Here is a 57,671-nt window from a genome sequence, read left to right on the forward strand (position 1 = left end):
ATGCCCAGATCACCGGCGGCCTCGCCGTCTACGCCTCGGGCAACTACCTCGCCCGCTTCCACAATCGCGGACAGACCTACGGCGCCAAGATCGGCGCACGGCTGGCCTGGTAGGGCGGGCCGGCGGCGACAGGAAATTATTTTGATAGAAAAGGTCAAATAATACAATCCATTGTTGATTTGATTGATCTTGTTGTCAATCCGACCTGTTGGCAATTCTTGGTCGGGCGATCACCGGCAATCGTCAATCGATGCCCCGCTCAACCCCCACGGACCCCTGTTCGAGGAAGTATTGGCATGAAAACATCGATAAAGTTCGCCGCCGTCATGGCTGGCCTGATGGGTCTGGCGAGTTCGGCCGGGGCGGTCACGCTCGTGCTGAACAGCACGCAGGCCGATCCATTGGGCACGCGCTACAATTATGGCGGCGTCTTCGCCATCGACAGCAATGGCGACACCGCCGAAGGGGTGCTTCCGGGCTCGACGTTCATCATCTACGACTTCGCCGGCTATGTCGACGGCACCGTCACCAGCGGCAATGCGAATGTCGCAGCGTCGGTCGAAGCACTCAGCAGCCTCTCCCTGCTGCCGCCGGGCATCGTCGACGATCCAACTATCGCCAATCTGGTCTTCACCTGGATCGGAAGCCCGTTCACGCCCCCCGCCGACTACGTGTTTTCCGGCTATAGCGCGGTGTCGACCTATTCGGACATCGGCAATACTCTGGCCTTCGGATCGCAGACACTGAAGGTCAGCAACAACTCGCCGCTTTACACCGAAGGCTTCGTCGAGGGGCCGAGCGGCTTTGCCAGCCCGGTGCCGGAGCCGGCAACATGGGCGATGATGGCGATGGGCTTCGGCATCATCGGCATCTCCATGCAATCCCGGCGGCGCCAGCGCATCGCCCAGATTTGACCCGCCTCCTCCCCCTCGGGCGGGCCAAAGGACAGCCGGGCCAGCGGGCCCGGCTGTTTCATCGTGCCGGCACCCGACCTATTTCTTCTGCAGCGTCACCAGGCCCGCCGCTTCGCGCGCCTTGAGCGTCGCCATCAGCTCGGCCAGCGACAGCGGCGTGAACTCGCCCGACAGGAAGTCGCGCATCTGCAGGATCGTCATGTTGCCGCGATCGACCAGGATCTGGAACTCGGCCATATATTCGTCCGGCAGATTGGGGCCCGGCGGCGGCGCCCGGCGCGCGCCGGGGGCGGGCACATTGGGGCCGCGCCTGACGATTATGGTGGCCGCCTCGCGTTCCTCGGCGGTCAGCGTCGGCTCGGCGGCGGGGACGCCGTGCTCGGCGCTCGCCAGCTGATAGGTCGCCTTGACCTCGGCGAGCAGCGCCTCGGCCCGCCTGTCGATCAACGGGGCGAAGGGGGCGACGCGCTTCCTGCCGGCGGCGGCATCCGTCCACATCACCGCGGCGGAGCCGATCACCGCCTTCTCGATCTCCGCCTGATGGCGGATGGCGTTCTGCGCTTCCCGATAAGCGCGCGGAAGATCGGCCGGGGTGGCGTCGGCGATATAGCCGAGGCCCTTCTCCTGTGCCTCGCCCATGCGACTGGTGCCCCGCGCCAGATTCTCGGCCGCGACCCGCGTCGCCAGCTCGTCGGTGCCGGTCGCCAGCGCCACCAGCCCGCCCAGCGTCACCACGGCGGCGCGCTTATACTGGGTCGGATCTTGCTTGTCGGGCGTGTCGTCGGACGAGTGATACCACATGTCCGGCCACGTATTGTAGATGATCGACGGTATCCCGTGCTGCATATAGGTGACATGATCCGACGAGCCATAATGCTTGTCGACCGTGATGTAGAAAGCATCCTTCGAACCATGCACCGATTCAACCGGCTGTGCTGCCGCATAGCCGTTGATCGAGCGACGGAACCGCACCCGCTCACGGGTGATGTCGGCGACATATTCGAGCATGCTCTGGCCGACGTCGTTCAGATAGGAGGGGAAGGTATCGGGCGTGCGGTGCATCAGCCAGGTGGCGCGGCTGGCGGTGAGCCTGATGCCCTCCATGTCGAAGTTCAGGTTCCCGATCATTGCCTTGGCTTTGTCGGGATGCTTGTTCAGATATTCGTTGGTGCCCGAGATTTCCTGCACGAACTGGAAGTTGATCGTCCGCTTCGGCGGCGGCAACTTGCCTTCCTTGACCAGCTTCATATAGGCGCGACCAACCTCGAGGATCAGCGCGCAGCCGGAATTGTCGTCATTGGCGCCCTGCTTGATGACCCCTTCGAACAGATGGCAGCTGATGCCGACTTCCTGCTTCGTCGAGCCGTCGCCGAGGATCTCGGCATGGACATATTCGCTGCGGCCGGACACTTCCGTGCTCTTCGTCACCGAGCGGATGGTGAGCTTCTCGCCGCGCGCCATCAGCGCCTCGAGATAGCCGCGCGTCTCGGGCGTCAGCGACCATGCCACCGTGCCGGGTCTGGCCGTCACCGTCGAGGAGACGATGCTGCGCGGATAGTCGATCGCCCGCTGCGGACCCATCGTCGACAGGCCGAGCACGCCCAGCGCGCCCCGCTCGACGGCGAGATTATAAATCTGCGCGGTCGTGCCGGAGGTGAGCACGAACTTGCCCTTCACATCCTTGCCGGCGAAATCCTCCGCCCTTCCCGCCCCGACATCGACGAGCTCGCCGGACAGATCGCCATTGGCGTTGAGCGAGACGAGACTCAGCGGGATGTCGTGGATGTCGAACAGCTTGATGCTCTTCGGCGTGGTCAGCCACAGCTCGCCGACCGTCGGCTGAAAGGCCCGGGCCTCGTCGTTGAATGTCGACACGCTGACATTGGCGAAGCCATATTCCCTCGCGAAATCGACGATGACCTGCGTCTCGCGGAAATTCCTGTCATAGTCGCCGGGCAGCCGCACCCGCTGATAAGGGACCAGCTCCAGCACGTGCTGCATCGCGCGATCGCCGGACACCTCGTTGATGATCGAGGTCATCTGCGTCTGGCTGAGCAGGGTGCGATCCTCCCGCTCCTGCGCGAACACCGATGTCGAGGCGACCAGCGCCAGGACGAAGCCGACCCGGCCGGCCCGCTTGAATTGCATCACCATTCCCCCCTTCCGGCACCGGAGCCCGAACGCCCCGCACGGCTGATCCCTGCCAATATCGAGGCCACGATCGGACAACAAGCCCGATTGCATGCATATGGCGGCCCCAGCGCTGCGGCGAAGTTGATCAAGTTGACAATTGCGGGCGCCTGATCTCGCGGCAGGATCGCGCCCCGATCGAGCGCGGCGATCCGGCACCCCCGGTCGGCGGGCGAGGCGGATCATCCGTCCTGCGTGACAGGCGCGATCCTGCAAGGGGAGTCGGCTCCGCGGCGCTCCAGGCGGCAACGGGCGCAAAAAAATCCGGGGAAGCCAGTGGCTTGCCCCGGACAAGGTTCGGCTCGGGAGAGGGGGTGAGCCGTTTGACAGTCGGGCCGGGCGGCGCACCGCCGCCGGCCCTGATTTCGGAAACTGGATCGTTCAGGACTGATGGGCGGAGGAACCCCAGCCGATCGCCTGCGCGGCGATCGCCACCTGGGTGCGGTTGCGTACCTTCAGCTTGCGCATCAGCGCCGTCATGTGCGCCTTCACCGTCGCTTCGGCGATGCCGAGATCGAAGGCGATCTGCTTGTTGGGAAGGCCGGAATAGACGCCCTTCATGACCTTGAGCTGCGTCGGAGTGAGCCGGATCATCTGATTGTCCAGCTCGTCGACCGGCGCGACGTCCATCGCGAAATCCCGCTGCTTCATGATCATAACCTGGCATCCCCGAACGCTTCCGGCGACCCCGGCGCACGCGACAGCGGACGCCGGAAACCATTCCGGTGCACTACTTGGCATAAAGCCATCCGCTCCGGTTTGCGCTGCGCGGCGACTCCCGGAATCAGTTGGACAGGTTCACGCTAAGTCCATACAATTTGACAGTCAACCATACATTTTTGCTGACGGCCTCCGGCAAGCTGTCCTACAGATAATCCGACAGAGGCGGGCCGTCGAGAGCGGCACCGGAACCGGGAGGGAATGATGGAAGCGGCACGAGGCGGAGCCCTATGACGCCTGAGGATATTCGGCTGATCCTGTCGGCGCTGCTTGGCATCGGAGTTACCATCTGGTTGATCGTGAAGGGGAAATTGCATCCCTTCATCGCACTGCTGTGCGGTGCCTTCCTTGTCGGGCTGGCCGCCGGCCTGTCCGCCGAGGACACCGCCAAGGCCGTGCAGAAGGGCGTTGGCGACATTCTCGGCGGCACCGGTCTGGTAGTCGCGCTCGGCCTTTCGCTCGGCGCGATGCTGCAGTTGTCTAACGGCGCCTCGTCGATCGCCCGCGCCGGGCTTGGCCTGACTGGTCCAACAGGTGCGCCCTGGGCGAGCCTGCTCGTTGCGATGATGGTCGGCCTGCCGCTCTTCTTCGAAACCGGTCTGGTGCTGCTGCTGCCGATCGTTGCCGCCGCTGCTGCCAGCCTGCCGGCGGGGCCGGGGCGGGACGCTGCCAGCCTGCGCCTGATGCTGCCGGCGCTGGCCGGCCTTTCCGTGGTGCATGCGTTGGTGCCGCCGCATCCCGGACCGCTGCTCGCCGTCAACGCGCTCGGCGCCGATCTCGGCCGGACGATCCTCTATGGCCTGATCGTCGCCATTCCCACCGCCATCGTCGCCGGCCCCCTGCTTTCGCGCTTCACGTCGCGCGGCGTGCGGCTCGACCAGCCGGTGCTCGAGCCGCAACTGGTGCTGCCGGGCGAGCCGTCCCGCCTCGCCTCGCTGACGGTGATCCTGATGCCGGTGGTGCTGATCGCCATGGGTCAGGTCCATACCCTGCTGCCCACCGAGATGTCGGGCGGGCTGGGCTGGCTGGCGGTGGCGAGCAACCCGGTGCTGGCGCTGTTGCTAACCAATCTGGTCGCGCTGCCCCTGCTGTTCGGCGGGCGCATCCGCGACGCCGCGGTGCAGGGCGCGATCTGGTCCGAGACGATGAAGCCGGCCGGCGCGATCCTGCTCGCGATCGGCGCCGGCGGCGCGCTGAAGCAGGTGCTGGTCGGCGCCGGCCTGTCGGAACTGCTGGCCCGCCTTGCCTCGTCCGGCGCGGTGTCGCCGATCCTGCTTTCCTGGCTGATCGCGGTCGGCATCCGCCTCGCCACCGGGTCCGCCACCGTCGCCACCATCACCACCGCCGGCATCGTGCCGGCGCTGGTTCAGGCCACCGGCACCTCGCCGGAATGGACGGTGCTGGCGATCGGCGCGGGATCGGTGTTTTTCTCCCATGTCAACGATCCGGGCTTCTGGCTGGTGAAGAGCTATATCGGCACCAGCACCGCCGACACGTTCCGCACCTGGTCGGTGCTGGAGACGGCGATCTCGGTGGTCGGCCTCCTCTGCATCCTCATGGCGAGCGCCGTGCTGTGAGCGAGGAACGTCTGGCCGATCGGGCCTATTCCGGCATCGTCGAGATCATCAACGCCGGCGAGCTCGGCATCGGCGATCGCCTGCCGTCGGAGACGCGGCTTGCCGAGATGTTCGGCATGTCCCGCACGGTGGTGCGCGAGGCGCTGGTCCGCCTCGCCTCGGACGGCATCACCGAGGCGCGACGCGGCGCCGGCTCCTTCGTGATGCGTCGGCCCTCGGCGCGGCTGGTGACGCACATGCCGATGTCCGAAATGTCGGCGACGCTCGGCAATTATGAGGTGCGCTTCGTCGTCGAGGCCGAGGCAGCGCGCCTCGCCGCGCAGCGCCGCTCCAGCGAGCAACTGGCCGAGATCGAGCGGCGGCTGCGCGTGCTGGTGGCCGCCCTCAGCTCCAACGAGCCGGCCCATGACGAGGACATGGCGCTTCACCGCGCCATCGCCGAGGGTACCGCCAACCCCGCCTTCGTCGCCGCCTTTGATCACATGCATGTGGAGATGGAGCGGATCATGCGCGCCGGCATCGACATCTCCCGCTCGCGCCCGCCCGAGGCGATCGGCGCGATGCTGTCCGAGCATGAGATGATCGTCGAGGCGATCCGCGCCCAGGACGGCGACGGCGCCGCGCTGGCGATGCGCTGGCACCTGTCCCAGGGCCGCAAACGGCTGATGCCGTGAATGCTTACGACCTAGGTCGAGGGTCATCACCGGACGCCAGTCCGATATCGACCACCCAAATCAAACCACAAAGCCAGGGGATTATGATGAAGGCGAACCTCACTTCGATGGCGTGGCTGATGTGCGGCGCGGCCGTGCTCGCCTCGCCCGCCACGGCGGCGACGCCCGCATCCACCTCGGTTTTCGTGCAGCAGCCGCAGGACGGCATCGGCGTCGTCGTCGATGCGCCGAAGGACGGGCGCGGCGATGCCGGGCCTGCGATCCAGGCGGCGATCGATCGTGCCTATGCCCAGGGCAAGAACCAGGGCATCGTCTTCCTCCCCGCCGGCCGCTATCGGATCAGCAAGACGCTGTACATCTGGCCGGCGGTGCGTGTGTTCGGCGTCGGCAAGACGCGGCCCGTGATCGTGCTCGGCGACAACACGCCCGGCTTCGACAAGGGCGTGAAGAACATGGTGATCTTCGCCGGCGGCAACCCGACCAGCGCCGGCGACGCGCCGCGCCGCGTGCCCTTCCCGCCGCCCGGCAGCGTGCCGTTCAACGAGAAGATCGCCGATGCCAATCCGGGCACCTTCTATCCGGCGATCAGCAATGTCGATTTCGAGATCGGCAAGGGCAATCCGGCCGCCACTGCGATCCGCTTCCACGCCGCGCAGCACGCCTATCTCAGCCATATCGATTTTCACATCGGCTCGGGCCTTGCCGGCATCTATCATGTCGCCAACGAGGCGGAGGACCTGCGCTTCTTCGGGGGCCGCTATGGCATCCTCGCCGAGAAGCCGTCGCCGGCCTGGCAGTTCACGTTGATCGATTCGGTGTTCGAGGGCCAGCGCGAAGCGGCGATCCGCGAGCATGAGGCCAGCCTTACCCTCATCAACACCCGCATCCGCAACGTGCCGGTCGGCATCGACATCGACGAAGGCTATTCGGACTGGCTGTGGGGCAAGAACGTGCGCTTCGAGAATGTCTCGAAGGCCGCCGTCGTCATCTCCAACGAGAACAACCCCTATACCCAGATCGGTTTCGAGAATGCGCTGGCGACGGCGACGCCGACCTTCGCCCGCTTCCGCGAGAGCGGCAAGACGGTCGCCGGCGCCGGCAAGGCCTATCGCATGAAAGCGTTCAACTACGGCATGTTCGTGCCGAGCCTCGGCGCCACCGGCAAATATGACATGAAGGTGGATGCGCAGGCGCTCTCCGCCCTGCCCGCCCCCGGGCCTCGCGCGGTGCGGCTGCTGCCGGCGACGTCCGAGTGGGTCAACGTCAAGACGCTCGGCGTGGTCGGCGACGACAAGGCCGACGACACCGCCGCCATCCAGAAGGCGATCGACACCCATAAGGTGCTCTATTTCCCGAGCGGGCATTACCGCGTCACCGACACGCTGAAGCTGAAGCCGGACACGGTGCTGATCGGCCTCCATCCGGGCATGACCTGGCTCAGCCTGCCGGACAAGACGCCCGGCTTCGCCGGCGTCGGCGCGCCCAAGGCGCTGGTCGAAAGCGCCAAGGGGGGCGACGCGATCGTTTCCGGCCTCGGCCTCTTTACCGGCGGCATCAATCCGCGCGCCACCGGGCTGCTGTGGAAGGCCGGCGAGAATTCGCTCGTCCAGGACGTCAAATTCCAGGGCGGCCACGGCACCATCCTGCCGGACGGCACGCGCATGAACCCTTATGACGCCACGCGCATGGCCGACCCCGATCCGGCCAAGCGCTGGGCCGGCCAATATCCCAGCCTGTGGGTGACCGACGGCGGCGGCGGCACCTTCACCAATGTGTGGACGGTGGACACCTATGCCCAGTCCGGCCTCTACGTGTCGGACACGAAAACGCCCGGCCATGTCTACCAGATGTCGGCCGAGCATCACGGGCCGGTGGAGATCGCCTTCAACCGCGTCGAGAATTGGGAACTGCTCGCGCCGCAGACCGAGGAGGAGGCCGGCGAGAGCCAGGACGCGGTGTCGCTGGAGATCCGCAACTCCAGCAACATCCTCGTCGCCAATTACCACGCCTATCGCGTCACCCGCACCTTCAAGCCGGTGCGCTCGGCGGTGCGGCTGTTCAATTCGGGCGATATCCGCTTCCGCAACATGCATGTGAACGGCGAGAGCGGCGTCGGCATGTGCGACGAGAATGGCTGCACCACCTATCTGCGCCTCTCCAAATTCCCTTATGAGAACGCCATTCATGACCTGACCAGCAAGCTGGAGGTGCGCGAGCGCGAGTTCGCGGTGCTCGACATTCCGCCGCTCGCCACGCCCGCCCCGGTCGTCACCGCCGATGCCGCGGCGGTGCTGGCGCCGGGCGCGAAGGTCGAGAAACTGGAGGGCGATTTCTATTCGGTCTCCGGCGGCGCGGTCGACGCCAACGGCAAGCTCTACTTCGTCGATCACCGCAAGCAGACCATCTATGGCTGGTCGAAGGACGAAGGCCTGTCGGTCGAGCGCGACAACGCCACCGATCCGGTGAGCCTCGCGGTCGACAAGTCCGGCAATCTGCTCGTCCTCTCCAGCCTCGGCCGCAACGGCACCGTCTATTCCTTCAAGCCCGGCTCGCCCGAAACCGAGATGACGCTGATCCAGCCGACGCCGGTCGGCCAGCATGCCGGAGCGGCAACGGTGCTGCCGCTCAATTTCTGGAACAATGGCGAGTTCAAGGATCAGGTCGATCCGGAAACCTATCGCTTCACGACGCTCGCCGAGATGTTCGCCCGCGACATCGCCGTCCCGCGCCCGACCGAATATGTCTCGCCGGACGGCAGCATCGCGCTGCCGGCCTATCGGGTGATCCAGCAGGGGCCGCCGGATCATCGCGGCCTGCGCTTCTCCGATTCGCTCGACACTTACGGCTTCACCCTCGCCCAGCCGGGCCAGCGCGTGTTCGTCAGCAACAATTCGGAGAGCAAGGTCTATAGCGGCCTGCTCGGTGCCGGCGGGGCGATCACGGACCTCAAGATGTTCGCCAATCGCGGCGGCGAAAGCCTTGCCGTGGACGACGCCGGCAATGTCTACGTCGCCAACGGCCAGGTCTTCGTCTACGACCCCCAGGGCAAGGAGATCGGCCGCATCGATACGCCGGAGCGCCCGCTCCAGCTGCTGATCGGCGGCAAGGACCGCAAGACGCTGTTCATCCTCTCCCACCACTCGTTGCACGGCGTCGCGCTCAAATAGGACGCGGTTTCCCCGCTCCATTGCTGTGGCCCTGAACCTGCTTCAACGTCCCCTCACCGCGGCTGCCGGGCTTGTGGCGGGGTGGAGGTTGAAAGAGGCTCAGGGCGATAGGACAAGAGAAATATCGTACGCGATATTATCGTTCGCTTGACATCTCGCCGACACCCGTCGATATACATCGTACGCGATCGAATCGCGCTGGATCGAAAGAAGGAGAAAGCCGATGTCCACCAATGTCCTGTACGAGACCTCCGCCCGCGCCACCGGCGGCCGCGACGGCCGCAGCCGCACCCTCGACGGCAGCCTCGACGTCAAGCTGACGACCCCGAAGGAGCTCGGCGGCGCGGGCGGCGACGGCAATAATCCTGAGCAGCTGTTCGCGGCGGGCTATGCCGCCTGCTTCATCGGCGCGATGAAATTCGTCGCGTCCCAGGGTGGTACCGCCAAGGTGCCCGCGGACGCGGAAGTCACCGCGACGGTCGGCATCGGCCCGCGCTCCGAGGGCGGGTTCGGCCTTGCCATCGCGCTGGCGGTCAGCCTGCCGGGCGTCGACCGCGCGGAGGCGGAGGCGCTGGTCGAGCAGGCACATCAGGTTTGCCCTTATTCCAACGCCACCCGCAACAATATCGATGTGAAGCTCAGCATCGTCTGAGCCGCTTGCCGAGACGGCCTGATGCATATACACGGTGTATATGCATCAGGCCGTCTCCCCGGATTCCCGCTGCCTGTGCACGGCGCTCCGCAAGGCGAGCCGTGCACTGTCGCGCGTCTATGACGCATCGCTGGAGCCGGCGGGGCTCACCATTACCCAATTCTCGATCCTGCGCACGCTGGCGCGTGAGGGGGACATGCCGCTTAGCCGGCTGGCCGACCAGCTGATGATGGACCGCACCTCGCTCTATCGCACGCTCGCGCCGCTGGCCCGCGAGGGCAATATCGCCCTCGCCGACGCGCGGACCGGCAACGCCAGAATCGCCACCCTGACCCCCGAGGGCCGCGCCGCGATCGAGGCCGCCACCGGCCCTTGGGCTGATGCGCAGGGCCGCATCGCCGGCGCCTTCGACGCCTCCGGCTGGGCGGCGCTGGAAGACGCGCTGCACCGCCTTGCCGCCATCGCCGCCGAGGCAAGAGACTGAGGGGAAAGCTCCATGCCGCTCCGCCTGCCTGCCCGCGCCTATGCGCCCACCGTCGTCGCGGTGACCTTCGTCGCCCTGCTCGTCGCCGCCGGCCTGCGCGCCACGCCGGGCGTGCTGATGCTGCCGCTGGAGATGCATTTCGGCTGGGATCGCGCCACCATCTCGTTCGCGGCCGCGGTCGGCATTTTCCTTTACGGGCTGGTCGGCCCTTTCGCCGCCGCGCTGATGCAGACGATCGGCATCCGGCGCACGATGATCGGCGGACTGGCGCTGATGTCCGCCGCGACCTTCGCGAGCCTGTGGATGAGCGAGCCGTGGCATTATGTGCTGAGCTGGGGGGTGATGTCCGGCATCGGCTCCGGCGCGGTCGCCTCGGTGCTCGGCGCGGCGGTGGTCAATCGCTGGTTTGCGACGCGGCAGGGGCTGGTGATGGGCATGCTCAGCGCCAGCACCGCAACCGGCGCGCTGATCTTCCTGCCGATCCTCGCATGGCTGTCGCGCGAGGGAGCGTGGCAGCCGGTGGTGATGACGGTGAGCGTCGCCTGCGCGCTGCTCATCCCGGTAGTGCTGCTGCTGGTGCCGGAGCGTCCCGCCGACGTCGCCATGCGCCGCCACGGCGATAGCGACGACAGCGCGCCGCCGCCGCCGATGAAGCAGGCGGCGAGCCCTGCGCTCGCCTTCTCGGCGCTGGCGCGGGCGGCGCGCCAGCCGGTCTTCTGGCTTTTGTTCGGCACCTTCTTCGTCTGCGGGCTGACCACCAACGGGCTGGTCGGCACGCATATGATCGCGTTCTGCGGCGATCACGGCATCGCGCCAGTGCAGGCGGCCGGGCTGTTGTCGCTGATGGGGCTGTTCGATCTGGTCGGCACCACCGCGTCCGGCTGGCTGACCGACCGCCACGATCCCCGCCGGCTGCTGTTCGTCTATTACGGCCTGCGCGGCCTGTCGCTGATCGCGCTGCCCTTCCTCGATTTCGGGGCGATGAGCCTGACCGTGTTCGCGGTGTTCTACGGTCTCGACTGGATCGCGACGGTGCCGCCGACCGTGAAGCTCGCCAACCAGTCATTCGGCGAACGCGACGCGCCGATCGTGTTCGGCTGGATCGTCGTCGGCCACCAGATCGGCGCCGCCGTCGCCGCCTTCGGCGCCGGGGTGATCCGCGAGCAGACCGGCACCTATCTGCCCGCCTTCATCATCGCCGGCGCCTTCGGCCTCGTCGCCGCGGTGGCGATCCTCATGGCCGGCATCCGCGCCACCCCCGCCCTCCGGCCAGCCGGCACCTGAAATTGTAACGGACCCGGTTCGCGCGACAGGCGTTCGGCGCCCGTAACCGTGAACAGGAGCGTCAAGTTGGGGGCAAGGAGCTGGCGGACCGAACGCGCGGATCGCGCGGCGGTGATCGTCGATGCCGATGATTATTTCCGGCATGCCCGCGCGGCGATGCTGCGCGCCAGGCGGCGCATCCTCATGATCGGCTGGGACTTCGACGCGCGCATCGCGCTCACCAACCAGGATCGCCTGCCCGGTGAGCCCGGCGCGCTCGGCGGCTTCATCCCGTGGCTGGTCCGGCGCACGCCGAGCCTCGAAGTCTATGTGCTGCGCTGGGACAAGGGGGTGCTCAAGACGTTGCTGCGCGGACCGACCGCCTTCACCGTGATGCGCTGGATGGCCAATCGCCGCATCCATACCAAGCTCGACAGCTTCCACCCGACGGCGGCCTCGCATCACCAGAAGATCGTAGTGATCGACAACAGCGTCGCCTTTTCCGGTGGCATCGACATGACCGGGGACCGCTGGGATACGCGCCTGCATCTCGACGATGAGCCCGGCCGGGTGGACCCGGCCGGCCGCCCCTACAAGCCGTGGCACGACGCCGTGATGGCGGTGGACGGCGCGGCGGCGGCGGCGATCGCCGAGCTTGCCGAGGAGCGCTGGCACGCCGCCAACGGCCGTCCGATCCCGTTGCTGGAGGGCGGCGCCGACTGCTGGCCCGACGGGCTGGCGCCCGATATCGAGGCTGTCGACATCGACATTGCCCGCACCCGCGCCGCCATGCCCGGCTATCCGGAGGTGCATGAGGTGGAGGCGCAGTTCCTCGCCCAGATCGCGGAGGCGCGCCGCTTCCTTTATATTGAAAGCCAATATGTCGCCTCGCGCCGCATCGCCGAGGCGATCGCGCGGCGGCTCGACGAGCCGGACGGCCCGGAGATCGTCATCGTCAATCCGGAAAAAGCGCAGGGCTGGCTGGAGCCGCTGGCCATGGACACCGCGCGCGCGCGGCTGATGGAGGCGCTGGCCCGGCGCGACAAGCACGGCCGCCTGCGCCTTTATCACCCATATACCGCCGCCGGCCAGGCGATCTATTGCCATGCCAAGATACTCATCACGGATGATCGGGTGGTGCGCGTCGGCTCGGCTAATCTCAACAACCGGTCGATGCGGCTCGACACCGAATGTGATCTGACGATCGACGCCGAGCGTCCGGGCAACGGCCATGCCGCCGCGCTCGCGCAGACGGTGCGCGACGGGTTGCTGGCCGAACACCTCGGCGAAACGCCGGCACGCGTCGGCGCGAAGCTGGCGGAGACGGGCTCGCTGATCGCGACCATCGAGGCATTGCGCGGGCCCGGCCGCTCGCTTCGTCCCTATCAGCCGCCCACGCTCAGCGCCGCCGAGAAATGGCTGGCCGATGGCGAGGTTCTCGACCCCGAAGGCCCGGACGAGATGTTCGAGCCGCTCAGCCGACGCGGCCTGTTCCGGCGCCTGCGCCGCCCGTAACGCACGATGTGCACGAACCGGCCAGGATTGAACCCGCCGCCGCCCTGTGCGATGGCCAGCCGGCCGGACGATGAAGAGGTCGATTGTGAATTTCGTTTCGAAACCTGACTTCGCCGGGCGGCGCTGCTCGTCCAACCAGGAAAGATATGTCAAGGCCTCTCTTACCAGTGACAACAGCTATTATCTTCCAATAACTTTCCTCGTCGAGCAATCAACGGATATAGATCGAACTGTCCAGGCAGTTCATCGCGTCGTCTTGGCGGAGCCGGCCCTAAACGTCACGATCCGTGCCGCCGGGGGGCATTTCGTTTGTGCGGCGCCGTCCAGCTCGCCGGTCGCCTGCCAGATTGAAAGCGGCCCTGTCGATGCCGAAGGGCTGGCCGAGCGCATCGCCGCATTCGTCTACGCCCCCCAGAACATCCTCGGCGCGCCGACCTGCAAGCTCCACGTCGCCCGGCTCGACGAGCCGGAGCGCCGAACCGCGATCACCATCGCCCTGCATCACGCCGTCGCCGACGCGATCAGCCTCGGCCTGTTCGCAGAGCGCGTCTCGCAGGCCTGTGCCGGGCTGCCGGCCGCGGCACCGGCCGGGCGGGATTATTTCAGCCTGTGCGACCATTATGGCCTGATGCCCGGCGAGTGGCATCCGGCCGACGTCCATTACTGGGCAGGCGCGCTGCGCACCGCGCCGGACGATTGCGGCCAGTTGCCGCTGTTCGCGGGCAGCGGCTCCGCCGGCGGCCAGCGCGCGCGGGTGCAGCACCGGCTCGGCGCCGACGACATGACGGCGACGGCCGCGGCGGCGGCGCGGGCCGGCGTCACCGTCTTTCAGTTCCTCTTCGCAGCCTATCTGCTCACCCTCGCCCGCCAGACCGGCGCCGCGGCGGCCTGCGCCACCTTCCAAAGCTCCGGCCGGCACGGCAAGCCCGACATGGATGGCGTGATCGGCGAATTCTCCAACGCCCTCCCGCTGTTCGCGGCGCCGGATGCGGATCACGGGTTCGACGATTTCGCGGCGACGATTCGCGCCCATGTCCGCGCCGCGCTCGCCCATGAAAAGCTGCCCTATGACGAGATCATCCGGCAGACCGGCTTCCATCCGCGCTTCGGCATCAACTGGTATCCGGGCACCGAGACGCTGACGCTCGACGGGCGCGCCTATCCGGCCCGCCACATCGTCGAGTGGCAGTCCGATTACGACCTCAACCTGCACTGCATCCGCGACGGCGACGGGCTGAGCCTAGAAATGTCCCACCCGGCCGGCGCCGCGCGCGGCGAGCGGGCCGCGCTCGTCCTCAGCCAGATGGCGGCGCTGCTGGCGCAGGTCGCGCGGGATGGCGCCACGCCGCTGCGCGATATCCGGCTGCCTGGCCCGGCGCTGCCCCCAGCGGCGGTGAAGGCGAGCATCCCCGAGACGCTGTGGGACAGGTTCGCCGGCACCGCCACGCGCCAGCCGGACGCCGAGGCGATCTCGGCCGGCGGCCGCGCCATCAGCTATGGCGAACTCCTCGCCCTGGTCGAAGCGGTGGCCGCGGCGCTGGCCGCGAACGGCGTCGGCCCGCGGACGAAGCTCGCCATCCTCGCCGATCGCGGGCCGGAACTGATCGCGCTGCTGCTCGCCGCGAACCGGCTCGGCGCGGTTTTCGCCATCTACGATCCCGCCTATCCGCAGGCGCGCATCGAGGTGATGAACGAGGTGTTCCGGCCGGATTTCCTGCTGCACGCCGACGCGCCCGCCGCAGCGGCGCGGATCGTCGGCGATATCGGCCTCCAGCCGCTCGATGCCGCCGGCGCCGCCCCGCTCGCGCCGGGCGTCGATTATGTGCTGTTCACCTCCGGCACGACCGGCCGGCCGAAATGCGTCGCCACTGCCGCGCACGGGCTGTTGTCGTTCATCGGCTGGCATATCGCCACCCACGGCTTTGGCCCCGGCTCCCGCTTCTCCCTGCTCGGCGGGCTCGGGCATGATCCGATGCTGCGCGATGTCTTCACCGGGCTGTTGTGCGGCGGCACGATCTGTGTGCCGCCGGCGGAGTTCCGCGACGATCCGCGGCGGCTGTTCGACTGGCTGGCCGAGGAGCGCGTCACCGCCGCCCACCTTACCCCGCAGATGAGCAAGCTGATCGCGATGGGACGTCGCGACCGGGTGCTGGCCGACCTGGCCCATGTCTTCCTCGGCGGCGACAAGCTGCACCGGGCCGAGGCCGAGGCACTGTTCGAGGCCGCGCCCAATGCCCAGGCGAGCGTGTTCTACGGCCTCACCGAGACTCCCCAGGCCGCGGCGATGTGGCCCGTCGAGCGCACGGCGAACTGGCAGGATGCGCCGATCGGCCGCGGCGTCAACGGCCGGCGGGTCACCGTGCGGCGGGCGCACGCGGACGCTGGCTATGGGGAGGTGGGCGAGATCACCGTCGAGGGTTCGGACCTGTTCCTCGGCTATTACGACGCCGGGGCCGGCATGACCGGCCTCGCCGACGGTCCGATCCGCACGCTGGCGACCGGCGACACCGGCTATTTCCTGCCCTCCGACGAGATCGCCATCGTCGGCCGCAAGGACGATCAGGTGAAGATCCGCGGCTATCGCGTCGAGCCTGGCGAGATCGCCGCCTTCCTCCGCGCGCAGCCCGACGTCGATCAGGCGGCGATTCTCGTCGAGCCGATGGCCGGCGGGGAGAACAAGCTGCTCGCCTATGTCACGCCCAAGGCCGGCGCCGCGCCTGATCAGGCCCGGCTGACCGACGCCTGCGCGCGGCAGCTGCCCAAGCATATGATGCCGCACGCGCTATTCGTCCTCGAGGCGCTGCCGCTGACCATCAACGGCAAGCTCGACAAGGCGCGGCTGCCGCGCGAGCCCGAGACGGCGGCCGATGGCGACGTGGTCGATCCGGCGACGGAGACCGAACTCGCCATCGTCGCCGAGGTGCGCCGCACGCTCGGCGCCCGCACCGTGTCGATGACGAGCAACGTGCGCGATCTCGGCGCGGACTCGCTCTCCTATCTCAACCTGATGCTGGCGCTGGAGAAAGTGGTCGGCACGCTGCCGGACGATTGGGACGAGCGGCCGCTGCGCGATCTTGCCGACGGCGCCGGCGAGCAAGGGCGCTTTTCCGCGGTCGAATCGACGATCCTGATGCGCGCCATCTCGATCATGGCGGTCGTGGCGGGGCATTTCGGACTGATCGCGTTCGGCGGGGCGACCTCCGCCCTCTATTTCATCGCCGGCCACAGCTTCGGCCGCTTCCAGGTGCCGTCGGTGCTGCGCGAGAACAGCGTTCGCTCGATCCTCAAGACCATATTCCAGGTGGCGCTGCCGACGCTGGCGGCGATGCTGGTCCAGCAATTCTTCTTCAGAAAGCCGACGCCGATCACCTGGCTGTTCCTCGGCAATTTCGTCGGCCCGAACGTGGCGGGGGGCTTCTCCTACTGGTTCGTCGACGTGCTGATCCAGATGATGCTGGTCATGGCCCTCCTCTTCGCGCTGCCGGCGATGCGGGAGGTGACGCGACGACGGCCGTTCGAGACCGCCTTCCTGTTCACCGTGGCGAGCTTCGCCATCGCCGCCCTCGTCGAGGCCGTCTGGGATACCTCGCCGCTCTACGATCGCGTGCCGACCAGCAAGATCTGGCTGATCGGGCTCGGCTGGTGTCTCGCGCAGAGCCACGGCACCGGCCAGCGCATCGCCGCCACCGCCCTCGTCGTGGCGCTGCTGGCGGTCGACTGGATGCTGGGACGGGAAGCGCAGCCGCTGACCCTGGCCGCCTTCGCGGTGATCCTGCTCGTCGACCGGATCAGGATGCCGCGACCGATCAGCAAGGCCGTGGCGATGACCGCCGCCGCCTCGCTGTTCATCTATCTGGTGCATTTCCAGCTGCGTTCGCTGAGCGCGAAGCTGGGCGGGCATCCCTATTCGGACTGGGCGGCAGCGGCCGTCGCGATCATCGTCGGTATCGTCTGCCAGAAGCTGTGGGATGCCGTCGTCGGGCGCGTGCGACGCCCGGTCTAGGCTTGTGCCCAGGTCTAGTCTTTGAAGACGATGTCGGCGGCGCTGCTGCGGCGGAGCTGGAAGCGCACCTTCTTGTCGCGGAAGTCGAGCAGGACGCGGCGGAAGCCCTGCAACACGTCGGTGCCGATCAGCATCGCCGGCACCTTGGAGACGCCGAACAGCGCGAACGGCGGCGCGTCGGTGAAGGCGACCGGGACGTTGCGCATGTCGACCCCGCCGATGCGGATGCGCGGCATCACCGCGAGATCGGCCACCGTCGCCTGCCCGGTGACGCTGATCAGCGTGATCGGCACGGTCGGCGGCGGGTTCTTGCGCTTGGCGAACACCTTCTCGCGCAGCGCGGTGTTGCCGATCGTCACCTGCGATCCGGTGTCGATGATCGCGTAGATCTTGTCGCGGTCGATATCGGCCTCGGCAAGGATCAGCTGGCCGAAGCGGCGCCGCGCCGTGACGACGATCTCGTCCTCGTCCACCGGCGGGGCGCGGCGGCCGGCCAGCACCGTCATCGTCGTCTTCTCGAAATCGAGCAGCACGCGCTGGTTGACGAGCGCGTCGACGCCGAGCAGCCCCTGCGCCCCGATATAGGTCTCGCTGAGCGCCGGGGCGTGGATGCCCTGGATGGTGTTCGAGCCGACCTGCAGGCTGGATAGCTGCACCGTGTTGACCGAGCGCGCGCCGGCCATGCCGTGCAGCCGGACGGTCTTTCCCGGCGGCAGGGACAGCCGTTCGGCCAGCGCATCGCCGATCACCGAGCGATCGGCGCCGCTGTCGATCAGGAAGCGGAACGGCCCCTTGCCGTTGACGCTGACCGACACCGCCATGCGATTCATGATCTCGCGCAGCTTGATGCTCTCGTCATCGGGGCTGAGCGCGTCGGCAAGGTCCGAGCCGGTCGGGTTCAGGGCGGACATGTCGCCGGGGGCGACAGGCACGGCCTCGCCGGGCTTGCCGGCCAACACCGGTGGAGCCGCCAAAATCAGCGCTAATGCTGCACCGATGCTGCACCAGGAACGGACCATGATCCATGATACGCCGAGTCCGTGCGGTGCAAAAGCGAATTACGCACTGTCCGCGCGGGCATGCTGCCGTTCCCGCGCGCTTTTATGCCAGCCATGGGTCGCGGACGGCGCCACGCCGACCCCGCCGCGCATTCGCGACAGGCTGGATTCATGAGCGCCCCGCCAGAAAAGTTTCGGCCCTGAAATCCGCGGACGCATCGCCGCGCTAACGGGGACGGACGAGGCGAGTAAGCGGGTGACGGCAATGCGTTTGTATCGCGGTGGGATGTTGACGGGCGGTCTGGTCATGGCGGCGCTGCCATGGGCGGCGCTCAACGCGCAGACGCCGCCGGCCGCATCGCCGCCGGCCCAGCCGGATCGCGCCAGCCAGAGCCCGCCCGAGCTGGACACCGGCGGCGAGGAGGATGTGGAATCGATCGTCGTCCAGGGCCAGCGCCCGCCCGGCTCGGTGATCGGCGATATCCAGCCCGAGGTGACGCTGTCGCCGGCCGACGTGCGATCCTATGGCGTTTCCAATGTCGCCGACCTGCTCAACGAGCTTTCCGCGCAGACCGGCCAGGCGACGAACGGGCCGCCGGTGGTGCTCCTCAACGGCAAGCGCATTTCCGGCATGTCGGAAATCCGCAACATCCCCACCGAGGCGATCCTGCGCACCGAGATCCTGCCGGAGGAGGTGGCGCTCGAATATGGCTACAACCCCGACCAGAAGGTGGTGAACATCGTGCTCCGGCGGCGCTTCCGCGCTGTCACCGGCGAACTCGAAGGGGCCGCGACCACCGATGGCGGCGGCGCCCGCGGGGAAGGCGATGCCGATCTGTTCCACGTCCGCGGCGACACGCGGCTCAACCTCGACGTGGAATATACGCGCAATGCCGGGCTGCTGGAGAGCCAGCGGGACGTCACCTCCCGCGCCGTCGGGCGACCCTATGATTTCGCCGGCAACGTCACCAGCCCCGACGGCCGCAGCGAGCTCGATCCGGGGCTGAGCGCTCTGGCCGGCACGCCGGTGACGATTGCCGGCGTGCCGGCCGGCGCCGCTGCCGGAGCGCCGGCGCTCGGCGATTTCGTCGGCGGGGCGGGCGTCGCCAACGTCAGCGACGTCTCGCCCTATCGCTCGCTCAGCCCACGCTCCGACGCGCTCTCGATCAACGCGGTGCTGGCCCACCCGATCGGCAATGTCTCGGCGACGCTGAACGGCACGTTCGACGCCACCGGCAGCCGTTCGCTGCGCGGGCTGCCCGGCGCCGGGCTGACGCTTCCGGCGGGCAACCCCTTCTCGCCCTTCTCCGACGACGTGATGCTTTATCGCTACCCGATGGGCATCGATCCGCTGACCCAGCGGACGAGCGGCGAGACCGGACATATCGGCACCACCCTGAATGGCCAGATCTCGTCCAGATGGCGGTGGACCTTCACCGGCACCTATGATCGCGCCGCCTCGCGCACCAGCACGGAGCGCGGCATCGACGTTTCCGCCATCCAGGCCGCGCTCGACGCGAATGATCCGGCGCTCAACCCGTTTGCGGCGCTCCCTGCCGGCATGATTCGCACCACGGCGCCGGATCGTGCCCGCTCGCTATCCAACGCCGGCGATGTCGAGCTGATGATCAACGGCCAGTTGTGGCGGCTGCCGGCCGGCCCGATCACCACCACCGTCCGGGTCGGTGGCACCGTGACCGGCTTCGATTCCACCTCGACGCGCGCCGGCCTCGCCAGCAGCGCCAGCCTGTCGCGCAGCCAGGGCGAGGCGCGCATTCATTTCGACCTGCCGATCCTGAAGCGCGAGAGCCCGATCGGCGCCTTTACCGCCAACGTGAATGCCGGCGTCGTGCCGGTGTCGGGCTTCGGTACGCTCGACATGCACGGCTATGGCTTCAACTGGCGGCCGCGCACCGGGCTGAGCGTGATCCTGTCCGTCACCGATACCGGCAGCGCGCCGAGCATCCAGCAGCTGGGCAATCCGCAAGTGCTGACGCCCGGCGTGCGCGTGTTCGACTATCGCACCGGCACCACGGTGGAGGTGACGCGGCTCGACGGCGGCAATCCCGATCTCGAGGCCGGCAACCGCAACGTCTTCCGGCTCGGCCTGAACTGGAAGCCGATCCAGAACACCGACCTGACCATCGTCGCCAATTATCAGCGCATCGTCACCCGCGACACCGCCTCCTCCCTGCCAGCCCCGACCGCGGCGATCGAGGCGGCATTCCCGCAGCGTTTCGTGCGCGACGAGGACGGCGCGCTTATCCGCATCGACAACACCCCGATCAATTTCGACCGCGAGACGCGCACCCAGCTGCGCTGGGGCTTCAACTTCTCCCATCGGCTGCGGTCGGACACGCAGAAGCTGATCGCCGCTTATCGCGCCGCCGGCATCGCCCCGCCTGGGCGGCGGCAATTCCCCGGCGCCGCCGGGGGCCAGCGCCCACGGGGCGAGGACGGCGCGCCTGCCCAGGGCCAGCAGCAGCAGCAGGCTCAGGCGCAGGGCGATCAGGCGCCGGTCAGCCGCCCGGCGGGCGACGGCGCCCCGGGCGCGCCGGGTGCGGGCGGCGGTTTCGGCGCAGGGCCGGGCGGCGGCGGCCGTCCGGGGGGCGGCTTCGGCGGCGGGCGCGGCGGCTTTGGCGGCGGACAGGGCGCGCAGGGCGGCCGATTGCAGTTCGCGCTCTATCATACCTGGGTATTCCGCGACGACATCCGCATCCAGCCGGGCATGCCGGAGCTGGACCTGCTCGGCGGCGACGCGCTGGGCAGTTCCGGCGGCATCGCCCGCCACAAGCTGGAGGGGCAGGCCGGCTATTCCAACAATGGCCTGGGCTTCCGCCTCACCGCCAACTGGCAGAGCGCCACGTCCGTTCGCGGCGGCGCGGGCAGCGTCGGCAATCTCGATTTCTCGGACCTGACGACGCTCAACGCGCGCCTGTTCGCCGATCTTGGCCAGATCCCGTCGCTGGTGAAGCATCGCTGGGCGCGCGGCATGCGGCTGACCCTGTCCGTCGACAATATCTTCAACCAGCGGCAGGATGTGCGCGACGAGGCCGGCAACACGCCGCTCGCCTACCAGCCCGCCTATCTCGACCCGATGGGCCGAACGGTGAGGCTGACTATTCGCAAGCTGTTCTTCTGAGGCCGGGCGGCCCCTATATCGCGCGGGCTGACGAGGAGCCGCCCCTTCATGAATGCCCCGCAACGCCGTACCGCCACCGTCTATCGGATGGTGCTGCCCGACCATGTCTGCCCCTATGGCCGCAAGGCGCTGCACCTGCTCGCACGCAAGGGTTTCGCCGTCGAGGATCGCCCGCTGCTGACGCGGGCCGAGACGAACGCCTTCAAGGCCGAGCATGACGTCGGGACGACGCCGCAGATCTTCGTCGATGGCCAGCGCATCGGCGGCTATGATGACCTGCGGCGCTGGTTCGGCCAGCGCCTGCCCGAGCCCGGCGCTACCAGCTATCGCCCGGTGATCGCGATCTTCGTGATGACGGCGCTGATGGCGATGGCCGCCAGCCTCGCCACCCTGGGATCGGCCTTCACGCCGCGCGCCGCCTTCTGGTTCATCGCCTTCAGCATGTGCGTGCTCGCGATCCTCAAGCTGCAGGATGTCGAGCGCTTCTCGACGATGTTCCTCAACTATGATCTGCTCGCCCGGCGCTGGGTGCCCTATGCCTCCATCTATCCCTTCGCCGAGGCGCTGGCCGGCGTGCTGATGATCGCCGGCGTGCTGCCCGGGCTAGCCGTCGCGGTGGCGCTGGTCATCGGCTCGATCGGCGCTGTCTCGGTGTTCAAGGCCGTCTATATCGACCGCCGGCAACTCAAATGCGCCTGTGTCGGCGGGTCGTCCAACGTGCCGCTCGGGCTGGTGTCGCTGATCGAGAATGTGATGATGGTCGGCATGGCGCTGTGGATGCTGGCGATGTGAGCGGCACGCGCGCCGGGCGGCGCGGACAAGCGCGGCCCGAGATTGGCGATTGCGGATGCTGCCTCCGGCAGGCACAACCCCACGGATGAACAATCCCGACATCGGCGAACGGACCCTCTCGCGGATCAGCCGGCAGCTCATGCCGCTGCTCTGCCTGATGTACCTGATCGCCTATATCGACCGGCAGAACGTGTCCTTCGCGAAGCTCGAGATGGTCGACGCGCTCGGTCTGTCCGAGGCGGCCTATGGGCTGGGGGCGAGCCTGTTCTTCCTGGGCTATTTCCTGTTCGAGGCGCCGGCCAATATGATCCTCGCCCGGGTCGGCGCGCGCGTGTGGTTCGCGCGGATCATGGGCAGCTGGGGCCTCGTCACGCTGGCGCTCGGCTTCACCCAGAACGCGGCGATGTTCTATGTGCTGCGCTTTCTGCTGGGCGCGGCGGAGGCGGGCTTCTTCCCGGGTGTGCTCTACGTGCTGACGCTCTGGTATCCAAAGGCGCGGCGCGGACAGATGGTCGGCTGGTTCATGAGCGCCAGCGCGGTGGCGAGCGCGGTCGGCTCGCTGATCGGCGGCGCCTTGCTGGAGCTGGATGGCGTGGCCGGGCTCGCCGGTTGGCAGTGGGTCTTCGTGGCGACGGCGCTTCCGGCGCTGCTGCTGGTGCCGCTGGTGCTTGCCAAGCTGCCGAGCGGGCCGGGGGAAGCGCGCTTCCTCAGCGCCGACGAGAAGGCGTGGCTCGCCGCCGAGCTTGCCGCCGAGGCCGGCGCCGCGGCGCCGATGAAGGGCGCGGCGTGGCGGGCCCTGCTCGACAGGCGTGTGCTGCTGCTCGCCGCGCTCTATTTCGGGCTGCCCCTGGGTGCCTATGGGCTGAGCTACTGGCTGCCGACGATCGTCAAGGGCTTCGGCGCCACCAATCTGCAAAATGGCGCGATCAACGTCATCCCGTGGGCCTGTGTCGCGCTCGCGCTGGTGCTGGTGCCGCGTCATGCCGCCCGCCATGGCGCGACGCGCTGGCATATCGTCGGGCCGATGCTGATCGCGGCTGCCGGGCTGATGGGCAGCGTGCTGCTGCCCGGCGTGATCGTGAAATTTGCCTGCCTGTGCGTGGCGGCGGGTGCGGTGTTCGCCGCCCAGCCGGTGTTCTGGACGGTGCCGCAGCGGCTGCTGACCGGCCCCCATGCCGCGGCCGGGCTCGCCGCGATCAACTCGATCGGCAATCTCGGCGGCTTCGTGGCGCAGAATGCGGTGCCGGCAATCCACGACGCCACCGGCAGCAACCTCGCGCCGATGGCGGTGCTGTCGCTGGCGCTGGTGATCGCCGCGGCCGGGTTCTTCTTCACGCTCGGGCGGATCGGGGACCTCGGCGGAGGGACGCGCCGCTGAACGACGAAGCGCGACGCGCCCCCCCCCGGAGCGCCAGCGATCGCGAATGGGCCGCTGTCGTTCGCAAGGCGGCGGCGCCGCCGCTGCGAACGACAGCGGGGCGGTGCTCAGCGCTCGGCGAAGCAGAAGATCAGGCCGTCGCCACCGGTCGAGATGAGATCGGGCTGGGAGCAGCTCTTGCTGCTGTGCGCCGAGTTCCACGAGGTCGGATAGTCGCCGCCGCCGGTGCGGTCGAAATGGCCGACGCGGGTCTGGCCGGCGCCGTTGCTCGTCCAGTTGCCGCAGGTGAGGTCACCGGCGAGCGTGCCGTCGCGGTTGCTTCCGGTCATGATGTCATGCTTGTTGGGGGTGTCGCCGCGGCCGTTGACGCTGTTGCCGCGCTCGTCGAGGCCGGTGGCCTTGTTGATCGGGCTGCCCTCGCGATGCAGATCGGCGACGTCGCGGCCAACCTGCTCGCCACGGGCATTGTACCATGGCCCCTTGCCGATACGGTCACGGGCGTTGACGGCGGGCTGGCCATTGGCGGCGGTGGCGCTGAGATAGGCGCGCCACACGCGCGAGGCCGGCGCGCCGGCAGCGGTGGCGCGATCCTTGCAGAGCTTGTCGGCGCCCGCGAGGCCGCCGAGATTGCCGCCCTGCCCGCTGCCGGTGCTGGTGATGAAGAAGCTCATCTTGGCCGGATTGGCCGGCGGCTGGGCGTTGCCCTGGGCCAATACCGTCGTCACGCCCGCAAGGGCGGCGGCCGTTGCCGCCGCAATCAGGATCGCCTGCTTCATCCTCTTTCTCCTTTTTTTTGTCGAGCCCGAACATAGCCTAACACGCCCCGCCGCCCCTGTGACGTTTTGTTGCTGCGGCCGCCGTCACAGGGAAATTCCTAGAACGCTCTCGGGAACACTTGCACCGCGAGGCAGGCCAGCGCAGGATAATTCCTCTCCGGGGAGGGGCGATGCGTTTCCGACTGCCACAGGTGGCGACCGCGCCCTTCTGCCCGTCCGAGGTGCGGGGGAGCGTCGTCGTGCCGGCGGGGCTGTCCTTTCTCGGCAGGGCGCTGCGCTCCGCCGGGCCGGGGCTGCTGGTCGCGGTCGGCTATATGGACCCGGGGAATTGGGCGACCGATATCGAGGCCGGCGCGCGCTACGGCTATGACCTGCTATTCGTGGTGGCGCTGTGCGGGGTGTCGGCGATCCTGCTGCAATGTCTGGCGATGCGGCTCGGCATCGTCGCCGAGCGAGACCTCGCCCGCATGGCGCGGGAACGCTACAGCCCGGCCGCCTGTCGCGCGCTCTGGATCCTCGCCGAGATCGCGATCATCGCCACCGACGTCGCCGAGGTGCTGGGCAGCGCGCTCGCCTTCAAGCTGCTGCTCGGCGTGCCGCTATGGGCGGGCGTGCTGCTGACCGGGCTCGACACGGTGATCGTGCTCGGCCTGAAGGGCAGCGGCTTCCGTCAGGTGGAGGCGATCATCCTCGCGCTGGTGACGACGATCGCCTTGTGCTTCGCCGCCCAGCTGGTCATCGCGCCGCCGGATGCTGCCGGCATCCTCGCCGGGCTGACGCCGGACCTCGGCCGGCTCGGCGAGACCCATGCCCTCTACCTCGCCATCGGCATCCTCGGCGCGACGGTGATGCCGCATAATCTCTATCTCCACTCCTCGATCGTGCAGACGCGGGCGGCGGGCCCCGGCGCCCCCGCGCACCGCGAGGCGATCCGCTTCGCGACGATCGACATCGTCGTCGCGCTGCTGCTCGCCACGCTGGTCAACGGCGCGATCCTGACGCTGGCGGCGACGACCTTCCACGCCAGCGGCCATGCCGGGGTCAACGACATCGAGGACGCCTATCGCCTGCTCGCGCCGATCACCGGGGCGGCGGCGGCAAGCCTGCTGTTCGGCATCGCCCTGTTCGCCTCCGGCCAGAGCGCGACGTTCACCGGCACCATCGCCGGGCAGATCATATTGGAGGGCTTTCTCGACCTCAAAATCCCGTGCTGGCAGCGCCGCGTGATCACGCGCGGGCTGGCGCTGGTGCCGGCGCTGATCGGGGTGGTCTGGCTGGGCGATCATGCCGTCGGCCGGCTGCTGGTGCTGACGCAGGTGATCCTGTCGGTGCAGCTGCCCTTCGCGATCTATCCTTTGATCCGCTTTACCAGCGACCGCGGGATCATGGGCGAGCATGCCAATGGACCGGGCATGAGGATCGTCGCATGGACGCTTTTCGGCGTGATCGCGGCGGCCAATGTCTGGCTGCTGCGGGGCCTTCTGGTCTAGAGCCGCGGCGTGCAGAGGCTCCTGAAAACCTATCTCGATCCATTCCTGGTCGCGCTGATCGTGACGGTGGCGCTGGCCTCGGTGTTGCCGTGCCGCGGACAGGGCGCCGTGGTGGTCGACCATGTCGCCGACGCCGGCATCATGCTGCTGTTCTTCCTCCACGGCGCCAAGCTGTCGCGCGAGGCGATCCTTGCCGGACTGCGTAACTGGCCGGTGCATCTCGCCGTGCTCGGCTCAAGCTTCGTGCTGTTCCCGCTGCTCGGACTGGGCATCGCCAACATGCCGTTCGTTCCCCCCCTCGTGGCGAGCGGCATGCTGTTCCTGACATTGCTGCCGTCGACGGTGCAATCCTCGATCGCGTTCACGGCGATGGCCGGCGGCAATATCGCCGCGGCGGTGTGCAGCGCGTCGCTCTCCAACCTGCTCGGCATCATCATCACGCCGCTGCTGGTGTCGCTGTTCATGCACCTGTCGGGAGGGGGGATCAGCGCGGGCGCGATCGAGACGATCGCGATGCAGCTCCTCCTGCCGTTCCTGCTCGGCCATGCCTCGCGCCGGTGGACGATCGGATTGCTGAGCCGGTACAGGTTCGTCCTCGGCTTCGTCGATCGCGGCGCGATCCTGATCGTCGTCTATTCGGCGTTCAGCGCGGCCGTGGTCCAGGGCCTCTGGCACCGGCTGTCGCCGGGCATGCTGGCGGCGATCGCCCTGCTCTGCGCGGCGCTGCTCGCGCTGGTGCTGGCGGCGACCTGGGCGATCGGGCGGCTCGGCGGCTTTTCACGCGAGGACGCCATCGTCATCCAGTTCTGCGGATCGAAGAAGAGCCTGGTGTCGGGGGTGCCGATCGCCGGCGTGCTGTTTCCGGCCAGCCAGGTCGGCATGGTGATCCTGCCGCTGATGATCTTCCACCAGATCCAGCTCATCGCCTGCGCGATGCTGGCGCGGCGCTACCGCGTCCGGCAGGGGCCGGACGCGATAGCGGGATAGCCGCCTCAGGCGGTGACGGCGCTCAGCGCCTTGCGACGGCCACGCACGGTGGCGCCGACGAGGCCGAAGCCGAGCATCAGCATCACCCAGGTCGCCGGCTCCGGCACGGCGGAGGTGGTCGGCGCGCCGGATGCGAACAGATAGCCGCCGGAATATGCCTTTCCGCTATTCGCCGCGATGGCGCTGACGCCACCGGCGTCGGCGAGGATATGGAGATAGACGGTATCATTGGCGAGGTAGCCGGCATTCTTGCCCTTGCCGCCGCCGAAGTGCAGGCCGACATAGATGTCGCCGTACAGATTGCCGCCGGTGGTGAAGCTGGTCGGCGTGTAGCCTGACCCGACCGACTGGATCGCCGACTGCAGGCTGGCGCCGTTGAGGCCGAGGGCGGCGAGCGCATCGGCGGTGTAGACGGCGTTGCTGTTGTTCAGGTGATTCTGATCGTCATTCTTCCAGTAGGCGCCGACGACGGTACCGCCGGTGACGCTGATGCCGGCGTTCTGAACGAACTGGGCGACCTCAGCGCCGGTGAGATAGGTCGCGGCCTGCGAGGGGCTGGCGGCGAGAGCGGCGGCGGCGGCAAAAGCGGTGAAAGCAACTTTCTTCATGATACCCTAATCCAACCAGAGTCCTGAGATACCCCTTTCCAGCAAGAGGCGTGCCAATTGCCGTTTTCACAGCCTAGCCCACCAGAATGAAGACAAAGTTGCGATGATGCCGCCTGACATATGTACAGATGTCTGACATTCGCGGAAAATCGCCGTCGCTATTAACCATGGGTGGTAAGATTGACTTGCCCGGCGGCGCGGCCTCTCCTCCCGAGGGCCGGACGAAATCCCGAATTGGGGCGTAAGATTTCCCGACAAACCGCCAAAAAGTAAACGCGCGGGTCAGTTGTCGTAGTTGATGCGGACGCGGCTGGCGGCCTCCGCGGCAAGGCGGCGGGCGGCGTCGGTGTCCCCTGCCCGCGCCAGCGCCACGCCCATCCGCCGCCAGGGCCGCGTCACCGGCTTGCCGAACAGGCGGACGTCGATATCGCCGCCGGCAACCGCCAGCGCCTCGGCGAGGCCGGCATAGCCGAACGCCGTGGCGTCGCGATCAGCGAGGATGACGGCGGAAGCAGAGGCGCCGAGCAGGCGCGGCTGCGGCACCGGCAGGCCGAGGATCGCGCGGGCATGGAGATCGAACTCGCTCAGATCCTGCGAGATCAGCGTGACCATGCCGGTATCGTGGGGGCGCGGCGAGAGCTCCGAGAAGATCACCTCCTCGCCCTTCACGAAGAACTCGACGCCGAACAGGCCGAAGCCGCCGAGATTGTCGACGACCTTGCGCGCCATGTCCTGCGCGGCGGCGAGCACGGGCGCGGCCATCGCCGCCGGCTGCCAGGATTCCTGATAGTCGCCACGCTCCTGCCGATGGCCGATCGGCGGGCAGAAGCGGATGCCGTCGCGGGTGCGCACCGTCAGCAGGGTGATCTCATAGTCGAAATCGACGAACTGCTCGACGATCACCCGCCGCCGGTCGCCGCGCATGTTGGCGACGGCATAGTCCCAGGCGCGCGCCAGCTCCCCGGCGTCGCGGACCGTGCTCTGGCCCTTGCCCGAGGAGGACATCACCGGCTTGATCACGCAGGGAAAGCCGGTGTGCGCGGCGCCGGCCTCTGCCTCCGCCAGGCTTTCGGCGTAGCGATAGCGCGAGGTGTGCAGGCCGAGTTCCACGGCGGCGACCTCGCGGATGCGATCGCGGTTCATCGTCATCTGCGTGGCGCGAGCCGAGGGGACGACGACATGGCCCTCGGCCTCGACCTCGGCCAGCACCTCGGTGCGGATCGCCTCGACCTCGGGGACGATGAAATCGGGGGCGTGGCGGGTGATGGCGGCACGCAGCGCGTCCCCGTCCAGCATCGCGAACACTTCGGCCTCGTCGGCCATCTGCATCGCCGGCGCGCCGGCATAGCTGTCGCAGGCGACGACATGGCAGCCGAGCCGCTTGGCGGAAATGGTGAACTCCCGGCCGAGCTCGCCCGAGCCGAGCAGCAGGATCTTGGCGATGGCGGCCATGGTGTCTCCCTTTCGTCGGCCCCTTAGTGGCCAATCACCGCGTTGGGAATGCATCCGGCGAACGGACATGCTCAGGCCGGAAGCCGAGCCCGATGACGCGCGCCGGCAGCCGGCGCAGCAACCCGACACGGCCGAGCAGGCGGACGAGGAAGGGCGGTTCATCCATCGGCGTTTCGCCGGCCAGCGTCGGCGCGATGATCCTGTCCTGCGCCAGTTTCTGCATCGACTGGGTGAGCCGGACGGCGCCGATGCGGCGATCGCGCACGCCGTGAAGCAGCGGGTCGATATCCGCCCCGTCCAGCATCGGCGCGGCGAGGAGATTGGCGGCAGCGACAGCGTCCTGAACGGCGAGGTTGATGCCGACCCCGCCGATCGGCGACATGGCGTGAGCGGCATCGCCGATGACGAGCAGGCCCGGCCGATCCCACCGTTGCAGCCGATCGACCGTCACCGTCAGCAGCTTGACGTCATCCCAGCTCCTGACGGTCTCGCCCACGGCCTGCGTCTCCGGGCCGACGGCACGGACGCGGGCGAGGAAAGCGTCGAGGCCCTCGGCGCGAATGCGGTCGGCGCCGCCCTTGGGGAAGAGAAAGGCGCATTGCCAATAATCGCCGCGGTCGATCAGGACGAAGATGCGGCCGGTGTCGAACACGCCCATGCTGTCGTTCGCGGGCTGCATCTGCTTGGGGATGCGGAACCAGAACACGTCCATCGGCGCACCGATGACGCGGGCGGGGAAGCCGGCCCGGAAATGCGAATCCCGCCCGTCGGCAGCGATCACCAGACCGGCGCGGAATTCGCGTCCGTCCGCGGCGCGCCCGCCCCGCACCCGGCCCTGCTCCTCGATCAGGGCCGCCGCCTCGCAATTCTGGTGGAGGGCAAACACCGGATAGCGGCGCGCGGCATCGGCGACGAAATCCAGAAACTCCCATTGCGGCATCAGCGCGATATAGGGAGCGGCCACCGACAGGTGGCGGAAATCGGCGATCCTCACATAATGGCCGGCGATGCGCCCGCCGATCTCGTCGACACGATTATGCGGCCGGCGAAGCAGCGCGTCGAGCAGGCCGAGCTCGTGGAACAGCTCCAGCGTCGAGGGGTGGACGGTGTCCCCGCGAAAGTCGCGCAGGAAATCGCCATGCTTTTCCAGCACGATGGTGCGCAGGCCCGCGCGCGCGAACAGCAGCCCCGCGACCATGCCGGCCGGGCCGCCGCCGATGATGCAGATGTCCGCCGCGCTCATGCGGCGATGATAGGATCAGGGCACCAGAGTCGTGAAGACGAATACGCCGAAGATCACGAGATGCACCGCGCCCTGCAGCACGGTGGTGCGCGCCGCCGCGAGCGAGGTGCCCGCGACGAGCAGGGTGAGGAACAGCAGGACGGTGCTGCGCGCGTCGAGGCCGAGCGCGAGGTGGAAACCGCCGACCAGCGACAGGCCGGCCACCGCCGGGATGGTCAGCCCGATCGTCGCCAGGGCCGAGCCGAGCGCGAGATTGAGGCTTGTCTGCAGCCGGTTGGCGAGTGCCGCGCGCGTCGCCGCCACGCTTTCAGGCAGCAGCACGAGCCCGGCGATGACCACGCCGACCACCGCATGCGGCGCGCCCGCCGCTGCCACCGCCCGCTCGATCGCCGGCGCCAGCGCCTTGGCGAGCAACACCACCTCGGCCAGGCAGGCGACGAGCAGGATCGCCGAGATCAACGTCGCGCGATCGTCCGGCGGCGGCGCATGGGCGTCGAGGTCGGCGGCCGCGTCGTGCGGCGGCAGGAAATAATCGCGGTGCCGGATCGTCTGCACCGACACGAAGGTGAGATAGAGCAGCAGCGAGACGATGGCGACGAAGGCAAGCTGCGACGGCGCGTAGAAGGGGCCTCCCGCCGAAATGGCGAAATTGGGCAGCACCAGCGTGAGCACGGTGAGCGTGCTCAGCGTCGCCAGCGATGCGCTGACCCCGGCCTGCTGGAATGTCTGTTCGCGATGGCGCAGCGCGCCGATGAAGATGCAGATGCCGACCAGTCCGTTGAGGATGATCATCACCGCCGAATAGACGGTGTCGCGCGCCAGCGTCTCCGAGCCGGCCTTTCCTTGCAGCATCAGCGTCAGGATCAGGCCGACCTCGATCACCGTCACCGCCAGCGCGAGCAGGAAGGTGCCGAACGGCTCGCCGACCTTGTGCGCGATCAGTTCGGCATGATGCACCGCCGCCAGCACCGTGGCGATGAGCACCAGGCCGAGCAGCGGCGCCGGCAGCGCTACCACCCCGCCGAGCAGGAGGCAGAACAGACCAGCGAGCGGCGCCGCCCACACCCAGCTTGAGATGAGGTTTTTCATCGACGCACAGTTTCAGGCCCGGCCGGGGATTACAACGGCGGTTTCGTGACAGCCCGCGTGTCCGGTCGCGGCTCATTTTCCCGACAGGATGAATTATCCTGATTGGGCTTGCAAACGCCCTGGACTGGCTTCAATCTGCCATCAAGGCCCGGTGCGTGGGCGCCGCCGCCACCAAAGGGGATAAGATGATGCGCAAGCTCAGCGCCGCTGTGGCCGCAGCCATGGCATGTCTGACGAGTTTCGCCCTCGCCCAACAAAGTCCCAGCCTGTTGCCGCCGGCCTCGCCACCGACTGCGCCGACTGCCGTCGCCGCGCCGCCGGCGACGCCGGGCGGGCCCGCGCAGCTGAGCCGCCAGGACGCCGAGACGTGGCTCGACGGCTTCATGCCTTATGCGCTCCAGCGCGGCGACGTGGCCGGCGCGACGATCATCATCGTCAAGGATGGCCAGGTGCTCCTCGAAAAGGGCTATGGCTTTTCGGACGTGGCGAAGCGGGTGCCGGTGGATCCCCGGCGCACGCTGTTCCGGCCGGGCTCGGTCTCCAAGCTGTTCACCTGGACGGCGGTGATGCAGCAGGTGGAAGCGGGCAAGCTCAACCTCGATGCCGACGTGAACCAGTATCTCGATTTCAAGATCCCGCCCTATCAGGGCAAGCCGATCACGCTGCGCAACATCATGACCCACACGGCCGGCTTCGAGGAGCGTATCCGTGGGTTGATCACCAGCGACGAAAGCAAGATCGGGCTGGAGAAAGCCGTCAAGGCGTGGATTCCGGAGCGGGTCTATGCGCCGGGCACAACGCCTGCCTATTCCAATTATGCGACGGCGCTGGCGGGCTATATCGTGCAGCGCGTCTCGGGCGAGCCGTTCGAGACCTATCTCGACAATCACATCTTCCGGCCATTGGGCATGGCGGATTCGAGCTTCCATCAGCCGCTTCAGGCGCCTCTTCTGGCGCGCATGTCCAAGGGCTATCCGCGCGCCTCGGTGCCGGCCAAGCCCTATGAATTTGTGGGCCTGTCGCCGGCGGGGAGCCTGGCGACGACGGCAACCGACATGGGCCGCTTCATGCTCGCCCATCTCGGCGACGGCGCGATCGGTGACGCGCGCATCCTGCGGCCGGAGACAGCGCGGATGATGCACACCACCGCGCTGACCGTGGTGCCGCCGCTCCACCGCATGCTGCTCGGCTTTTACGAGCATGACATCAACGGCCATCGCGTCATCGCCCATGCCGGGGATACCACCCTGTTCCACAGCGAGCTGAACCTGTTCATGGACGACCATGTCGGCATGTTCGTGTCGCTGAACAGCACGGGCGCGCAGGGCGCGGCGGCGACGATCCGCTCGGCCTTGTTCGAGGGTTTTGCCGACCGCTATTTCCCCGGCCGGCCGGCGGATGGGGCGGTCGACGCCGCGACTGCTGCCGATCATGCCCGCGCCATGGCCGGCCTCTACGACGCGTCGCGCCGATCGCATGGCGGCTTCACCGCGGCGCTCGGCTTTCTCAGCCAGACCCGCATCGCCGAGGACGGCAAGGGCAGCATCGTCATCCCCGATTTCCGCACCTTCGGCGGCGCCACCAAGACCTGGCGGGAGATCGCGCCCTTCGTGTGGCGCGAGGTCGGCGGCCAGGAACGCATCGCTGCGACGCTGGTCGACGGCAAGGTGGTGCGCTTCAGCATGGACGCGATCTCGCCTTTTACCGTCTTCGATCGCGCGCCGTGGTGGCGCTCGACCGGGTGGCTGTCGCCCGCCGTCTACGCGGCGCTGGGTGCGCTGCTGTTGACGGTGCTGCTGTGGCCGACGGCGGCGATCGTGCGGCGGCGATTTGGTCAGCCGCTGGCGCTGTCGGGCCGGCCGCTGGTGGCGCGGCGCGCTGTGCGCGTGGCAGCCTTGCTGGCGCTGCTGGTGCCGGTGGGGTGGATGATGATCGTCCAGTCCCAGCTGAACTTCGCGCCGGAAGGCGCGCTCGGCGCCGAGCTGATCGGCATGTACCTCCTGACGCTGGTCGCCTTCCTCGGCGGGCTCGGGCTGGCGGCGTGGAACGCGTGGCTGATCTGGCGCGGCGGGGCGCAGCGAGGCTGGTTCGCCAAGGCGTGGAGCGTCGTGCTCCTCCTCTCCTTCTTCGTGCTGCTGTGGCTGGGGTGGGTGTTCGGGCTGCTCAGCTTCCACACCGAATTCTGAAGGACACCGGAATGAAGACTTTACTCCTCGCCGCGACGGCCGCCCTCGCCTTCGTCGCGGCGCTCCCCGCTAACGCCGCGCCGCCCCCAGGCTTCGATGCGCGGGTGGAGGCGCTGCGCAAGCAGTTCGGCGTGCCCGGCGCCTCCATCGCCATCGTCGAGAACGGCAAGACGACGCTCGCCAAAGGCTATGGCGTTCGTCGGCTGGGCTCGCCCGAGCCGGTGGGCGCGGACACGATCATGACGATCGGCTCGACGACCAAGGCATTCACCGCGGCCGACCTCGCGCTGCTCGTCGACCAGGGCAAGATCCGCTGGGACGACAAGGTGGTCGACCACATGCCCTGGTTCCAGATGTACGACCCGTGGGTGACGCGCGAGATGACGATCCGCGACCTGCTCGTCCATCGCAGCGGGCTGGGCACCGGCCAGGGCGACCTGTTGTTCGTGCCGCGCAGCAATCGCACCCGCAAGGAAGTCGTCACCGCGCTGCGGAACATGAAGCCGAAGAACAGCTTCCGCGGCGGCTATGCCTATGACAACATCCTGTACATGGTCGCCGGCCAGCTCATCGAAGAGGTGACGGGCGAAACCTGGGAAAAATTCACCCGCGATCACCTGTTGCGCCCGGCCGGGATGGCGAAATCCACCAGCGACGATGACGGCTTCGTCGCCAGCCCCGATCACGCCCAGCCGCACGCGCGGATCAACGGCGCGATCCGCGGCGTCGGCGATCAGCAGGTGCTCGACGAGCGCTCTACGCTGGCGCCGGTCGCTTTTCCTGCCGGCGGCCTGTCGGTCAGCGCCAATGATTTCGCGCGCTGGCTGACCATCCAGCTCGGCCAGGGCGCGCTGCCCGAAGGCGGGCGGCTCTACAGCGAGGCGGTGGCGAACGACATGTGGCGGCCGGTGGTGCTCACCGGCGGCGGCGGGCGGCGGCCGACCGGGCCGCTCGGGGTGCTGCAGCCGATGTTCAGCGGCTATGCGCTCGGCTGGAACGTTCAGGATTTCCGCGGCGTCAAGATGATCTCGCACAGCGGCGCTGTGTTCGGGTTCCTGACAATGGTCGTACTGGTGCCGGAGAAGAATATCGGCTTCTCGATCGTCATCAACAGCGAGGACGGCGTCTTTGTCCGTGGCCTCATGTACGAGCTGCTCGATCACTATCTAGGCTTTCCCAAGACGGACTGGGCGGCCATCTACGCGAAGAATTCGCAAGATCAGCGCACGCGCGCCATCGCCGCGCTCCAGACCACGCAGGCGACGCCGGCCAAGGTCGGCCCTTCCCTGCCGCTGCAATCCTATGCCGGCGATTATGTCGATCCCTGGTACGGGCCAATGACGATCCGCTACGCGGACGGCAAGCTGCGCGTCGATTTCACGCGGACGCCGGGCATGACCGGCACGCTCGACCATTATCAGTATGACAGTTTCCGCGCGGTGCTCGACGACAAGTCGATCGAGGCGCCCTATCTCAATTTCGGCATCGGCCCGGACGGCAAGGTGGAGCGGATCACGCTGAAGGCGATCTCGCCGCTCGCCGATTTCAGCTATGATTATCAGGATCTGCTGTTCACCCCCGTCGCGGCGAAGCGGCCCTGACCTGAAAAAGGGCGGGATGGCGCGCTGCCGCCATCCCGCCCAACCGGGCCAAGTCCCCCCGGGTTCTAGAAAGTGACGCGCGCTCCCACCGAAAAATAGGTGCCGATCGCATCATAGAAGAGCGGGCCGGTCGGGCTGATCGGCGGCTGCTTGTCGAAGACATTGTTGACGTTGGCCGTCAGCCGCAGCCGCTCCGTGACCTTATAGGATGCGCCGAGGTCGAGGTAGGTGAACGCCTTGATCTTGTTGTTGACGAGCACCGCATCGAGCAGATGGTCGTACTTGCCCTTGCCGACATAGCGGACGCGGGCGTCGATGCCGAGCGCCGAGCCCTGATAGTTGACGATCAGGTTGCCGCGCCAGCTGGGGATGGCGTTGGTGGTGGCGCTGCCGACGTCGCCGGCGCTGTCAACGCGGGTGATGCCGGTGTCGTAGACGAACTTCTTCACATAGGTGGCGAGCGCGCGGATGTTGAGCGTGCCCGACAGCGCGTTGCTGAGATCTGACAAGGGCACGCGCTGCGACAGCTCGATATCGAGGCCGGAAGTCTCGAACCGGGCGACGTTCTGGGCATTGGCGCGCACCACGCTGACGGTGCCGGTGGCGTCGCGGGTGATGCTGCCGCAGGCGGCTGCGTTGCCGTTGGCGCAGGCCAGCGTCAGCTGCGTGCCGGAGAGCGTGGCGATCGCCCCGTCGATCTTGATGTCATACCAGTCGACCGAGGCATTGAAGCCGGGCAGGAAGCGCGGCGAGAAGGTCGCGCCGAGCGTGGTCGTGTGGCTGATCTCGGGCACGAGATCGGGATTGCCGCCGCTGAACGTCGTCACCGCCTGCGGTGTCGGATTATAGGCCGGATTGGCGGCGGCGCGGCCGGCGGTGTCCTGGTCGACGAGCGGGCGGACGTTGAGCGAGCTTACCGAGAACAGATTGCCGATGCTCGGCGCGCGGATGTCGCGCGAGCGGGTGCCGCGCAGCAGCAGCTGGTCGAACAGGTCGACGGTGGCGCCCCCCTTCCACGTCCACACGCCGCCGCTGCGGCTGTAATCCGAATAGCGCGCGGCGCCGTTGAGATCGATCTTCACCTTGTCCTCGATCTCGAAGAACGGCACGGCCACCTCCGCAAACCCCTCCTTGACGTTGAACTTGCCGGAGACGGGATTGCCGTAAAGATTGACGCCGCCGAACGCGCCGGCGAGGTCGAGCGCGCCCGCGGTGGCATGCTGGCTCTCCCAGCGTGCCTCGGCGCCGAAGGCGATGGTGATGGGCTGGCTGCCCCACAGCTTGAACAGGTCGCCCTGCACCTCGGCGGCGGCGGCGTCGAGCTTGTTGGTAGAGTCGCTGCGCTGCGTACCCATGACGTAGCCGAGCGCGTCCGCCGAGGCGTTCCACGTGCCGAACGGATTGATCGGCCGGCAGGCGGCATCGTCATTGGCGGCGCTGGCGTCGGCGTTGATCGCGCAGACCGGGCCGTTGGCGCCGGCCACCGCGTTGAGCGCGTTGGTGAGCTTCGCGGCAATCGGCGTGTTGGGATTGCGCGTGCGGTTCTTCACCTCGCCGTGGCTATAATGGGCGCGCACCGTCCAGCTGCCGCCGAGATCGGCGTCGATGCCGATCGCGCCCTCGAGATTGCGGCGGCGCGCATCGAGGCCGAGCATGAACGGCCCGTCATAGAATTTGCCGAGCGTGAAGCTGGTCTGCCCGGCCGCCGCCAGTCGAGCCCTGATCGCGGGCGACAGGAACGGATTGGTGGCCTGGATGGTGAGGCTGGCAGGCCCGGCGATATCGGGCAGGAAATCATATTGCGAGCGCGACTGTCCGAAGCTGCCGTCTACCCAGCCGGTGATGCCGGCGCCGAATTCATAGCTCGCCCGCGCGAAAGCGCTGATCCGCTCGACCGGCGTGCTGACCACCACCCGGTCATAAAGGCCGACGGCATCGGCACCGCCGATCGACTGGGCGGGGAACGGCGTCGTCACCGGATTGGCCGCCAGCGACTGGCCGGCGCGATAGGTGCGCAGCGTGCCGTCCTCGTTGAACATCTGCCCGGCGAGGGCGCCGCTGGTGATCAGGCCGGTAGACGTGACATTGCCGTAATTGACGTCGCGCACGAGCACCTGGCGCGGATCGGTGGCCACCGTCGGATTGAGGCGGACGATGCCCGCGCTGCCGAGGTTGCGGCGGGAATTGCGGTCGGGGATCGACCGATCCTTCATATATTCGGCGCTGGCCATGATCTGGCCGCGGTCCTCCGCGAAGCCGGTGCCGAGCGTGATGTCGCCGCCATAGCGCCCGCCGTCCCCGCGCGACGAAATGCCGGTGGTGGCGCCGACGGTGATGCCGGTGACCTTGGTCTTGAAGATGATGTTGACGACGCCGGCGACGGCATCGGAGCCATAGGCGGCGGACGCGCCGCCGGTCACGGTTTCGACGCGGTCGACGAGGCCCATCGGGATGTAGTTCAGATTGTCGTTGCCGACGAAGCGGCGGCCGTTCAGCAGCGTCAGCGTGCGTCCGCCACCAAGACCGCGCAGGTCGATCGGCGCGCTGCCGCTGGAAGTGTTGCCGACCGACACCTGCGGCGTCGTCGTCGGGCGGAAGGCGGGGGAATCGTTCAGCACCTGCTGCAGATTGGGCCGGTTGCCCTGACGCAGATCGACCGCGCCGATTACCGTCGTCGGCGTCGGCGCGTCGAAGCCCGCGCGCTCGATGCGCGATCCGGTGACGGTGATCGTCTGCTCATCCTGGGCCAGCGTATCGGTCTGGTCGGGAGCGGCGGCCGGCTGGGCATGGGCGGCGCCGACATGGAGCAGCGCGGCGGCCAGCGCGACCGCGCTCGGCCCACGGAATCGACGGATGATCGGATTGCCTGACGTGGCGTGCATTCTGTGTCCCCCTGGCTGGACGCGTGGTGCAGATTCTCGAGGTCGCGTCTCTCGAGTCCCCCCGTTTGGGTCGTGGATGCGGGAAGCTTACACATTATCCTATTCAGGACAATAGAACCCGTTCAGGATAATCGTATCAATATATGCCGATCGCCGGCAAAGGCTCATCCCGATCGGAAATCAGGGCTTTACGAGGCGATAGAGCATGTGCGGCTCGGACGCGAAGGAGAGCTTGGGCTCCTCTGCCGTGCCGTAGAATTCAACGCGCTCATAAGGCCCGCCGTCGCGCGCGCCCGTGACACGCTCGTAGAGGCGCGGGCCGATCTGCTCCCAGTAGCTTTTCGCGCCGTCGCGCTCGATGGTCAGCGCGTGCGGGCCAGCCGCGGCGACCTTGAGGTCGTAGCGGGGATTGGCGGGGCGGCTATAGTCGCGCCGGTCGGAGCGATAAGCGCCCATCGGCGACGGCGTTTCGGTGCCCGTCCAGCGCGGCGCCCGCTCCGTCGGGAACACACGGCCGACGATTGCGGCGACGAGATCGGTGCGCGCATCGCTGCTCGCCGCGCCGCCCGTGAAGGACATGAAGAAGCCGAACTGCGCTTCCGGCGCGAGCAGCAGATAGCTGTGCTGATCGCCGGTATTGCCGCCATGCTCGATCATGCGCGGGCCGGCCTCGCGCAGCACCATGAAGCCATTGGCGAAGCCGGGCAGGTTCGGCGCGTTCTTGAAGCCGTCCATGCCGAGGAAGCGCACCGATGCCGGCGAGAGGATGCGCGCCGGGCCGAGCTGGCCGCCATTGAGCATCGCCTGGATGAAGCGGGCCATGTCGGGCGCGGTCGCCGTGGCGGAGCCGGCCGGCGCTATGTTGCTGAACAGCTCGAAGGGGCGGGCGACGAGCCGGCCGTCGACCAGCCGGTAGCCGGTCGACATCCGCCCGGCGAGGCGCGCGGGCAGCGGCTCCCGGAAAGTCGTGTCGGGCATGCCGAGCGGCTGGAAGATGCGCTGCTCGGTATAGTCGTAGAAGGACATGCCCGAGACGCGCTCGACGATATAGCCGGCAAGCGCGGCGCCATAGTTGGAATAGGCGGATTCGGTGCCCGGCTCCCACATCTGCATGGGGATGTGGGCCTTCAGCCACGCGCCATAGGGCACGAGATCCTCGACCTTGCCGGCCGAGATGCCGCCCTGATCGCCGAAGCCCGGCGTGTGCGACATCAGGTCCCGCACCCGGATCGGGCGGGTTTTGGGATCCGGGATCTTGAAGTCGAGATAGCGATTGACCGGGGCGTCGAGATCGACCTTGCCGGCCTCGACTTGCTGCATCAGCGCGACCCAGGTGACCAGCTTCGACACCGAGCCCGGGCGAAACAGCGTGCGCTCAGGATCGACCGGCAGGCGCCTGTCGAGATCGGCATAGCCATAGCCGCGCGTGAACAGCACCCGGCCCTGGTGCACCACCGTCACCACCGCGCCGGCGACGTCGCGGGTGGCGATCTGCTGGGCGACGACGCCGTCGATGAAATCGGCGAGCCCGTTGAGGCGGGCGGCGGGGATCGCGTAGGCGGCCGGCGCCGACGGCTGGGCGACGACGGCGGGCAGCGGCAGCCCGAGCAAGGCCAGCGCAAGCGTCGCGGCGAGCCCCTTACGGACACGCGGTCCACGGTGCACATCAACCATTGCCGGATCCTCCTTGGCGCGATCAGGATGAATTTTCTGATCAGGTCATAGGCGCGAAGGAAAGAGCAGGTCAATTCCTCTCATCGAGGGCGCCCGGGAGGATTATGCGACCTTGCGCTCCGGCTTTTTCGCGGCACGGCGGCGGGCGGCCGGCGCAGTGGCGCTTTCGACTTCCTGCACCCGCTCGCCGTGGAGATTGATGAGCTCCGCCATCAGATCCTCGTCGGCACTCGACATCACCGCCATGACCACGGCTTCGTCACATCCCTCGCCGGCAAGATAGGCATGGCCCATCGACGAATCGATATAGATGAACTCTCCGACATTCAGGATCACCGGATCGTAGAATTCACTGTGAACGATGATCCGGCCCTCGACGACATAGATGAATTCCTCACCCGGATGCCGAACGAGTTCACCAAATTCCTCCAGAGATTTGGCACGGATGCGTGTGACGCTGGGGATCATACGTTTGTGGCGCAATTCGGTGCACAGATAATAATAGTCGTAATTCTGGGTGTTGACATGGACGGACTGGGCAAGCGTGCCGATGCTGCGCCGCCCGGTCGGCACCGCGCCGGCAGCCGGCGCCGTCTCGCCCTCTGCAAACAGGTCCGACATGCGGATGTTCAGGCGCGCGCTGAGCTGCTGAAGCTTGTCATAGGTCAGCGTCAGCCGGTCATGCTCGACCTTGGACAGCGTCGAGATCGGGATGCCGCTATGCTGGCTCATCTCCTTGAGCGTCCATCCGTTACGGCTGCGGAGCCCCCGCATCACGGCGCCCAGGGTAAGTTGCCGACCCAATGCCACAGCCACGTCTCTCCCGTTGATGCCCGCTTGACGCATCCTGATCAGGACAATAGCGTCCGCAGCAGGATTGGATGGCAGGCCGATGGATGCCAGGAATGGCCGTTTCTACCATCGCGGGGCCGGCCAGCGCAATCGCGGCGAGAGACGAACCCGCCCCGGCCGGTCAAAAGCCGGTCGGCCGGGACCGGGCATTTCGGATTTAGGACAAGAGCATGATCGACGAGACGGCCTGCACGCTGACGGTGGAGCGCAAATCGTTGCCGCTCGCCAATCCGTTCCGCATCTCCGGCCATGTCTTCACCAGCTCGGATGTGATCGAGGTGGCGCTGTCGGACGGCCGCCATGTCGGGCGGGGCGAGGCGGCGGGCGTCTATTATCTGGCCGACGGCGTGCCGCAGATGCTGGCCGCGGTGGAGAGCGTGCGCGACGCGGTCGAGCGCGGCGTCGATCGCGCCGGATTGCGCGCGCTGCTGCCGGCGGGCGGTGCGCGCAACGCACTCGACGCAGCCCTGTGGGAGCTGGAGGCCAAGCGCAGCGGCAAGCCGGTCTGGCAGCTGGCCGGCCTCGATGCCGCGCCCCGGCCGATCGTCACCACCTTCACGCTCGGTGCCGAGGCGCCCGGGCTGATGGCCGAACGCGCCCTCGCCTTCGCCGACCCGCAGGCGATCAAGATCAAGCTCACCGGCGATCTCGCGCTCGATCTCGCCCGCGTCGGCGCCGTGCGCGCGGCGCGGCCCGAATGCTGGATCGGCGTCGATGCCAATCAGGGCTTCGCCATCGGTGAGCTTGACACGTTGGTCGAGGGACTGGTCGCGCTCGACGTGAAGCTGCTCGAGCAGCCGCTGGCGCGCGGGCGGGAGGCGGATCTCGACGGCTATGCCTGCCCGATCCCGATCGCCGCCGACGAAAGCGTGCTGACGCTGGACGACGTCGCCGGGGCGGTCGGCCGCTTCCAGGTGATCAACATCAAGCTCGACAAGTGCGGCGGGCTGACCGAGGGGCTGGAGATGGCGCGCGCCGCCCGCGCGCTGGGGCTGGGCGTGATGGTCGGGAACATGGTCGGCTCCAGCCTGTCGATGGCCCCGGCCTTCATCCTCGGGCAGCTGTGTGACATCGTCGATCTGGACGGGCCGATCTTCCTTGCGGAGGATCGCGTGCCGGCGATCGTCTACGACCGCGGCACCGCCTGGTGCGGCGAGGATCTCTGGGGGCGCGACAGCATCGACGCCGGATAAAGGGGTGACGATATGTTCAAGCATCTGTTTCTGGCCGGAATTGCCGGACTCTCGCTCGCGACGCCGGTGCTCGCCGCCGATCCGCCGCCGCCGGCCCAGCTCGCCGACTTCATCGGCTACAGCTATGCGAGCCACCTCGCCGCGCCGCACCGGGGCGACCGCATCGCCTGGGTGGAGATGCGAAAGGGGGTGCGCAACGTCTGGTCCGCCGCCGCGCCGGATTTCGCACCGCGCAAGCTGACCGACGGCACCCGGGACGACGGGCAGGACCTGACCTTCGTCACCTGGTCCCCAGACGGCCGCATTCTCGCCTGGGTGCGCGGCGAGGTCGAGCATAATGGCTGGGCCACCGGCGCGCCGGCCAACCCGGCCTCCGCCCCCGGCCAGCAGCAGGAAGAGCTGTGGGCTTCGGTGAACGGCGCGCCCGGCGTGAAGATCGCCGAGGGCTCCGAGCCACTCTTCTCGTCGAAGGGACAGCTCGTCTTCATCCGTGATTATCAGGTCTATACCGTCGATCCGGCGAACCCGGGCAAGGCGACACGGCTGTTTTACGATCGCGGGCGGGTGGGCGGCCTCGCCTGGTCGCCGGACGGCAGCAGGCTCGCCTTCGTGTCACGGCGTGGCGACCATAGTTTCATCGGCATCTATAATGGTGCGGACACGCCGATCACCTGGGTCGCGCCGGCCACCGCCTATGACGACAATCCGGCCTGGTCGCCGGACGGCACGCGCATCGCCTTCTCGCGCCGGACGGGCACGTTCGACATCCTCGCCGCCTCGGCGGGCGAGAAGCCGAACCCCTTCTCGATCTGGGTGGCCTCGGCGGCGGACGGCAGCGCGCGGCAGGCGTGGAAAAGCCCGGCGACGCTCAACGGCTCCTTCCCGAGCGTGCCGGACGGGCTGTTCCTGATGTGGGGCGCGGGCGACCGCATCACCTTCCGCGCCGAGCTGGATGGCTGGGCGCATCTCTACGCGCTGCCGGCGGCGGGCGGCGAGCCGGTGCTGCTGACGCCGGGCGAGTTCATGGTCGAGCATGTGACGATGACGCCGGACGGCACGGCGCTGCTCTACAGCGCCAATGCCGGCAGCGTCGCCGGCGACATCGATCGGCGGCATGTGTTCCGGGTGGCGGTGGACCGGCCGGGACCGGCGGCGCTGACCCCGGGCTCTGGCCTCGAGTGGACGCCGGCGCCGCTCGCCGGCGGCCGCATCGCCTATATCTCGGCAACCGCGCAGACGCCCCCGCGCGTCGCCCTCGCCGGTGCCGACGGCAAGGGCGCACGGCTGATCGACCCGGAGCCGGCGCCCTTTCCTTCGCAACAGCTCGTGGTGCCAAAGCCGGTGACGTTCACCGCCGCGGACGGCACCGTCGTTCACGGCCAGCTGTTCCGGCCCAATGGCGGCAAGGCGAAGAAACCGGCACTGGTGTTCGTCCATGGCGGGCCGCCGCGGCAAATGCTGCTCGGCTGGTCCTACATGGATTATTACACCCACAGCTATGCGATGAACCAGTATCTGGCGTCGCGCGGCTATGTCGTGCTGTCGGTCAATTACCGGCTCGGCATCGGCTATGGCCGCGCCTTCCAGCATGCCGCGAAGGCCGGCGCCAGCGGCAATTCGGAATATCAGGACGTGGTCGCCGGCGCTCGCTACCTCCAGGCGCTCGCCGATGTCGATCCGGCCCGGCTCGGCATCTGGGGCGGTTCCTATGGCGGGTTGCTCACCGCGCAGGGGCTGGCGCGCAACAGCGATATCTTCAAGGCCGGTGTGGACCTGCATGGCGTGCACGACTGGACGCTCTATCAGAATCTCGGCGGGGGTACGCGCTACGAGCAGGGCGATGTTGCGGCGATGAAGAAGATCGCCTTCGAAAGCTCGCCCGAGGCGGCGATGGCGACGTGGCGCTCGCCGGTGCTGCTGATCCATGGCGACGATGATCGCAACGTCCCGTTCAACCAGACGGTCGATCTCGCCCGGCGGCTGGCGGCACAGAACATCCCGTTCGAGGAGATGATCCTGCCGAATGAGGTCCATGGCTTTCTTCGCTACGACAGCTGGCTGCGGGCCGATGCGCGGATGGTCCGTTTCCTGGACGAACGGCTGAAGCCATGACGCCCGGCCTGGACGGCAAATCTTGTCCTGATCAGAAAATATTCTCTTCCATGCCCCGTCCGATGCTGTAAAAGCTGTCGATGAGGATCGGGCGGGCGTGAGGCCGCCCGCAATGCCAGCGGGGGTTCGCACATGACGCAAGGCCCGATTTCGCGACGGCGTGTGCTCCGCGGCATCGCCGCCGCCGGGGCCGTCGCGTTCCCGATGATCAACACCGGCCTTTACGCCGTGCATGCCCAATCTCCGAAACGCTATGCCAGGCGGGTCGTCGATCTCGTCAAGCAATCGATCATCATCGACATGCTCGGGCCGCTGACGCTCGACTTCCGCCCGTCATCCTATGCGGGCCAATTGAGCGAGCAGCAGACCGACGACTTCCGGGCGAGCGGCATCACCGCCTTCCACAATGCGGTCGGCGTCGGCGGACGCGACGCCTATGCGTCGGTGATGACGTTCCTCGCCTCCTGGTCGGGGTTTGTCGGGCGCAACACCCACCTCTTCCGCCTCGCCAGCCATGCCAGCGACATCGACGAGGCCAAGAAACAGGGCCGTATCGCCGTCATCCAGGGCTTGCAGGATTCCGATCATTTCCGTCGCCCGGCCGATGTGAAGGCGTTCTACGAGATCGGCCAGCGCTGCTCCCAGCTCACCTATAACAGCCAGAACCTGCTCGGCTCGGGGTCGACCGATCGGGTCGACGGCGGCCTCAGTGACTTCGGCGTCAGCATCGTCAAGGCGATGAACGAGGTCGGCATGCTCGTCGACGTTTCGCATTGCGGCGACCGCACGACGCTGGACGCCATCGCCGCCTCGACGGTGCCGATCGCCATCACCCACAGCAATTGCCGCGCGCTCAACAACCATCCGCGCACCAAGACGGATGAGGCGATCAAGGCGCTCGGCGCGAAGGGCGGCGTGATGGGCATTACCGGCGTGCGCATGTTCGTCAGCGCCAAGGAGCCGACGACGATCGCCGACCTCGTCGACCATATCGATCACGTCGCCAGGCTGATCGGCGTCGATCACGTCGGTATCGGCACGGATGCCGATCTCTACGGTTATGACAAGATGCAGCCGGATCAATATGCCGCGTTGAAGGCCGGCTATAAGGACAGCTACGGTTTCCGCGACAAGATCGACATCGAAGCCTTTTCAGGCCCGATGAAGATGTACAACCTCGTCGAGGAGCTGGTCCGCCGCAATTACTCCGACGACAATATCCGCGCGGTGCTCGGCGGCAATTTCCGCCGATTGCTCGGGGCGACCTGGAAATGACGGCCGCCATCCCTCCCCTTTCAATGGATATGCTATCATCATGCACGCGCTAACCGGCCACACGCGCACCCTGCAGATACCTTCTCCCTATCTGCTGTTCCTTGGCGACGTGGAGCTTGCGGGCTTCGCCAAGACCGCGCTCGGCCTGCGCGACTGGGCACCGGAGAAATGCCTCGGCGAACTGGCGCTGCCGACGGCGCGCGTCACCACGGGGCTTGCCGCGATGACCCCCGCCGAGGCCGCGGCAAAGGGCGCCAAATCACTGGTGATCGGGATTGCCTCGGTCGGCGGGGCGATCAAGCCGGAGTGGATGCCGTCGCTGATCGCGGCGCTGGAGGCGGGGCTGAACCTTGTCAACGGCATGCACACCCGCCTCAGCGACCAGCCGGAGCTGGTCGCCGCGGCCGAGCGGCTCGGCCGGCGCCTGATCGACGTACGCGTGCCGCCGGCCAACATCCCGATCGGCACCGGCATCAAGCGTCCGGGCAAGCGCCTGCTGACGGTCGGCACGGATTGCGCGCTCGGCAAGAAATATACCGCGCTGGCGCTGACCCGCGCCTTTGCCGAGCGCGGGCTCGACGCCGATTTCCGCGCCACCGGCCAGACCGGGATCATGATCGCCGGCGGCGGCATGCCGATGGACGCGGTCGTCGCCGACTTCGAATCCGGGGCAGCGGAAATCCTCAGCCCGCCTGCTGCACCCGATCATTGGGATGTGATCGAGGGCCAGGGATCGCTGTTCCATCCCGGCTATGCGGCCGTCTCGCTGGGCCTGCTGCACGGCAGCCAGCCGGACGTCATCGTGATTTGCCACGAGCCCGGACGCGATGTCGTGCTCGGCTGCGATGGCTTCGCCATTCCCAGCATCGAGGAGGCGATCGCGCTCAACCTCACGCTCGGCAGGCGGACCAACCCGGCGATCCGCTGTGCGGGCGTGTCGCTCAACACCAGCGCGCTGTCGGACGTCGACGCGCTCGCGCTGTGCGCGGCGGAAAGCAAGCGACTAGGCCTCCCCGTCGCCGATCCGCTACGCGGCGGCGAAGCGTTCGCGGCGCTGGTCGAGAGCTGTCTGGCCTAGTCCGTTCGCTTCGAGCCTGTCGGGAAGCGGCCACCAGCGTCGCGGCCGCTTCCCGATGGGTTCGGCCCCGACGCGCCGGATTGCTTCAGGCGCCCGCCGCCGCGCGGCCGCGCAGCAGCCTGGCCACCCCGATCGTGAACAGCGGCAGCAGGAATAGCAGCAGCACGCCCAGCGCCATCAGGCGATATCCCTTGGCGATCAGATCGACGAGGCCGATCGACGATGCGATGAACACCGAGCCGAACGTGATCACCGCCGGCACAGCGACGCGCATCGCCTTGGGCGTCACGCGGTTGCGACGGGCATTATAGGCGGCGATCCGGGCATTGAAGGCCTGCACGAAGCCGACGCTGCATTCGAGCAGGGCAAAGAACACCATCGTCTGAAACACATAGTGGAATAGCGGCCGGCCGAGCGCGCGAAGCACGTAGTCGGACGGCAGCGCCTCGTTCAGCACCGCCGGATAAAAGGCGACGAGGCAGACGAAGAAGGCGATCGCCGGCAGCATCGCCAGCGGTCCGGCGAACAGGCCGGAGATCACCGCGTCCCGCTCGCTGCGCAGGTGGCGCAGCACCGGCAGGATCAGCACCGCGCCCATGACATTATAGGCGGCATAGGTAAGACCGCCCGAAATCCAGCCATCGGTCGGCACCGGCTTGGCGAAGCCGGCGGCGATCTCCGGGCTGAACGACCACAGGCTGAGCGCTACGAATGCCGCATAGACGGTGTAGAGCAGCACGGAGACATATTTGAACACCGCCTCGGCCGCGGTCTGCCCCGCTGCACAGACCAGCAACACGAGCAGGATCAGGCCGAGCGTTCCGACGATCAGGGGCAGGCCGAGCAGTGCCGCGCCGATATTGCCGGCGGCCGAGCCGAACACCGACAGGATCAGGATGAGATCGGCGAAATAAGCGATCTCGAAGGCGATGCCGAAGCGCCCGAGCAGGCCCTGGAAGAAGCTTTGATAGTCCAGCGCGCGCATGCGAAAGGCCAGCACGAAGGTGAGCGTGCACACCACGCTCCACACCGCCATCGCCAGGATCATCCCCCACAGGCCGCCCGTCGGTCCGGCGGGCATGAAGAACTCGACCAGCTCGCGCCCCGTCGCATAGCCCCCGCCGATCACCACCGCCTTGAAAGCAAGCCCGGGCAGCAGGAAGCGGTTGATCGACGACATCAGGCGCATGCAACGTCCCTTGACAATTATTGCAAGATCAGGACATTTTTATCCTGAACGGAAAACATCACAAGCGGAATCGGTGCCGTTCCCGCGCACCCCCCCGCCGAGCGGATAGCCTATGCATATCGCCGCATTTCACCAGCCGAACGCGGCCTCGCCCGGGCCGGCCTCCTGCAAGGTGGGGCGCGATCGTCTCGTCCGGCTGCGCGTCCTCGCCGAGGTTTCGCCGCAGATATGCCTGCGCGTGCTGAACCTGATCGCGCAACAGGATCTCGTGCCGCACGCGATCGACTATGCCCGCGGCGAGCGATTCCTGCTGATGGAGGTGGCGGTCGACGATCCCGGCGAGGCGCGATCGGAGACGATGCTTCACAGGGTCGCCGGCTTGCCGCATGTACGGCAGGCCCGGCTCTATAGCGGATCGCGGAAGATCTTCCCGACCTGCCGGGGAATATTTCCGCATCGCTGAGGATCGCAAGAACATGCTCAAGACCGGTTCGCTGATTTCCGCCCTGGCCCTGGTCGCCGGCCTCGGCACGCCTGCCCAGGCCCAGGATTATGCCGCGCGCGTCCAGCGCATCCTCAAGGCGACGCCGTTGATCGACGGCCATAATGACTGGCCGGAAGTGCTGCACGAGCGCGAGGGCGAGAAGCGCTGGACCAAGGATCTGCGCCAGGGCCTCGACAAGGATCCGGTCCCCTACAACACCGATATCGCGCGGCTCAGGCGCGGCATGGTCGGCGGGCAATTCTGGTCGGTCTATGTCTCGGCCAACCTGCCCGGCAAGGAGCAGGTCGAGCAGACCCTCGACCAGATCGACCTCGTCAAGAACATCGTCGCGCGCTACCCGAACGACTTCGCGCTGGCCCGCACCGCCGACGACGTGGTGCGCGCCCATCGCGCCGGCAAGATCGCCTCGATGATCGGCGTCGAGGGCGGTGGGCAGATCGACAAGGACCTGTCGGTGCTGCGCGCCTATGCCGCGCTGGGTGCCGGCTATCTGACGCTGACCCATTCGAAGACCATCGAATGGGCCGATTCGGCGACCGACAATCCCAAGCATGGCGGCCTCACCCCGTTCGGCGAGGCCGTGGTGCGCGAGCTCAACCGGCTCGGCATGCTCGTCGATCTGGCGCATGTGAACGAGGATACGATGCGCGACGCGCTGCGCGTATCGAAGGCGCCGGTGATCTTCTCCCATTCCAGCGCGCGCGGCGTCACCGAGCATCCGCGCAACGTATCGGACGAGGTGCTGAAGCTGGTCGCGGCCAATGGCGGCGTGGTGATGGTCAATTACGCGCTCTTCTACGTCAACGACGCCTATCGCATCTGGTCGGCGGACTTGCAGGCGGAGCGCACGCGGCTCAATGCGCCGCCGTTCGGCGGGCTGCTGATCGGTCAGCCCGAAAAGGCCGCGGCCGCCCTCGCCGAGTGGCAGAAGGCGCATCCGGCGCCGCGCGTCACCCTGTCCGACGTCGCCGATCATATCGATCATGTCGCCAAGGTGGCAGGGTATGACCATGTCGGGATCGGCTCCGACTTCGACGGCACCGGCAATGATCTGCCCGAGGGGCTGGAAGATGTCAGCACCTATCCGGCCCTGCTCGCCGAGCTGATGCGGAGGGGCTGGAGCGACGCGAACATCGCCAAGCTGGCCGGTGGCAATGTGCTCAGGGTGATGGCCGCTGCCGAGAAAGTCGCAGCGTCGCTGGCCGGGACGGCACCGGAGACGGTGAGCCAGCCGGTGGCGGATGCCGGCGTGAAATAGCAAGGACCGTCCCGGCGATAGCCACGTCACCCTGACGCCGATTGACAAGGTGGCGCGATTGGGGAGCGGCGCCGCTCCCCCGGCGCGGTCGAGCCATCCGGGATCGGCGACTGTCTTCGATTTGCCGGCAATGCCACACGGCGCGCCATCGCGCACAGTTCGCATCCGCCGCGGAACATCCGCTCGAACCGTCGCGCCGGCTGGTCGCGGCGCTTTGCTGCTTGGTCGCGCCGGATCGGACAAATCCCCGCTCCCCTCCGAAAGTAGAACGGCTGCTCAGAATTGCAGGGGAGAGGTTTCATGGCTCGTCACGGCGTCTATCCGCACGATATCGTTCCGCCGCGGTCAAGATATTATAATTCCGGTCGCTTCGGCCGCATGTTCGGGGAGCTGCCGCCCTTCGCGGCCGATACGCCCGATGTCCGCGCGTCGCTGATCGAGATCGGCAAGCCCGGCGGGATCATGGACGCCAAGGACGATCTGTCCAAGGGCCCGCAGAAGCTGATCACCGATCCCAGCCTCGGTGCCAGAAACCGCGACAATCCCAATCTCACCGCCGGCTTCACCTTTCTCGGCCAGTTCCTCGATCACGACATGACCGCGGACCCGACCTCCAGTCTGGAGCGACAGGCCGATCCGGAGCAGGTCGCCAATTTCCGCACGCCGAGCTTCGGGCTGGACAATGTCTATGGCGCCGGCCCCGGCGGCAGCCCCCATCTCTACGACCAGGTGGGCGGCAAGGGCATCACCTTCCTCGTCGAGCCGATGGGCACGCCGGGCAAGTTCGATCTGCCGCGCAACAGCCAGAATGTCGCGCTAATCGGCGACCCGCGCGACGACGAGAATATCATCATCGCCCAGCTCCAGCTCGGCTTCCTCAAGTTCCACAATGCGGTGGTCGATTATGTCAGGACCAGGATCAAGCTGACGGCGCCGGGGGAAATCTTCGCCGAGGCGCAGCGCATCGTGCGCTGGCATTATCAATGGATGATCGTCCACCAGTTCCTGCGCAAGACGTGCGGCGACGCGGTGGTCGACGACGTGCTCCAGAACGGCGGCAAATTCTTTAAGTGGTCGAACGAGCCGTTCATCCCGGTGGAGTTCTCGGTGGCGGCCTATCGCTTCGGCCACAGCCAGGTGCGGCCATCCTATCGCGCCAACTTTACCGGCGGTGCCGGGGGAACCCCGTTCTTCGCCATGATCTTCACGCCGACCCCCTCGACCCCGACCGATCCCGACGATCTTTCCGGCGGATGCCGGGCGCCACGCCGGTTCGTCGACTGGCCGACCTTCTTCGATTTCGGCGACGGCAATGTGAAGCCGAACAAGAAGATCGACACCACGCTGTCGACGGCGCTGTTCCATCTGCCCGGATCGGTGGTGGCCAATCCTGACGCGCGGACCAACCCCGCGTCGCTGGCGCAGCGCAATTTGCTGCGTCACCTGACCTTTTCGCTGCCCTCGGGCCAACGGGTGGCGCGGTCGATGCAGCTGCCCGAATTGTCGAGAGGCGACCTCGCCGACCTCAAGCCGCACGGCTTCGACGATCGCACGCCGTTATGGTTCTACATATTGCGCGAGGCGGAAACGATGGAGAATGGCGAGCGGCTCGGCCCGGTCGGCGCGCGCATCGTCGCCGAGGTATTCCTCGGTTTGCTGCAGGGCGACAGCTCTTCCTATCTGGCCCAGGATCCGGAGTGGAACCCGTTCCTGCCGACCGTCGACGGCTCGAAGACCGGCGATGATTTCTCGATGATCGACCTGCTTCGCTACGCAGGCGTCGCCTGATCGGATCGGCGCCGGGGGCAAATGCGCGCCCCGGCGTCGTCATCCATGGATCAGATCAGTCTCAGCGAAGTTACCTGTTGGACGCGTCGGAACGGGTGATCGACATGACCAGCATGAAACGCATCGAAGAGAGTCTCGGCGTGCCGCTGCGCAGGCTGGTCAGCCCCGTCCAACGCATCTTCGGCACCGGCATATTGGCGACCGGCGCGATCGCGATGATGGCCGAGCTGATCGGCCACTGACCGCGGCTCAGGCCGGCCGATCCAGCGCATAGACGATCATCGCCCCGAACGGATCGCCGGGCGCATAATCCGGATGCCGGAAATCGAGATCGGCCCGCCGGCGCATGCCGAGCCGATCCATCAGCCCCCATGACCGGCTGTTGCCGATCACCGTCCACGCGGCGATACGCGGGCGATCGGTATTCGCCCAGCCCCATGCGATGCTCGCCTCGGCCGCCTCGCGGGCGATGCCCTGGCCCCACCATCGCTCGCCGATGCGCCAGCCGATCTCCAGTTCCTCCGGCACCGGCGTGCCCGGATGGCCGCCGATGCGCACGCCGCAAATACCGGCGAGCGCGCCGCTATCGCGCATTTCCACCGCCCACATGCAGTGGCCGTGTACGGACTGCTGGGCGATCTGCCGGTCGATGATCGCATCGTGGCGGGCGCGCGCTACCGGGCCGCCGAAATGCGCCATCATCCGCGGCGTGTTGGCGAGCGCATGGAATGCGGGCTTGTCCTCCTCGCGCCACGGGCGAAGCAGCAGGCGCTCTGTCTCGATCACGCGGCAAGCATGATGCGCGTGACACGGACTTGTCTAGGCCGTTATTAAGAAATACCGTATACGATTATGGTTCAGGGGGTGGGCGATGGATCAATCCCGGCGCGATATTCTCGGCGGGCTGGCCCTGCCACTGGCGATGTCACCGGCGGTCGCGCAGCCGCTCCGGCCGCTCCCGCAACGCCGAGCCCCGGCGAAGAAATTCGTCGCCTTGCAGATCGGGGCGAGATCCTTCGTCGACGAAGGAGTCGACGATACGCTCGACACACTACAGCGCGTCGGCGGCGTGAATGTGGTGATGGCGGCGGTGTTCACCTATGGTGGCGGGCTGGCCGGCCGACAATCGCGCGGGCAGCCCTTTCCGGATCACGGCCCGCAGGAGCCGGATCGCATCCATGGCGGAAGCTATGCGGCGGTCCACCCGGAATTCTATGCCGGGTCCGTCATCAAGGACGTGCGCGCGCCCGATCTCGGCGACTTCGACATTCTGGCCGAGGTCATTCCCCGCGCCAAGTCCAGGGGCATGCAGACCTACGCCCTGTTCGAGGAGAATTACAACCCGCGCTACATCCCCAATTTCGAGCAGATCGCCGAGATCGACATCTATGGCCGGGTGGGCCGCGCGACCTGTTTCAACAATCCCAATGCGCGCGCTTATCTTGCCTCGATGGTCGCCGACTGGGTGACCAGCAACGACCTTGACGGGCTGATGTGGGAATCCGAGCGGCAGGGTCCGTTCAACGCGATGATCGGCGCGCATTTCGGCGATATGGCGCCCCGCCGCGCCGCCATCTGCTGTTTCTGCGACCATTGCATCGCCAAGGCGGCGCATCAGGGACTGGACGGCAATCGCGCGCGCGAGGGCTACAAGCTGTTCGACCGCTGGGTGACGGCGCTGCTCGCCAACCGGCCGCTCGGGGCGGAGGGCAGCTTCATGCCGTTCTGGCGACTGATGACCGATTATCCCGAGATCCTCGGCTGGCATCGTTTCTGGGTGGCCAGCCAGGAGGAGATGTACGCCCACCTCTACGGCACCGCCAAGCGCATCAAGCCAGCGCTACAGGTCGGCTGGCATATCATGCACCTGATCTCGATGAGCCCGTTCTTTCGCGCCGACAATGATTACGCGCGGCTGATGAAGTTCTCCGACTATCTGAAGCCCTCGACCTACAATAATTGCGGGGGGCCTCGCTTCGCCGACTATATCCGCAACGTGCAGGCCGTGATGTATCGCGACTTCACGCCGGAACAGCTGCTCGACATGCATTATCGCCTGCTCGGCCTGGAGGGGGAACCGACGCTGGCCCAGTTGCCGACGCGCGGGATGTCGGCCAACTCCGTAAAGGTGGAAACGGCACGCGCCGTGGATGGCGTCGGCGGCGCCATCCCCATCTATCCGGGCATCGACATCGACATCCCCACCCGCCGCGACGAGAAACGCACCCGGCCCGAGGATGTGCGCGACGCCACGCTCGCCGCCTATGCAGGCGGGGCGGCGGGCGTGGTGCTGTCGCGCAAATATGCCGAGATGAACCTGTCCAACATCGCCGGCGCGGGTGAGGCGCTGCGCCGCATGGGCATCAGCGCCTGACCCGGGGGTCTCAGCCGGCCAGCACCGGCTTGCCGTCGACGGTGCGGAGCAGCTTCCACGGATTGCCGTCCGCCAGCGCCTCGGGAAGCAGGCTCGACGGCAGGCCCTGATAGCAGACCGGGCGGAGGAAGCGCTCGATGGCCAGCGTCCCGACCGACGTCGTCCGACCGTCGGACGTTGCCGGATACGGGCCCCCATGGACCATGGCATGGCTGACCTCGACGCCGGTCGGCCAGCCATTGGCGAGGATGCGGCCGGCCTTGCGGGCGAGCAGCGGGACGAACGGGCGGGCATCATCCTCGTCGGCAGCGTCGAGGTGGAGCGTGGCAGTGAGCTGCCCCTCAAGGCTCTGCACCAGTTCCGCCATCTCGGCGAAGTCCGCGCAGCGCACGATCACCGACGACGCGCCGAACACCTCATGGCCGAGCGCCGCATCGGCCTTGAAACGGGCGACATCGGTTGCGAACAGCGCGCCGCGGCCCTGATTGATCCCCTCCCCCACGCAGCCGCGCGCGATCGTCTCCACCGACGGATGGCCGGCGAGCGCCGCGACGCCCGTCTCATAGGCGGAATAGATGCCGGGGCTGAGCATCGGCGTGGCGCGGCTTTCCGCCAGCGCCGCCGCCGCGGCGGCGGTGAAGCGATCGAGGTCCGGGCCGCTGAGCGCGATGACGATACCCGGATTGGTGCAGAACTGCCCCGCCCCCATCGTCAGCGACTGGATGAACGCCGCGCCGAGCGCCTCGGCGCGGGCGGCCAGCGCGGCCGGAAACAGCAGCACCGGATTGACGCTGCTCATCTCGGCATAGACCGGGATCGGCTCCGGTCGGGCGGCGGCGATGCCGACCAGCGCGAGGCCACCGCCGCGCGAGCCGGTGAACCCGACTGCCTTGATGCGCGGATCGGCGACCAGCGCCGAGCCCAGCGCGTTGCCGACGCCGGGCAGATAGGAGAAGACGCCTTCCGGCAGGCCGGTGCGACGGACCGCGGCCTGCACCGCGCGGGCGACGAGTTCGCCGGTGCCGGGATGGGCCGGGTGGCCTTTCACCACTACCGGACAGCCGGCAGCAAGCGCCGAGGCGGTGTCGCCGCCCGCCACCGAGAAGGCGAGCGGGAAGTTGCTGGCGCCGAATACCGCCACCGGGCCGACGGCGACATGGCGACGGCGCAGATCGGGACGCGGCAGCGGCGCGCGATCGGGCAGCGCGCTGTCGAGCGTGGCATGAGCCCAGTCGCCCGAGCGCACGAAGCTGGCGAACAGGCGCAGCTGGCCGGTGGTACGTCCGCGTTCGCCTTCGAGGCGGGGACGCGGCAGGCCGGTCTCCTGCATCGCACGCACAATCAGCGCGTCGCCGATCGCCTCGATCTCCTCGGCGATCGCCTCGAGCAGGCCGGCGCGGACTTCCGGCGCGGCATCGCCATAGGTCGCAAATGCCTGATCGGCGAGCGCGCAGGCGCGATCGACATGGCCGGCATCGGCATTGGCGAACCGCGGCGCCAGCTCCGCGCCGCTCGACGGATCGACGGCGGCAAAGTCGCTCGCGCCCTTCTCGTTCGTGCCGCCGATCAGAATCGAACCATCAATCTCGTTAGCCACGCGCAGTCACTCCTTTTGCGCCTATATCGACATCAACCGGCCCGGCCGCAACATCAACCGGCCCGGCCGCAACCGCCGGCGTGAACAGGCGCACGCCAAATACCGGCCCGGCGGTGTGGCCGGTGTGCGGCTGGAAACGGATGACGACATCGCCCTTGCCGCGCGTCGCCGCTTCCGGCACCGGATAATCGATGTCGACGAACTCGCCGGGCTTCTCCGCCTCCAATGTCTGCGTCGCGATGCGCTGCCCGTCGACCAATATGTCGAAGGCGCGGTTGCGTTCCTCGCCCCAATAGGTCGCCTGCAGCACGAGCGCGCCGGGCTTCACCTTCATGCGGAACTGGAAGAAGCCGCCGGTGCGCGCGTCACGCCCGTTGCGTCCGCGATAGACCACCGGATACGAGATGCTGGAGCTGAGCTGGTGATCGCGCTCGGGCTGCATCTCCCCGAGATACATCACGTCCACGGATCGCGCGGCGAGATCGGCGAGCCGCGCCTGCTCGGCAGCGAAGGCGATCTTCTCCTGCTCCCACTGGGCATCGGTGAAGCGCTTGAAATAGACGGCGCTTCGCCGCTGGTAATTGCGATAGAAGGGGCCGAACGCCATGTCGGCGGGGCGGCCGACGCCCTGAGTGCGGTAGACGGCCGGTTCCGCCACCGGGCGAAAACCGGCGAGGATGTCGCTGCCGACCAGCGCCGGCGCCGCGGCGTTGCGATCGGGCCCGTCCACCGGGCCGAGATCGGCGGCCAGCACCAGCGGTCCGCGCAGGATCGCGATCGTGCCGGGATCGTCCGGCGTGGGCTCGATACGCAGGTCCATCGGCAAAGTGAGGGTAAGCGTGTCGCCGGCCCGCCAGTGCCGCCGCACCACCGCATAGCCGGCGCCATGCTCGGCAGCGACGGGCCCGCCATTGAGCAGCAAGGCCGCCCGGCCCGCCGCCCAGCCCGGAATGCGCAGCGCCACCGCGAAGACACCCGGCCGCTTCATTGCGCCCAGCGCCACCTTCACCTCGCCGTCATAGGGGTAGCCGGTGGTGAGCTCGACATCCGCGCCGCGCGCCGCCCAATGCGCGCGCGACGGGATGAAAAGGTTGACGAGGAGCGTGTCCGCACCCTGCCAGTAGATGCTCTCGCCATGCTTGGCGTGGCTTTCCATGCCGGAGCCGACGCAGCACCAGAAATCGTCCGTTGGCGTGGAGAATGCCCGTTTGATGCCGGACATCAGTGGCGTCATGTAAGTGAACATGCCCGTCGCGGGATCCTGCGCCGCCAGAATGTGGTTGAAATGGGTGCGCTCATAATAATCGAACAAGGCCCCGTCCGGCTGCCAATTGTAGAGATGGCGGGTCAGCTTGAGCATGTTGTAGCTGTTGCAATGCTCGCAGGTCTGCTCGGTGATGTGCTTCGAGATCGCGTCGGACGCGAAGAAATATTCGCGGTCGGCGTTGCCGCCGATCACATAGCTGTGGTGACGCGTGACGATCTCCCAGAAATAGCGGGCGCCGATCCCGGCTGCCTCGCGGCCGGTCAGTTCGTGGATGCGGGCGAGGCCGATGATCTTCGGAATCTGCGTGTTCGCATGGACATTGGCGAGCACGTCCTGGCGACGCTCGAGCGGCGACAGCAGCTTGTTGTCGCGCACCCGCTCGGCCAGCAGCATCCATTGGCGATCGCCGGTGCGCGCCGAAAGCTCGGCGAAGCTTTCGTTGAGGCCGCCATATTCGCAGGCGAGCACCGTCTGTAGCTGATCCTCGGAAAGCGCCGCGAACACGCGCTGGAAATAGCCCGCGAAATCGACCGCGACGGCCAGCGCCTGACGATTGCCGCACAGTTGCTCGGCGTCGAGCAGGCCGGCGAAGGTCTTGTGGACATTGTACAGAGGCGACCAGGCGCCGTTCAGATCGAAGCCGCCTGAGCGGATATCGCCAGCCCTGATCTCGCCGAAAATCTCTTCGCCGTCGACCAGCGACCCGTCCTTGCGCTTGCGCAGCAGTCCGGCGACATAGCCATTGCCGCGTGCCTTCTGGCACTCCGCCAGTTCAGCGACGATATAATCGACGCGCCGCTTCGCCTCGTCGTCGCCGGTCTGGGCGTGGAGCAACGCCAGCGCCGAGAGATAATGGCCGAGGGTATGGCCGGCGATGGTGTCACCCTCCCACCCGCCATAGGCCGCACCCTTGGGCCGGAGTCCGGCGCCGGTGCGAAAATTATGGAGCAGTCGGTCGGGCTCGAGGCTGAGCAGATAGCGACGATTGGCGGCAACCGCGTCGAGGAAGGGGGACGGCAGCAAACGAACGTCGGCGAGCGGCAGCGGCTCGGGATGTGCGGGCAGCAGGGCCGGCCCCGCCACAGCCCGCGCCGCGCCGCGCGCGACCCCGCTTGCGGCCAGGGCCATCATCCCGGCACCAGCCAGCCATTCCCGCCGCGTGCCGACCAGTTGCGCGCTCATGCCGCCTCCTTATTCCAATCAGAATATGTTATACGATCCGTGTAAGTTCTGCAAATAACCTTGATGTCCGGGCAGGCGGACCGGGCGCCGCGGCATCATGATCATGATCCGGCCACCCCTTCCGGCTTACCGTAGAACAGCGGATGTTCGGGCAGCCTGCCGAGATCGACCGGCTTGCCGCGCGCGATCACCGCCTCGACTTTCTCGATATTGCGGATGTCGGCCAGTGGATTGGCCGAGACGAGGACCAGGTCGGCGATCTTGCCGGGCTCCACTGTACCAAGATCCTCGCCCATTCCCGCCGCGATGCCGCCGTTGCGCGTCGCCGACACGATCGCCTGCATCGGAGTCATGCCCAGCTCGACCAGCCCTTCGATGGCGCGGATGGTGCCGATGCCGGGCTCGGCCTCGTCGGTCTTGTGAGCGCGGCGGAATTCGGGGGCGTCGCCATAATAGCTGTCGGTCGCCGGCGTGACGCGGCAGCCGGCCCGGATCAGTCGCTCGGCGTTGCGGCGTTGCACATCCTCATTGTCGGCGAGCATGT

The 57,671-nt window shown here is 67.5% G+C and carries 41 protein-coding genes (1 of these 41 running past the window's edge); 25 read left to right on the top strand and 16 right to left on the bottom strand.

All coding sequences use genetic code 11. The features are described from left to right. The first annotated feature begins 296 nt into the window (after positions 1 to 296). Positions 297 to 914 carry a PEPxxWA-CTERM sorting domain-containing protein gene (locus KOF26_RS16610; RefSeq protein ID WP_216327805.1) on the top strand — a complete coding sequence of 206 codons (618 nt, stop codon included), beginning with the start codon at positions 297 to 299 and terminating at the stop codon, positions 912 to 914. A 78-nt stretch (positions 915 to 992) separates the two neighbouring features. On the opposite strand, the gene KOF26_RS16615 is transcribed toward KOF26_RS16610, so the two are convergent. Both KOF26_RS16615 and KOF26_RS16620 read right to left on the bottom strand, forming a co-directional pair. Then, positions 993 to 3,062 carry a M28 family peptidase gene (locus KOF26_RS16615; RefSeq protein ID WP_216327807.1) on the bottom strand — a complete coding sequence of 690 codons (2,070 nt, stop codon included), beginning with the start codon at positions 3,060 to 3,062 and terminating at the stop codon, positions 993 to 995. Between the two features lie 423 nt (positions 3,063 to 3,485). Then, the gene (locus tag KOF26_RS16620) at positions 3,486 to 3,734 is read right to left on the bottom strand and encodes a helix-turn-helix domain-containing protein (RefSeq protein WP_216327903.1); all 249 of its coding nucleotides are present in this window, start codon (positions 3,732 to 3,734) and stop codon (positions 3,486 to 3,488) included. Positions 3,735 to 4,054: 320 nt separating this feature from the next. Here KOF26_RS16620 and KOF26_RS16625 point away from each other — a divergent pair, with 320 nt between their 5' ends. From KOF26_RS16625 to KOF26_RS16660, 8 genes are all read left to right on the top strand, one after another. After that, the gene (locus KOF26_RS16625) at positions 4,055 to 5,401 is read left to right on the top strand and encodes a GntT/GntP/DsdX family permease (RefSeq protein WP_216327809.1); all 1,347 of its coding nucleotides are present in this window, start codon (positions 4,055 to 4,057) and stop codon (positions 5,399 to 5,401) included. Further along, positions 5,398 to 6,075: a FadR/GntR family transcriptional regulator gene (locus KOF26_RS16630; protein ID WP_216327811.1), complete on the top strand. Its 678-nt coding sequence runs from the start codon at positions 5,398 to 5,400 to the stop codon at positions 6,073 to 6,075. Before KOF26_RS16625 ends, KOF26_RS16630 begins: the two co-directional genes overlap by 4 nt. An 86-nt stretch (positions 6,076 to 6,161) precedes the next feature. Next, on the top strand, positions 6,162 to 9,242 hold the full coding sequence (locus KOF26_RS16635) for a glycosyl hydrolase family 28-related protein (protein ID WP_253201546.1): 3,081 nt from the start codon (positions 6,162 to 6,164) through the stop codon (positions 9,240 to 9,242). Positions 9,243 to 9,465: 223 nt separating this feature from the next. Further along, a complete protein-coding gene (locus KOF26_RS16640) occupies positions 9,466 to 9,894 on the top strand; it encodes an organic hydroperoxide resistance protein (RefSeq protein ID WP_216327813.1) in 429 nt (142 codons plus the stop codon). Between the two features lie 40 nt (positions 9,895 to 9,934). After that, positions 9,935 to 10,378: a MarR family winged helix-turn-helix transcriptional regulator gene (locus tag KOF26_RS16645; protein WP_216327816.1), complete on the top strand. Its 444-nt coding sequence runs from the start codon at positions 9,935 to 9,937 to the stop codon at positions 10,376 to 10,378. Between the two features lie 12 nt (positions 10,379 to 10,390). Then, the gene (locus tag KOF26_RS16650; protein ID WP_216327821.1) at positions 10,391 to 11,662 is read left to right on the top strand and encodes an MFS transporter; all 1,272 of its coding nucleotides are present in this window, start codon (positions 10,391 to 10,393) and stop codon (positions 11,660 to 11,662) included. A gap of 66 nt (positions 11,663 to 11,728) precedes the next feature. Next, positions 11,729 to 13,156 carry a phospholipase D-like domain-containing protein gene (locus tag KOF26_RS16655; protein ID WP_253201547.1) on the top strand — a complete coding sequence of 476 codons (1,428 nt, stop codon included), beginning with the start codon at positions 11,729 to 11,731 and terminating at the stop codon, positions 13,154 to 13,156. Positions 13,157 to 13,226: 70 nt separating this feature from the next. Further along, entirely contained in the window at positions 13,227 to 17,159 is a 3,933-nt protein-coding gene (locus KOF26_RS16660) for an AMP-binding protein (protein ID WP_216327824.1), read from the top strand. Positions 17,160 to 17,173: 14 nt separating this feature from the next. On the opposite strand, the gene KOF26_RS16665 is transcribed toward KOF26_RS16660, so the two are convergent. Next, positions 17,174 to 18,115, bottom strand: a complete 942-nt coding sequence (locus tag KOF26_RS16665; RefSeq protein ID WP_216327827.1) for an aspartyl protease family protein — start codon at positions 18,113 to 18,115, stop codon at positions 17,174 to 17,176. 328 nt (positions 18,116 to 18,443) lie between these two features. On the opposite strand from KOF26_RS16665, the gene KOF26_RS16670 reads away from it, so the two are divergent. From KOF26_RS16670 to KOF26_RS16680, 3 genes are all read left to right on the top strand, one after another. After that, positions 18,444 to 21,299, top strand: coding sequence for a TonB-dependent receptor (locus KOF26_RS16670; protein WP_253201548.1), 2,856 nt, complete (start codon positions 18,444 to 18,446; stop codon positions 21,297 to 21,299). 48 nt (positions 21,300 to 21,347) lie between these two features. Then, positions 21,348 to 22,091 carry a glutaredoxin family protein gene (locus tag KOF26_RS16675; protein ID WP_216327830.1) on the top strand — a complete coding sequence of 248 codons (744 nt, stop codon included), beginning with the start codon at positions 21,348 to 21,350 and terminating at the stop codon, positions 22,089 to 22,091. An 85-nt stretch (positions 22,092 to 22,176) separates the two neighbouring features. Further along, complete coding sequence (locus tag KOF26_RS16680) at positions 22,177 to 23,469, top strand: MFS transporter (RefSeq protein WP_216327832.1); 1,293 nt, start codon at positions 22,177 to 22,179, stop codon at positions 23,467 to 23,469. Between the two features lie 107 nt (positions 23,470 to 23,576). Here the strand turns inward: KOF26_RS16680 and KOF26_RS16685 are convergent, their stop codons facing one another. Beyond that, entirely contained in the window at positions 23,577 to 24,245 is a 669-nt protein-coding gene (locus tag KOF26_RS16685) for a hypothetical protein (RefSeq protein WP_216327834.1), read from the bottom strand. 170 nt (positions 24,246 to 24,415) lie between these two features. Here KOF26_RS16685 and KOF26_RS16690 point away from each other — a divergent pair, with 170 nt between their 5' ends. Further along, on the top strand, positions 24,416 to 25,735 hold the full coding sequence (locus KOF26_RS16690; protein WP_216327836.1) for an Nramp family divalent metal transporter: 1,320 nt from the start codon (positions 24,416 to 24,418) through the stop codon (positions 25,733 to 25,735). A gap of 9 nt (positions 25,736 to 25,744) precedes the next feature. Beyond that, complete coding sequence (locus KOF26_RS16695) at positions 25,745 to 26,722, top strand: bile acid:sodium symporter family protein (protein WP_216327838.1); 978 nt, start codon at positions 25,745 to 25,747, stop codon at positions 26,720 to 26,722. A 5-nt stretch (positions 26,723 to 26,727) separates the two neighbouring features. Here the strand turns inward: KOF26_RS16695 and KOF26_RS16700 are convergent, their stop codons facing one another. From KOF26_RS16700 to KOF26_RS16715, 4 genes are all read right to left on the bottom strand, one after another. Next, complete coding sequence (locus tag KOF26_RS16700; RefSeq protein ID WP_216327840.1) at positions 26,728 to 27,330, bottom strand: PEPxxWA-CTERM sorting domain-containing protein; 603 nt, start codon at positions 27,328 to 27,330, stop codon at positions 26,728 to 26,730. A gap of 282 nt (positions 27,331 to 27,612) precedes the next feature. Further along, the gene (gene purT / locus KOF26_RS16705) at positions 27,613 to 28,782 is read right to left on the bottom strand and encodes a formate-dependent phosphoribosylglycinamide formyltransferase (protein WP_216327842.1); all 1,170 of its coding nucleotides are present in this window, start codon (positions 28,780 to 28,782) and stop codon (positions 27,613 to 27,615) included. 34 nt (positions 28,783 to 28,816) lie between these two features. Beyond that, positions 28,817 to 30,025 (bottom strand): FAD-dependent oxidoreductase, encoded by a 1,209-nt coding sequence (locus KOF26_RS16710; protein ID WP_216327844.1) that lies wholly within the window; start codon positions 30,023 to 30,025, stop codon positions 28,817 to 28,819. 15 nt (positions 30,026 to 30,040) lie between these two features. Beyond that, positions 30,041 to 31,114, bottom strand: coding sequence for a calcium:cation antiporter (locus tag KOF26_RS16715; protein WP_216327846.1), 1,074 nt, complete (start codon positions 31,112 to 31,114; stop codon positions 30,041 to 30,043). Positions 31,115 to 31,299: 185 nt separating this feature from the next. Between KOF26_RS16715 and KOF26_RS16720 the strand changes: the two genes are divergently transcribed. Together KOF26_RS16720 and KOF26_RS16725 are read left to right on the top strand one after the other, a co-directional pair. Beyond that, complete coding sequence (locus tag KOF26_RS16720) at positions 31,300 to 33,300, top strand: serine hydrolase domain-containing protein (RefSeq protein ID WP_253201549.1); 2,001 nt, start codon at positions 31,300 to 31,302, stop codon at positions 33,298 to 33,300. Positions 33,301 to 33,311: 11 nt separating this feature from the next. Continuing rightward, on the top strand, positions 33,312 to 34,901 hold the full coding sequence (locus KOF26_RS16725) for a serine hydrolase (protein WP_216327849.1): 1,590 nt from the start codon (positions 33,312 to 33,314) through the stop codon (positions 34,899 to 34,901). A gap of 65 nt (positions 34,902 to 34,966) precedes the next feature. Here the strand turns inward: KOF26_RS16725 and KOF26_RS16730 are convergent, their stop codons facing one another. The 3 genes from KOF26_RS16730 to KOF26_RS16740 form a co-directional block, all read right to left on the bottom strand. Beyond that, positions 34,967 to 37,783 carry a TonB-dependent receptor domain-containing protein gene (locus KOF26_RS16730; protein WP_216327852.1) on the bottom strand — a complete coding sequence of 939 codons (2,817 nt, stop codon included), beginning with the start codon at positions 37,781 to 37,783 and terminating at the stop codon, positions 34,967 to 34,969. A gap of 180 nt (positions 37,784 to 37,963) precedes the next feature. Beyond that, on the bottom strand, positions 37,964 to 39,457 hold the full coding sequence (locus KOF26_RS16735) for a serine hydrolase domain-containing protein (RefSeq protein ID WP_216327854.1): 1,494 nt from the start codon (positions 39,455 to 39,457) through the stop codon (positions 37,964 to 37,966). A 102-nt stretch (positions 39,458 to 39,559) separates the two neighbouring features. After that, on the bottom strand, positions 39,560 to 40,231 hold the full coding sequence (locus KOF26_RS16740; protein ID WP_301183157.1) for a helix-turn-helix domain-containing protein: 672 nt from the start codon (positions 40,229 to 40,231) through the stop codon (positions 39,560 to 39,562). 248 nt (positions 40,232 to 40,479) lie between these two features. On the opposite strand from KOF26_RS16740, the gene KOF26_RS16745 reads away from it, so the two are divergent. From KOF26_RS16745 to KOF26_RS16760, 4 genes are all read left to right on the top strand, one after another. Then, positions 40,480 to 41,502: a dipeptide epimerase gene (locus tag KOF26_RS16745; RefSeq protein ID WP_216327860.1), complete on the top strand. Its 1,023-nt coding sequence runs from the start codon at positions 40,480 to 40,482 to the stop codon at positions 41,500 to 41,502. 12 nt (positions 41,503 to 41,514) lie between these two features. Next, positions 41,515 to 43,614 (top strand): S9 family peptidase, encoded by a 2,100-nt coding sequence (locus KOF26_RS16750; RefSeq protein ID WP_216327862.1) that lies wholly within the window; start codon positions 41,515 to 41,517, stop codon positions 43,612 to 43,614. Positions 43,615 to 43,776: 162 nt separating this feature from the next. Next, complete coding sequence (locus KOF26_RS16755; RefSeq protein ID WP_363182286.1) at positions 43,777 to 44,889, top strand: dipeptidase; 1,113 nt, start codon at positions 43,777 to 43,779, stop codon at positions 44,887 to 44,889. Between the two features lie 40 nt (positions 44,890 to 44,929). Continuing rightward, on the top strand, positions 44,930 to 45,967 hold the full coding sequence (locus tag KOF26_RS16760) for an N-acetyltransferase DgcN family protein (protein WP_216327868.1): 1,038 nt from the start codon (positions 44,930 to 44,932) through the stop codon (positions 45,965 to 45,967). 85 nt (positions 45,968 to 46,052) lie between these two features. On the opposite strand, the gene KOF26_RS16765 is transcribed toward KOF26_RS16760, so the two are convergent. Continuing rightward, on the bottom strand, positions 46,053 to 47,147 hold the full coding sequence (locus tag KOF26_RS16765) for a YkvI family membrane protein (RefSeq protein WP_253201551.1): 1,095 nt from the start codon (positions 47,145 to 47,147) through the stop codon (positions 46,053 to 46,055). Between the two features lie 121 nt (positions 47,148 to 47,268). Between KOF26_RS16765 and KOF26_RS16770 the strand changes: the two genes are divergently transcribed. The 4 genes from KOF26_RS16770 (at position 47,269) to KOF26_RS16785 (ending at position 50,949) form a co-directional block, all read left to right on the top strand. Then, the gene (locus KOF26_RS16770) at positions 47,269 to 47,619 is read left to right on the top strand and encodes an ACT-like domain-containing protein (protein WP_216327874.1); all 351 of its coding nucleotides are present in this window, start codon (positions 47,269 to 47,271) and stop codon (positions 47,617 to 47,619) included. A gap of 13 nt (positions 47,620 to 47,632) precedes the next feature. Then, positions 47,633 to 48,919 carry a dipeptidase gene (locus tag KOF26_RS16775; protein ID WP_216327877.1) on the top strand — a complete coding sequence of 429 codons (1,287 nt, stop codon included), beginning with the start codon at positions 47,633 to 47,635 and terminating at the stop codon, positions 48,917 to 48,919. Between the two features lie 300 nt (positions 48,920 to 49,219). Then, on the top strand, positions 49,220 to 50,707 hold the full coding sequence (locus KOF26_RS16780) for a peroxidase family protein (protein WP_216327880.1): 1,488 nt from the start codon (positions 49,220 to 49,222) through the stop codon (positions 50,705 to 50,707). A 104-nt stretch (positions 50,708 to 50,811) separates the two neighbouring features. Beyond that, positions 50,812 to 50,949, top strand: a complete 138-nt coding sequence (locus tag KOF26_RS16785) for a hypothetical protein (RefSeq protein WP_216327882.1) — start codon at positions 50,812 to 50,814, stop codon at positions 50,947 to 50,949. A gap of 7 nt (positions 50,950 to 50,956) precedes the next feature. Here KOF26_RS16785 and KOF26_RS16790 read toward each other — a convergent pair whose 3' ends face one another. Next, positions 50,957 to 51,493 carry a GNAT family N-acetyltransferase gene (locus KOF26_RS16790; RefSeq protein WP_216327886.1) on the bottom strand — a complete coding sequence of 179 codons (537 nt, stop codon included), beginning with the start codon at positions 51,491 to 51,493 and terminating at the stop codon, positions 50,957 to 50,959. A gap of 85 nt (positions 51,494 to 51,578) precedes the next feature. Between KOF26_RS16790 and KOF26_RS16795 the strand changes: the two genes are divergently transcribed. Continuing rightward, the gene (locus tag KOF26_RS16795; RefSeq protein ID WP_216327889.1) at positions 51,579 to 53,081 is read left to right on the top strand and encodes a hypothetical protein; all 1,503 of its coding nucleotides are present in this window, start codon (positions 51,579 to 51,581) and stop codon (positions 53,079 to 53,081) included. 10 nt (positions 53,082 to 53,091) lie between these two features. Here KOF26_RS16795 and KOF26_RS16800 read toward each other — a convergent pair whose 3' ends face one another. The 3 genes from KOF26_RS16800 to KOF26_RS16810 form a co-directional block, all read right to left on the bottom strand. Further along, complete coding sequence (locus KOF26_RS16800; RefSeq protein WP_363182287.1) at positions 53,092 to 54,678, bottom strand: aldehyde dehydrogenase (NADP(+)); 1,587 nt, start codon at positions 54,676 to 54,678, stop codon at positions 53,092 to 53,094. Continuing rightward, positions 54,671 to 57,127, bottom strand: a complete 2,457-nt coding sequence (locus tag KOF26_RS16805) for a glycoside hydrolase family 127 protein (protein WP_253201552.1) — start codon at positions 57,125 to 57,127, stop codon at positions 54,671 to 54,673. The genes KOF26_RS16800 and KOF26_RS16805 overlap by 8 nt, the downstream gene beginning before the upstream one ends. Positions 57,128 to 57,228: 101 nt before the next feature. Then, positions 57,229 to 57,671, bottom strand: the end of a protein-coding gene (locus tag KOF26_RS16810; RefSeq protein ID WP_253201553.1) for an amidohydrolase family protein. It continues 940 nt past the right edge of the window; only the last 443 of its 1,383 coding nucleotides appear in the window; the start codon falls outside the window, past its right edge — the gene reads right to left on this strand; the stop codon is at positions 57,229 to 57,231.

Origin of the sequence: Sphingomonas quercus (assembly GCF_018863195.1) — a bacterium.
GTDB lineage: Bacteria > Pseudomonadota > Alphaproteobacteria > Sphingomonadales > Sphingomonadaceae > Solisphingomonas > Solisphingomonas quercus.

Excerpts from the sequence above, each read along its gene's own strand:
- KOF26_RS16610 (WP_216327805.1), top strand. The coding sequence starts at position 297 with ATGAAAACATCGATAAAGTTCGCCGCCGTCATGGCTGGCCTGATGGGT.
- KOF26_RS16615 (WP_216327807.1), bottom strand. The coding sequence starts at position 3,062 with ATGCAATTCAAGCGGGCCGGCCGGGTCGGCTTCGTCCTGGCGCTGGTC.
- KOF26_RS16620 (WP_216327903.1), bottom strand. The coding sequence starts at position 3,734 with ATGGACGTCGCGCCGGTCGACGAGCTGGACAATCAGATGATCCGGCTC.
- KOF26_RS16625 (WP_216327809.1), top strand. The coding sequence starts at position 4,055 with ATGACGCCTGAGGATATTCGGCTGATCCTGTCGGCGCTGCTTGGCATC.
- KOF26_RS16635 (WP_253201546.1), top strand. The coding sequence starts at position 6,162 with ATGAAGGCGAACCTCACTTCGATGGCGTGGCTGATGTGCGGCGCGGCC.
- KOF26_RS16640 (WP_216327813.1), top strand. The coding sequence starts at position 9,466 with ATGTCCACCAATGTCCTGTACGAGACCTCCGCCCGCGCCACCGGCGGC.
- KOF26_RS16645 (WP_216327816.1), top strand. The coding sequence starts at position 9,935 with ATGCATCAGGCCGTCTCCCCGGATTCCCGCTGCCTGTGCACGGCGCTC.
- KOF26_RS16650 (WP_216327821.1), top strand. The coding sequence starts at position 10,391 with ATGCCGCTCCGCCTGCCTGCCCGCGCCTATGCGCCCACCGTCGTCGCG.
- KOF26_RS16660 (WP_216327824.1), top strand. The coding sequence starts at position 13,227 with ATGAAGAGGTCGATTGTGAATTTCGTTTCGAAACCTGACTTCGCCGGG.
- KOF26_RS16670 (WP_253201548.1), top strand. The coding sequence starts at position 18,444 with ATGTTGACGGGCGGTCTGGTCATGGCGGCGCTGCCATGGGCGGCGCTC.
- KOF26_RS16675 (WP_216327830.1), top strand. The coding sequence starts at position 21,348 with ATGAATGCCCCGCAACGCCGTACCGCCACCGTCTATCGGATGGTGCTG.
- KOF26_RS16680 (WP_216327832.1), top strand. The coding sequence starts at position 22,177 with ATGAACAATCCCGACATCGGCGAACGGACCCTCTCGCGGATCAGCCGG.
- KOF26_RS16685 (WP_216327834.1), bottom strand. The coding sequence starts at position 24,245 with ATGAAGCAGGCGATCCTGATTGCGGCGGCAACGGCCGCCGCCCTTGCG.
- KOF26_RS16690 (WP_216327836.1), top strand. The coding sequence starts at position 24,416 with ATGCGTTTCCGACTGCCACAGGTGGCGACCGCGCCCTTCTGCCCGTCC.
- KOF26_RS16700 (WP_216327840.1), bottom strand. The coding sequence starts at position 27,330 with ATGAAGAAAGTTGCTTTCACCGCTTTTGCCGCCGCCGCCGCTCTCGCC.
- purT (WP_216327842.1), bottom strand. The coding sequence starts at position 28,782 with ATGGCCGCCATCGCCAAGATCCTGCTGCTCGGCTCGGGCGAGCTCGGC.
- KOF26_RS16710 (WP_216327844.1), bottom strand. The coding sequence starts at position 30,025 with ATGAGCGCGGCGGACATCTGCATCATCGGCGGCGGCCCGGCCGGCATG.
- KOF26_RS16715 (WP_216327846.1), bottom strand. The coding sequence starts at position 31,114 with ATGAAAAACCTCATCTCAAGCTGGGTGTGGGCGGCGCCGCTCGCTGGT.
- KOF26_RS16720 (WP_253201549.1), top strand. The coding sequence starts at position 31,300 with ATGATGCGCAAGCTCAGCGCCGCTGTGGCCGCAGCCATGGCATGTCTG.
- KOF26_RS16725 (WP_216327849.1), top strand. The coding sequence starts at position 33,312 with ATGAAGACTTTACTCCTCGCCGCGACGGCCGCCCTCGCCTTCGTCGCG.
- KOF26_RS16730 (WP_216327852.1), bottom strand. The coding sequence starts at position 37,783 with ATGCACGCCACGTCAGGCAATCCGATCATCCGTCGATTCCGTGGGCCG.
- KOF26_RS16735 (WP_216327854.1), bottom strand. The coding sequence starts at position 39,457 with ATGGTTGATGTGCACCGTGGACCGCGTGTCCGTAAGGGGCTCGCCGCG.
- KOF26_RS16740 (WP_301183157.1), bottom strand. The coding sequence starts at position 40,231 with ATGCGGGGGCTCCGCAGCCGTAACGGATGGACGCTCAAGGAGATGAGC.
- KOF26_RS16745 (WP_216327860.1), top strand. The coding sequence starts at position 40,480 with ATGATCGACGAGACGGCCTGCACGCTGACGGTGGAGCGCAAATCGTTG.
- KOF26_RS16750 (WP_216327862.1), top strand. The coding sequence starts at position 41,515 with ATGTTCAAGCATCTGTTTCTGGCCGGAATTGCCGGACTCTCGCTCGCG.
- KOF26_RS16760 (WP_216327868.1), top strand. The coding sequence starts at position 44,930 with ATGCACGCGCTAACCGGCCACACGCGCACCCTGCAGATACCTTCTCCC.
- KOF26_RS16765 (WP_253201551.1), bottom strand. The coding sequence starts at position 47,147 with ATGTCGTCGATCAACCGCTTCCTGCTGCCCGGGCTTGCTTTCAAGGCG.
- KOF26_RS16770 (WP_216327874.1), top strand. The coding sequence starts at position 47,269 with ATGCATATCGCCGCATTTCACCAGCCGAACGCGGCCTCGCCCGGGCCG.
- KOF26_RS16775 (WP_216327877.1), top strand. The coding sequence starts at position 47,633 with ATGCTCAAGACCGGTTCGCTGATTTCCGCCCTGGCCCTGGTCGCCGGC.
- KOF26_RS16780 (WP_216327880.1), top strand. The coding sequence starts at position 49,220 with ATGGCTCGTCACGGCGTCTATCCGCACGATATCGTTCCGCCGCGGTCA.
- KOF26_RS16785 (WP_216327882.1), top strand. The coding sequence starts at position 50,812 with ATGACCAGCATGAAACGCATCGAAGAGAGTCTCGGCGTGCCGCTGCGC.
- KOF26_RS16795 (WP_216327889.1), top strand. The coding sequence starts at position 51,579 with ATGGATCAATCCCGGCGCGATATTCTCGGCGGGCTGGCCCTGCCACTG.
- KOF26_RS16805 (WP_253201552.1), bottom strand. The coding sequence starts at position 57,127 with ATGAGCGCGCAACTGGTCGGCACGCGGCGGGAATGGCTGGCTGGTGCC.